Below are 57,671 nucleotides of genomic sequence, written 5' to 3' on the forward strand. Positions count from 1 at the left end.
ATACAGAGCGCAAAAACCTGGCTGCGGTAGGCCGTGGTCGGCCGAGAGGTGGGGAGCTGCATGGTTTCCATCTCAGCGCATGTTTTGATCAAACGTCAACGAAACGTAGTACAAACCACCCACGGCCGGCGAACCATACGCCTGTACCACGTAGCGGTTGGTCAGGTTGCTGGCTCCCACTTTCAGGGCGGTTTTCAGGGCCGGTAGCCGGTAGGTTACCTGGGCGTCGAGCAGGTGATACGCCTGAATCCGGCCCGGGCGCAGGTCGTTGAACGACCCCACCCAGTCGAACGAATCCTGCCAGTGCCAGGCTACGTTGAAACCGAGGTTTCTGCCCAGATTGCGGTTGCCCACCGTCACATTGGTTTTGTAACGGGGTGTGTTGAACGCCGGAATGTTGTTTGGATTGGCCCCTTTCAGATCGAAAGCCGACCAGGTGCCGTTTCCGCCGATGGTGTAGCCGCCCGGCACAAAATAGGTCAGTCCGAGCGTCGCGCCCTGCGCCGTTACCCGGTCGGAAGCGTTGGTGTAAAGCTGAAAAACCTGGTATTTGCTGTTCAGAATGTCCTGCGCGGCCGCGGGATTGATCTGCCCGTCGCTGCCCAGCACCGGACTGTCGGGCCGGATGACTACCTGGTTCAGGATGAAATTCTGGTATTCGCCGAAATAGTAGTTGGCATCGACGGCCACGCGGTTGTTCAGCAAGCCGCGGTAACCGACCTCAAAACTCTGCACTTTCTCGGGCCTGATGTAGGCAACGTTCGATTTTTGCAGCTTGTCTTTATTCGCCATGACTGCCTGCTGGGGCGTTTTACCCGTCTGCACATCGGCCAGGAACCCGTTGACGAACCCGCCGACCGTCGGTGAGTTGATCGAGTTTTCGTAGACGTTCATGCCCGCGCTGTTGGAGGGTGCCCCGCCCAGAATGGTGATCGGACCGACGTTGAGTTTGATAAACTGATCGCTTGGTGTCGGATTTCGGAAGCCCGTCTGAAACGATGCCCGGAAGCTGTGCGCCGGCGTGGGCGAGAAAACCGCCGACGCACGGGGCGTAAAATACCCCGCAAAATTCTGGTTTTTGTCGTACCGCCCCGACACCGTCAGTTTCAGCTTGTCGGCGAAAAGTCGCTGGCTGGCCTGTAAAAATGCGCCGTATTCGTAGTACAAAATCCGCCCGCCCCTGTCGTCGAACAACGTTCCGTTGGTAAACAGGCTGTACTGCCGAAAATTGCCCCCCGCCAGCAGTTCGGTTTTGGACAAACCGGCTTTTTCCAACGCGGACGAGAAATTGTATTGTGCATCGGTATGGTGCATTTTCGTCTGGCTCAGGATTCCGGCCCCGGCCAGCCCCTGAATGCCTTCCAGTCGGGTTTTCTCCCGTTCAAACTCCGGCGAACCGGGCAAATACCGTCCCTGATCGGCAAAACCGCGGGCGGCTGCGTGGTTGGAAGCCGTTACCCCCGGCGCCTTGCCCTGATAAGCCGTGGTGTAGCGCGTAAACCACATTTCGTCCGCCTGATTGGCCGGAACGACGTTGCCGTTCAGATCGCGCACCCACGTCCGGTTGATCTGCTGGCCCAGCGAACGGGTGTTGTAGGAGTCGTGGGAGTCTTCCTGATTGGTGTACCAGCGGACAAAAAAGTTGGCGCCCCGCAGTTCAACCCGGTGTTGAATCAGCGAAAAACCGTTGACCGAAAACCGGTTGCTGCCCGTGTAATTGGCGATGCCTTTGGCGCAATTGTACGAATAAATCGCTTCGAGGTTGGGGGTGATCCGGTAGTGCAGGGCGCCGTTCAGTTTCAGGCTGTAGACGTTGTAATCGGTCAGAGACCGTTCTTCGTAGCCGGTGCGGGCCACCTTGCCAATGCCGGTAATGGTTCGGTTTACCTCATCGCCATACACGTTCAACCCGTTGTAAGCCGGATTGCTGCGACCTTTCAGCTCGTTGGGCGTGGTGGCATCGACGTCGGTGTAATCCGTTGCAAACCAGTCCAGTCCGTGCAGGTACGACGCGTTTAGCTTGAAAGCCAGTTTGTTGTTAAACACTTTAGCGTACCGCAACGCATAATCGTGGTAGAGAGCCGCGCCGGTGTTGGGGTCGTTGAGGTGATTGACTCCGACTTTGGCCTGGGCGCTAAGGCCCTGGTACTGAAACGGATCCTTCGAATGCATCAGCAGCGCGCCGTTGAAAGCTGCCGGTCCGTACAGCGCCGAAGCCGCTCCCGGTACCAGTTCGACGCTTTCCACGTCCAGATCCGACAGACCAAACATGTTGCCGACCGAGAAGCCAAAACCGGCCGGTTGGTTGTCGATTCCGTCGATGAGCTGCAAAAACCGGCTGTTGCCCGTGCTGGCAAACCCGCGCGTATTGATTTGCTTGTAGGTCAGCCCGCTGGTGACCATATCGACGCCCTTGAGGTTGTTGATTCCTTCGTAAAACGTGGCGGATGGCGTTTCGCGAATGGCCCGGATGTCCATTTTTTCAATACTCACGGGGGCCTGCAGAATGTTTTCCTCCACCCGCGAAGCCGCCACCACTACGTCCTGTAACACCTGCGTGCTGGCTTTCAGGGAGACCGGAATGGGTTGATCGGCGCTGGCGACCGGAATTTGCTGTTTTTCATACCCCACCATCGAAACGACCAGTGTCCACGGCCCCCGGCGGTTGGTCAGAAGCGAGAATTGACCGGTTGCGTCCGTTACGGTACCGCTGAGTTGATCCCGGATGACAACACTGGCTCCGACCAGCGGGGTTCTGGTTTCGGCATCGGTCAGCGTGCCCGAAAGGCGCACCTGCTGGGCGTAAACGGCCCCGTTCACAAGAAAGAGCAGTAAGAATGTACAGAGATGGTAGAGTTGCTTGGATTGCATGTTGGGTGGTGCTTTGTAGATACGGTGCTTTTCTAACTTTCCTTTCAAGACGTGAGTGGCAGGGATAAAAACCAGGATACCCCTACGATTTTCGGGCGGACAGGGCGTACTTCTGTCAAAGACTGGCCGTCCAATTTTCAAAAAAACACTAGGTTGTTGGTGGTACCGGGAAGCCGTTTTCCGGGCGTCGATAGCCCTTGACGATGCGTTCGCCCAGCCGCTGGTAATACGCCGGATCAGTTGGCGTGACGGTAGCCATGCCGTCGACGTACTTGTTGTACAGACAGAACAGGGCCGTTATCAATACCGTATCGTGAATTTCCCGGTCGGTGGCGCCGGCCTGTTTGGCCCGTTCAACAGCTTCGGGCGTGACATCTTTTCCGCTGTTCTGCGCCCGGGCCGCAATCGCCAGCAGGGCTTTCATTTTCTCGCTCACCGGCGCAGCTTCGTAATCCTGCTTCACCAGCCACGCGGTTTCGTTTTCGCCCAGCAACAAGTCGGCGGCTTTGGTGTGGGCGGCCGTACAGAAGCGGGTCTGGTTGCGCGACGACACCAGCGCAGCAATCAGTTCGCGCTCGCCCGGCGTCAGGGTCGATTCCCCGCGCAGCAGAATCTGGGTTAATTCCCGAATCGGCCCGGCCGTATCCAGGCGGTATTCGAGCAGGCCCGTGATGCCCGGCAAATGGTCAGGAAGGGGTATGTGTGGCATAGTCGAAACTTCTAAAAATGGTTCAGGAATGTGGCCGGATGGTGGCTGGCCACGGTTTACAGTTTGATTCCAAGGGTCAGTACCCCCGTCCGGCCGTCGGACGGCCAGATGCCCGGCCCCGGATAGAAGGTCGGGCGTTTGGTGAAATAGGACTTGTCCAGCAGGTTATTCACGCTGCCTCGCAGGTTAAACCGGCGGCTCATGCGCCAGGTTGCGTTCAAATCCCAGATGCCGTAGGCCGGAACCGGACCTTTTGAGCCATTCGGCAGGGCGACCGCAGTATTCAGGGCGTCGGAGAAGGTTTTGCTGACGTAGCTGAACTGCGCGGTCAGGCTCAGTGTCCGGTAGCGGGCCGTCAACCCGTTGCGGCTGGTCCAGCGCGGAGCCGATTCCACCTGGTTGCCGTTGATGGTTTTGTTGTCCGTTCCGGTCGAGACGCGGGCGTTCGTATACCGGGCGTCCACGTAGGCCGTTGAGGTAAAACCGGTCAACAAAAACGCGTTCGTCTTCACAAACTGCGCTTCCACCAACGCTTCTACCCCTTTCGTTTTGCTGTCCCCGACGTTGGTACGAAACACGTAATTCTGTCCGTCCGGGTTGGTTAATACCAGACTTCCCAGCCGGTTGTGGTACGGCAGGTAAAAAGCACTGACGTTTACGTGAAGCCCCTGCCAATAGCCGTCCATGCCAATTTCGGCGTTGTATCCGGTTGCATCCTTCAGGTTTTTATCCACTTGTTCATAGACCGATGTCGGAATGATGTCCTTGAAAATCACCGGCCGATACGCCTGCGACCAGCCGCCGTAGAATTTCACTTCCGGACTCAGGCGGTACTGCGCGTTGATGCCAAGCAGCGCAAACCGGTGGTCGATGTTGTTGGGCAAATTCAGCGGATCGTAGTAGCTGATGGTTCCGCGCACCCGGGTCTGCCCGTTCTCCACCCGAACACCGGGCGAAACCGTCAGCTTCGGCGTCAGGTGAAACTGACTCTCGGCAAAGAAAGCGACGTTGTTGGTGTACATGTGCAAATCGCGGCCGAACGGTGCCACCAGCGACAGATCAAAGTCGGAACCGGTTGTTCCCCGCCCCAACTGCCGCCGGTTCAGGTCGTTGTTCATCACCTGAACGCCGACTACGCCCGTGGCCGTCACGCTTCCGATGGCGTACGTGTGCAGCACGCGCAGTTCAGAGGTATAACTGTTGAAACGGTCGATGTCGACCTGGCGGTTGCGGAGCTGCCCGGTTGCCCGAATCAGCGTATCCGGCACATTTGCCAGCGCATCAAACATCACACTGTTGCGCGCGCCCAGAACCGCCGATGCCAGTCCCATCAGGCGCGTCCGGTCGGTGATCTGCCAATCGAGCCGCAGCGACGGCACCCAGATGTCGGGATTGAAATAATTCCGGTTGCGGGTAGCCTGCCGCGGATTTTGAGCAAACATTTCTTCCGTGAGTGGTCCCGGAATCCGGTAAACATACTCCGACCGGCCCAGTTCGGCGCTCAGCCGCAACCGATTCGAAGCCTGGTACTGCAAGCTGACAAACTGCGCCTGCGAGTTCGACATCGCGTTCTGACGGTAACCGTCGGAGTGCCGCCGGTAGTAGTACCCGTAATACGTCAGCTTGCCAACCCGTCCGCCGATGGCGTTGTAGGTACTCCGTAAGCCGTAGGACCCCACCGAATTGACTGTTTCGAAGCCAAACCGACGGGTGGTATCCGCGGTTTTGGTGACGTAATTGAGCATTCCGCCGAACTGCGCACCGTATTGCAAAGAAGCCGTTCCGCGCACCAGCTCAACCCGTTCGATGCTTTCCATCGGGGCCGAATAGTGGCTGGCCGGGTAGCCATACATATCCGAATTGGTTAGGATTCCATTCTGGCGGATGTTGTATTCCCACGACCGGTGCGGGTCCAGGCCGCGCGTGGCCACGTTCATCTGGTTGCCGGTGCCGTCCATATCGTAGACAAACAGACCCGGCAGCCGGGCAAACACCTGCCGGGCGTTTTTCTCGGCGATGTTGGCGTCAATCTCCCCCAGCCGGACCACTTCACTCCGCTTACCGCCCAGCAGAAACGTGCCCTGCACGTCGGGCAACGACTGGATATACCCCTGGCGCACACCTGTCACGTTCACCTCCTCCAGCGTACGGCTGCGCAGGGTGTCGGCAGTCGGCTTCTGGGCTTTTGATTGAGCCAGCCCGGTAAGTGCTCCGGTCAGGATCAACGCACTACACGCCATTGCACTGTATTTGTATTTCGAATATGGCATAATTACCGATTTACAAAGCCGCGCCGTCGGCTTTCGCCCGGGCAATGGCATAGTTTCCTACTTTCTCACCCGCTTTCAGCCCTTCTTCGCAATCGAAACGGTAATGAATCAGGCCATAAATCCGCGATACGGATGCCTCCTCCGCCTGCTTCTGGAAAGTTGTCGCCTGATCCGGGAATAGGTGAGCCAGCACCGTTGCAGCTGCCCCCGAGAAGGTCGAGTGGCCGGACGTGTACGAGGGGAAGTTGGGCAAACCGACCGACGTTTTCACCCCGAACTGCTGCGGCCGTGGGTAGTAGTAGTAATATTTCGTATCCCAGCAAACGATGGCGGCATCCATTTCGGCCGTTCCCAGCAGGGCCAGCGTACGAGCCATCCGGACTTCGCTGTGCTTGGCTTCGTGGCTTACGTTGGCCGCCGTGCGGTGCCAGTGACCGGGCGGGGTGTAGCTTCCGGCTCCATCGGACCAGTAGTTGGCGATCCGGGCCTGCTCGCGGGTCTGGTTTTTCTGGATCTTTCTCAGCTCGTCTATATCTCTCTTAAACTCTTCGCTGTCCAGCGCCGGGGGCGGTACGGCCCGCAGCGCCACGACAGTGGCCTGATCGAAATTCCAGGGCAGAACGGCTCCGTAATTGGGCAGCATCGGCGGGCGGGCCGGCAATTCCTGGCTCACCCAGGCTTCCCGCAGGCCCCGTTCTCTGGCTTTTGTAATCATTCCGGCCGTCAGCGCTTGGTTGTTGGCCGCCGACATACCGTCGGTTTTGGCGCGCCCCATTACTTTGGCCGCAACGGCATTTCCGAGGGCCGCCCCAGCCGTCAGATCACTCTCTACATTCATCCCGGCCCACACGCGGCTATCCCGGTGCTGCTTCATTTTCGCTTCCAGAAATGGCACTTCACCCGGGAACATGGCCTTCAGAATGGTAAGCGAAGCGGCTGCTACCACGGCATCTTCAGAAGGGTAAGTCGGAATCTCCGAAACCGGTAAAGCGGCTTTGATCGTCGCGTCGGTTTTGGACGGTGCGGGCCGTTTAAACTGGTATTTGAAATTCCAGGCGGCTACCAGCGCGTCGTACTGGGCTACGCTCAGGTACGCCAGCGCCCGGGAGGCATAGGGCGGATTGGCAAACGGAAACTTCGGATCGGCCAGCGGATTCGCCGGGTCGGGCACCGGGTATTTACCTTCAGCGTTGTAAGCCGGGGGGATGTTGTAGCGGGCCGAGAGTTCGCGGGCAATCTCGTTCCAGCGGTACACGGCTCCGGCTCCCCAGTATTCCACCGCTTCGCGCTGTTCTTTGGTCAAACTGGCCGACTGTTGTTTCAGACTAGCCAGTTCGGCGATGTATTCCGGCGAAGAAACGGCTTTGGGTTCGGCCACCGCAATTTCGGAGGATGAAGAAAGCAGGTACGTTTTCCAGGTCCCGGCCTTTTCATCGGTTGAAATGGGGGTGTAACTATCCCGCTGGGGTTCATCGATCGTTTTATCACACGCGCCCAGCAGGGCCACCAGGCTCAGTCCCAGACCGATTTTTTTTATTTGTTTAATCGAGGTTTTCATCGTTTGATACTATTTCATAAATCCTTTGAGCGGCCCAGCTCGCTTCCGGCCCGCCCGGATTGTGTTTTACCAATTTTTACAACTTGAACAGATACAGCACGCCCACGGAATAGCTTGTGCTTTGGCCGACGTTCCGGCCGTCGGTCACGTAACCTACCCGGGCGTTAACCCCGATCTTGTTCGGCTGGAATTTGCCGTACCAACCCACCGTTGTTGCCTGCATGTTGTTGGTCGGGAACGGCATATCGTGCCGACGGATGTAGTCGCCGTGGGTGCAGGAGCTGCGTTCGGCCCAGAGTTCAGTCTGCCACTTTTTCCGCAAAATCCCCAGCCGGACTCCCATGTCGTAGGCATTCGGAACGCTGACCTGGTTGGTGTTGTACACGCGGTCGTCGGCCTGGTAGGCATCCCGGTCCACTTTGATGTTGCTGCGCCACATGTACGTACCGTGGGCGGTGGCGTACAGACCAGTTTCTGGATGTTTGTAGCTGGCAATCAGCCGCCCGGAAACCGTCCGGCACTGCAATCCGATCGACATTGGCAGAAAATCCGGCACGTAATTGCCGACGGGGAGCGATGCGCCCGCTACGGCGTGGAGCGAAAAGCCGTGCGTGTTCAGCACCCGGTATTTCAGCCAGCCGGAAAGGTCCTGAAATCCCTTCTGACCCAGCAGGTTGCCGGCGCTGGTTTCGGTCCAGACGTATGGCAGGCTCAGAATGACGTTCAGGCGGTTGGTGATCCCGATGGCGGGCATCACCATAACATTCTGGGTGGTATGCGTTCCAAGGTTGGAGTTGGAGCGTTTGAGCGAGTTTTCCCAGTACTCATTCCAGGTGCTTTTCCCGTACATGGTGGCCACACAAACGGCTCCTTTGCCCATGTAAATGGCATCGTGCGGCATTTGGGCAACCGCCTTGCCGGCCATGAGTAAGGCACTGATCAGTAAACAATTGGTAAATTTTTTCATTTTTCAAAAGTGAATTAATAGGTAGTTGTGGTGGATACGGCCGGAAAGGTTAGCAATGCGCTCTAAAACCAGCGGCTTAGCGAGATTGATACGGAATAATCGGCAAAGGCGGCATCGCCGTGGCGCAGTCCCTGCGGATCAAGTTTGTCGTAATAGCTTTTAATCCGGTTGCGGTAAAGGGCCACCGGCACGGTTACGGCTGCGGAAAACTTGCCTTTCATGTAGTTTAATCCGGGCTCTACCGAAACGATATAACCGGGCCGCCGGTAGCCGCTGCTGCCGCCAAAAACGTCCGACGACGGAATGCCCTCAACCCGACCTCCCAGCATCACGGCCAGCCCCGGAACAAACGGCAAAGCCTGGCTCAGGCCCAGCCGGGCGGCAAATTGGTCGGCCACCGAGAAGTAGCCGATGACGGGGTCAACCGTTGTGGCTTCGGGCGTCCGGAGCACCCGGTTGGTTTCGCGGGGGTTGAACAGGTAATAACCGCTGACGTAAGCCGCCAGGCCGCCCGTAATCTGCGCGTATCCCTGCCCTTCCACGCTGAAGCCGACCCCGCCGTCGCCCAATTGAATAGACTGGTCGACCGGTTTATTGATTACGTAATCGCGCTTCTCTTTGTCCAGCTTATGGAAGTCGCCGGTGACGCCCGGATTGCCGGTGGGCAGTTTCACCCCCAGGCCCAGCGCAAAATTTGCTTTGGGCATTTTCACCGGGTCAAGCAGCCAGTAATTTCCCGAAATCCGCAAATCGCCGATGCCCTGCGAATAGGTGTGAAAGCGCTTCTGTTCGGGATTGACCGAGACGGCATTGCCGTAGTGTTCGTAGAGCGAAGAACGGTCGTTATACTGAAGGGGCAGATTGACCGAAAACGATAACCGGGGAGTCGCCAGGTACGTAATGCCCAGGTCGAGCGCGTGCGCCAGGTTGATTACTTCGGTGTTTTGCTCCAGGCGTTCTTTCTGCTCAACATCGCCTTTAAAATGCCGGAACGACCGGAAATACCGGTACCCCGCGTTGATTTGCCAGTGGCCGGTCCGCTGTTTAAAAAAATCTGCCGACGAGACCGTACCCGGGGTTGCCGAGCTCATGTGCCGAACGGCGACACACCCCTGGGCCGAAGCCCGGCAATTCAAGAGGGACAGGCATAGGAATGCCCCTACAAAACCGTATAGTTTTTTCATGGAAGTCTAGAAATGTTGTCCTAAAAATGATCATAGGCCCAATGCCCGGTATGACGGGGATAGCCCTACCGGCAATTCGAGAAAATCGCTTATGAACAGGAATTGAATGAAAGTACCAAACCGGCACCACCGTCAGACGCGTGCGCTGATGGCGTGGCAAACCCGATTGGTGGCTGTTGCAGGCGAGAGAACGGAATACGGGCAACCAACCTAATGGCTTAGCGCCACCACAGGCCGTTTGCAGTTCTCGCGCAATTCATTCAGGACAAAACCTCAGGGGGCGGGGAAAAAACCGGCAGACTCCGGGTTGACAGACAGGAAATAAACGAAGGAATGCGCACGGCTTTCTCGGTCCAGTCGTAGAGAAAGAACCAGGTTCGGGCGCGGCTGATGGGAGAATATTCTTTCAGCAGTAATTTAAGCAGGTTGCTGGCTTTCTTGGCCGATTCGGACGTACCGGTCGCGAATTGCTCCTTGACAAACGAAAGCAGATCCCGCTGGAAAAACGATTTGGTTTGGTTGACGTAGCCGGTAATGTGCAGCGTATCGCCGGACACGTCCAGGTTGACGATTTCGTAGTAGCTCCCCCGGTATTTGAATCCTTCCTGCTTTTGTTGGGTCAGAATGGCTTCATTGGGGTGTTTTTGGAGGGGAATCTGAAACTCAACGATGTGGTCAACTGACGAATAAACGGTCAATCGTTCCGACAATTCGTGCTCCTCCTGCCACTGCACACTGAGCAGCACCAGTAGCTGCCCCATCATGTGATAGAGCAGGATGACGAACAAACTGAAGGAGACAAACCGTTTCACAAACCTTTTGTTTGGAAAATTTTATTCAAATATACAGTTTCCTTGGAAATTTTCTACTAAATGTAAAAATTTTGCGCTAACCAGCTAGGGAGTTGCCAACTGAACGGTTAGTGCAAACCGGGTTGGTGAAACGGTCGGTCCGCTGAATCCCCGACCTCCACCGTACATCCCGCGCCGACCGTACATGCCACCGCCGTACATCCCGCCCATGCCACTCATGCTTCCGGCATCAGAAGCCGTTTGTTTAGGTTTTTCCGGCACCCCGGTTTCAAAAGCAATCGCCAGCGGAGTATCCGACCCCGGTTTTCCGTCGATCAGGGCCAGCGGAATGGCCAGTTGATACACCAGCCGACCGGCTTTTTCTTCAATTTTCCCCGTGATGCCGGAGGGGTCGCCCGTGGCCGATACCAGCATTTCGTCTTCAGCTACCAGGTGGATCAGTTTCATTTCAATTTTCCGGCTGATCAACTGTTTCATCATCGTGCCGCGATCCGTGGGACCAGTCTGGGCGGCCATCGACAGGGGCTTTCCGGTAGCGGGGTCCATTTCTTCGGGCAACGGAAACTGAATCCCGCGCCGGGATTTTTTCTTGCTCTTCTGATCGAGCCAGATGGTGCTTCCAAACAACAGGGATTTAAACTGATCCGAGTCGTTGCTCAATTGAATGGTCAGAAACAGTTTGTCGGCGTTGTTGGTAGCCAGAGCGTGAATTTTGGCGTTTTCCAGATAAACTTCACCCGGCGAGTTGCTACCAACGGTCGGCTGGTCGGCAAAGGTTGTGGCCGTCGTCCAGGTGCTTTTGACCGGTACGTTTTTCTGACCGAAGGCCACGGTTACGGCCAACAAGAAAGTTATACTTAGTATGATGATCTGTTTCATGGTCATAATCTGCTTTCATTGACGTACTCCTCACAAACCGCCGGCACGATCTTTCCTGCTTACAGGCTCTGGGTTAAAATCCTTTGGGACCGTCCGTAGCGCTAAAACATCCGGTGTTCTCCGTGCGGCTCTTTCCCGATTCAGTTCTAATTACAAAGCTTATTATTTTATTGTCAGGATCAAATTGCATTGGCGATTGTTTCCGATCCGGCCCTATACCGCTACCGGCTCGTTAACGGGTTTCCTGCGCGACACAGCCCACAAACCGAGGAAGGTAAACACGCCATTGAGCACCAGGCGCTCAAAACCAAATTTATACCCGTCAAACCACTCCGCAGAGTGGTTGTTGACGAACAACGTCAGAAAAGGGGAAGCGAGACAGATCAGTGGTACCCAACCGTCGCGAACGGGGCGGTTGGTAAACAGCCCGAACGCATACAGACCCAGCAGTGGCCCGTAGGTATAACCCGCCAGATCGAAAACCGCCGTCACGACGTCCTGGCTGTTCAGCCGGTTGAAGATAATGATCACCACGAAAAACAGGATTGAAAACCCGATGTGAACCCAGTGCTTGATGCGGGCCCGCTCGGTTTCCGGCCGGTTTTCCACGTTCATAAAGTCGATGCAGAACGAAGTTGTCAATGCCGTCAGGGCAGAGTCGGAACTGGCGTAGGTGGCCGCCGTGATGCCCAGCAAGAACGTGATGCCGACTACCATCCCGAAGTGATTGAGCGCCAGCATCGGGTACAGATCATCGGTTTTGGCGGGCGTCGCAATGCCCTTGCTATTGGCGTAAATGTAGAGCAACGCCCCCAGCGACAAAAACAGAAAAACCACAATGGAGAACGTTACCGTAAACCAGAGCATGTTTTTCTGAGCTTCTCCGATGTTCTTGCAGGTCAGGTTTTTCTGCATCAGATCCTGATCCAGACCCGTCATCACAATGGCGATAAACACGCCGGAGATAAACTGTTTGAAGAAGTTTTTAGGGTCGTTGGCATCCCAGAAAAAGATTTGGGAGTAGTCGCTTTGGGAAATTGTGGAAACCATCTCGCCGAAGCCCAGCCCCAGCTCCCGCGAGATCAGTATGATTGTCAGCACGACGGCGGTGACCAGAAAAGTAGTCTGGAGCGTGTCGGTCACGATGATGGTTTTAACGCCCCCTTTGAAGGTGTACAGCCAGATCAGCAAAATCGTGATGGCAACCGATACTTCAAACGGGATGTCGAAACTGTTGAAAATGGCAATTTGCAGCACCCCGGCCGCAATGTAGAGCCGGATGGCCGAGCCCACCGTCCGGGCCAGCAGAAAAAAACCCGCTCCGGTTTTATACGACCAGAATCCAAACCGTTTTTCGAGGTAGCCGTAAATGGAAATCAGGTTCATCCGGTAGTAGAGCGGCATCAGAACCGTCGCAATGACGTAGTAGCCGACGATGTTGCCGAGTATCACCTGGAAATAAGAAAACGCCTTTGCGCCGACGGCGCCCGGCACCGAAATAAACGTCACCCCTGACAGGGAGGTACCGATCATCGCAAACGCTACCAAGTACCAGGGAGTCTGCCGGTTAGCCGTGAAAAATGTGTTTGTATCGGCCCCTCTGGCGGTGTACCACGACACCAGAATGAGCATGGCAAAGTAGGCGATTAATATGGTTAACGCGATGTTGGGATTCATACCGTCGGCGGCAACTTTTTAGGTAAACGATGGGTTATTATTCTGGCGGTTTATGTTATTCCACAGCTTTAAAAAAACGTGGTAAAAGCGGCCAAAATTTCGTAAATTTGCTAATCAAACAAGAAATTTCGTGTAATGCAACCGTTCGAAGAAAACGATGTCGAGGTATTGGAAGAAGTCATTGACACCGATCTGTTTAATCTGGTGGTTTTCAACGACGATGTAAATACCTTCGATCACGTCATTGATACGCTTATTGACGTGTGTGACCATACCCCCGAGCAGGCCGAACAATGCACGATCATTATCCACTATAAGGGAAAATGCCGGGTTAAAAACGGGTCCTGGGAAGAGCTTGTTCCCAAGCGCAACGAAATCTGCCGCCGTGGCATTTCCGCGGAAGTTTTGAAATAAAACCAACAAAATGATGAATTATGGCGGGACCGTCCGCGCGGTCAATGCGTCAGCTCATTCATAATTCATAACTCATCGTTATCTGAATGGAGTTTCCTTCCAAATTGATAGAAGACGCCGTTAACGAAGTATCCAAACTGCCGGGTATCGGTAAAAAAACCGCACTCCGGCTGGTGCTGCATTTGTTGAAGCGGGATGAAGAACAAACCCAGAGCCTGGCCGAATCGCTGGTGGCCATGCGGTCGAAGGTAAAACACTGCCGCAAGTGCCATAACCTGTCGGACAACGACCTGTGCAGCATCTGCGCCAGCCACAAACGCGACCGTTCGCTCATTTGTGTCGTCGAGGACACGCGTGACGTGCTCGCTATTGAGAATACGGCGCAATACAAAGGCATGTACCACGTGCTGGGCGGCATCATTTCGCCCGTGGAAGGCGTCGGCCCCAGCGACCTGCACATCGAGTCGCTGGTTGATCGGCTCCGCGATCCGGACGGGGATGCAATCAAGGAAGTTATTCTGGCCCTGAGCCCAACGATGGAGGGCGATACAACGGCTTTTTACCTTCAGAAAAAGCTTAAAACGTTTCCCGTTAAGATTTCGACCATCGCCCGGGGCGTCCCGATTGGCGGTGATCTCGAATACGCCGACGAGGTAACGCTGGGCCGGAGTATCCTCAGCCGGATTTCCTACGAGTAAACGAACCCAAACCCACCGATTGAACCTGCGCAGGGCGACCTGCACGGCCCAGTCGATGGGTTTTTATCTTTTATTGCTCACAAACACCTCCACTCGGTTGCGCACCGGTCTGACGGTTTTCAGGTACTCATAAATTGCCCCCAGATCCTGCTCCGACATTCCGGCGTACATCGACCACGGCATGACGGTATTATACCCATTGCGGACTTCCGGCGCGTTAAAGGTCGCCGGATCGAAGGTTTTGAAGCGACGGATAAAAGCCTCTTTCGTCCAGGCGCCAATGCCGGTTTCGACATCCGGTGTAATGTTGGCCGACCGCAGGGTGCCGCCCGCCATCGTGATTTCCGTTCCTCCGGCAAACGCAGCTTTTTTGACCAGCCCGCCCATCGCCCGTTTCGTGTGGCAATCGGCGCAGCCGGCCATCGTAACCAGATACCGGCCGTATTCAGCGCCGTTTTCCGCCTTCGGCACCGGCTGAAAACGGGCTTTGTGCGGCATCATCTTCATCGCCAGTTTCAGCGGTCCTGTTGGTTTGGATTCGGGAACAGCATTTTCCACCGGTTCGAGCGTGCGCAGGTATGCCAAAATCGCCAGGGCATCGTTCTCGTCCATCTTTCCGTAGTTCGCGTAGGGCATCAGCGGAAACAGCGATTTGCCGTTTCTGGAAACACCCGCTGTAATCGCCAGCAGCAGTTCGGTGTCGCTCCAGCTTTTGAGGGCAAACGGGGTGATGTTTTTGGCGTAATACGTACCGGGCAAACCGTAGTTTTTACCGAACTCCGCGCCCCCACCGCCGACCGTTCCGGCTATTACCGGTCCGGCCAGCCGGTTATAATCGCGTTTAGAATGGCAATCCATGCAGACGGCAACGTGATTGGCCAGGTAGCGGCCCCTTTCCAGGTGGGCCGTTGAAGTTGGAAGGGAAACCGTGCGAATTCGGCCCGTCGCGGGCGAATAAGCTTTCGGATGCACGCAGCAGCTAAAGGCCACCGAGAGGACTGCCATCAGCAGGAACGAAAAACGATTCATTTCAGGAGTTGTTTACTGTCGGGCAAAAATAGAGAACTCCGTTTGTTTGGCAGTCATCGAAATCCCCCTCTTGAGCGAACGGAAATTGGCATCGGCTCTAATTGTTACGAAAAAGTCGCTTTCTTTGCGCCTGACGAAAACATTGCCGTTTTCGGCGTGTTCTTCAACAAACCAAGTATCTCACCTCAAACCATTTGGATATGAATCGCAGTGAGTTCTTAAAGCTGGCTTTTGGCAGTGTCCTAACCCTGAAAGCGTTGCAATCATCCGCTTTCGGCGGACTAACCCAGGCTGAAGGCCCTTTTAAACTTCCCCCCTTGCCGTTTGACGCGGGTGCGCTCGAACCGCACATCGACAAGCAAACAATGGAAATTCACCACGGTAAGCACCACAAGGCCTACGTCGATAATCTGAACAAAGCCGTTGCCGGTACGGCCATGGCATCGCTGTCGATTGACGAACTGGTGAAGAAAATTGACAGTGGTACCCCGGCAGCCGTCCGCAACAACGGCGGTGGTCACTGGAATCATACCTTTTTCTGGAATATTCTGGGTGCCAGCGGTGGCAAACAGCCATCGGGCAACCTGTCGGACGCCATCAATAAAAAATTTGGTTCTTTCGACAAGTTCAAGGAAGAATTCGGCAAGGCGGCTGCGGGCCGGTTTGGCTCCGGCTGGGCGTGGCTGGTCGTCAACGGAAAAGATATCGAAATTACTTCTACTCCCAACCAGGACAACCCGCTGATGGCGCTGGCCGAGAAAAAAGGCACGCCAATTTTGGGTCTGGACGTGTGGGAGCATGCTTATTACCTGAAATACCAGAACCGTCGGCCCGACTACGTAACGGCCTTCTGGAACGTTGTTAACTGGAATAAGGTCAACGAGTTATACAATGCCGCCGTGAAAGCCTAATCAGGTTGGTATCGGGCTTTCAGGTTTACCGGTTTGGGGTTTCGCGGGGAAAGGGTCCTTGCGGTAAGCCTGACTACCGGTAAACCTGAAAGCCTTTTTTTTGTAAATTTGCGGTCAGTTACACGAACGACATCAACATCATGAGCGATATTTTATACGACCAGATTCCGTCGCTGGACCTGGCCGATTTTAAATCTGACGATCCGGACCGGAAAGCAAAGTTTGTCCAGGATCTGGGGGCCGCTTTCAACAACATCGGCTTTGTCGCCATCAAAAACCACGGTTTAACCGATGAGCTGACGACCAATTTATACGACTCGGTAAAGGCGTTTTTCTCGGCCGATACATCAACTAAACAGCAATACGAATTTCCCGAGCTCCACGGCCAGCGGGGCTACGTCGGCAAAAACAAGGAAACCGCCAAGGGCTTTAAAGTTGCCGATTTAAAGGAATTTTATCACATCGGCCAGCCAGACCCCATCAACGGAATGCCGGACAACGTCTTTCCCGACGAATTTCCGGATTTTAAAGAAAACACGCTGGCTACGTACCGCACGCTGGAACAGGCGGGTCGGATGCTCCTGCGGGCCATTGCGCTGTACCTGGAACTGCCCGAGGATTACTTTGAAGACAAGGTCGACCACGGCGACAGCATCCTGCGGGCAATTCACTACTTCCCGCTGGACCCCAATCTGGTGCCGGACGGTGCCGTTCGCGCAGCTGCCCACGGCGACATCAACCTGATAACGCTCCTGATGGGCGCCAGCGCCGAGGGGCTGGAAGTGCTGCGTCGCGACGGGCAGTGGATTGCCATCACGGCCCTGCCCGACCAGATTATTGTGAACGTCGGTGACATGCTCGACCGGCTGACCAACCACAAACTGAAATCGACGATTCACCGGGTGGTCAATCCGCCCCGCGAAAAAATGAACAGTCCCCGGTATTCAATTCCGTTCTTCATGCACCCCCGGGGCGATATGGACCTGACCTGCCTCGAAACCTGCATAACGACCGAGCACCCCAAGATTTACGAAGACATGACCGCCGGTGCGTTCCTGGACGAACGGCTGCGGGAACTTGGGCTGAAAAAGAATTAATCGTTGGCATCAATAATTCGATTAAACGGTTCTATCTTGTCGCATTGCGATCCGATGTTTGCAGTTTCCGCTCAACGTCATCGTAGTGCGACATTTTTACTTTAAGGATCAGGCAATCAGTTCGATAGATGGTGCCTGCAAAAAGAGCCCCTTTCACTCAACGATAAGAACCGCAAATTGCCCTTTGAGTTAACGGAATGGCCGTCGTTCTGTCAGGACCGGCCGTTTAGCAAACCGTTCACCAAGAAAATCCGTGTATGGCTTCTTACCTTTCTACCCTCTCCCCCCCCATCGCCCCGGTAAGGCGCATACGCTACTTTATTTTTCTGAAAGATGTTTTGATTCTGGCCTGCACCACGTTTGGCGGTCCGCAGGTTCACCTGGCCATGATGCTCGACCGGCTGGTTACCAAACGGCGCTACCTGACCGAAGAAGAACTGATGGAACTGAACGCGCTCTGTCAGATTTTGCCCGGTCCCACCTCTACGCAAACCATTACGGCGCTGGGCTTTAAAATTGGCGGCCCCAACCTGGCTTACCTGACGCTGCTGGTCTGGATGCTGCCGGGCGTTTTGCTCATGACCGCCGTTGCGATTGGAATGTATTACGTTCAGCAGCGCTCGATTTCGCTGGCTTTTACCCGTTTCATCCAGCCAATGGCCGTCGGCTTTCTGATTGTGGCCGGTTACCGTATTGCCCGAAAAGTAATTCATAACCAGATGGGCCTGGTTCTGGCCATTATATCCGCCTTAACGGCTTACGCTTTCCCGTCGCCCTACATTACGCCCGTCGTGATTGTGGCGGGGGGGCTGACCACGGCTTTTTCGTACGAGAAGCAGATCATGATGGAAAAGACGCCCATCCGGATTCAATGGGCCAACTTTTTTCTGTGGCTGGGGGTGCTGATCGGTGCGGCTATTCTGGGGGCGGTTACGCAGTCGCTGCCCATCCGGATTTTCGAGAACTTTTACCGCAACGGCAGTCTGGTGTTCGGGGGGGGGCAGGTGCTGACGCCCATGCTCTACAACGAGTTCGTCGAATTCAAACACTACCTCACCCGGCAGGAATTTCTGTCTGGTTTGGCCATTGTGCAGGCAACGCCCGGCCCCACGTTTTCGTTTGCTTCCTACATTGGTGCTTTGTCCCTCCGCAGCGACGGCTGGAGCGGCCAGTTACTCGGCGGTTTAATGGCCGCTGCGGGCATCTTTCTGCCCGGCACGTTTTTCATCTTCTTTGTTTACCGCTTCTGGAATCAATTGAAACGGTACCGCGCCGTGCGGGCGTCGCTGGAGGGCATCAACGCAACCAGCACCGGCCTGACCATTGCCGCGGCTTTTTCACTTTTCCAGCCCATGTCGGACCAATGGCCGTCGGTTCTGGTGGTGGTCGCGACTATTCTCCTCCTGGAATACTCCAAGATCCCGCCCTACATACTCATCATTTGCGGACTCTTCATGGGTTTTCTGCTCTAGAGCAAACAATGCCTTTCAACGGTCGGTTGCATCCGTAGCGCATTATCAACTCTACGTTTATGAAGCAACTGGATCAGTTTATTGAGTGGGTACAAGGCCGTGTCCCCGAAGAAGTCTCGCGTCAACAATTTTTACAGTGGGCCGGACGGGGCATTACCGCCGGGGTTGTTGGCAGTTTAGCCGCTGCCTGCCGCACCGGGCGATCACCGGGTGGTTCCCAATCGACGGTCTACACGTCATCCGATGGTACGCGCGTACCGTCCTCTCCCTGGCAAACCCCGCCCGCCAAAGTTCCCGGCAGCCCGGAGGAACCCATTCAACTGGAAGAATGGAAAGCCAAAACCGAGAAAGAAACCGACACACCGGCACCGTTACCCAACGATCAGCGCGTGGGATACGCCATTGTGGGTCTGGGTCATTTGTCGCTGGATGAACTTCTACCGGCGTTTGCTGAAAGCAAAAAATCAAAGGTGGTGGCGCTGGTCAGCGGAAGTTCGGAAAAAATGCGAAAAGTGGCGCAACAGTACGGGATTAAGCCAGAAAGTTGTTACAGCTACCAGGATTACGACAAGTTAAAGGATAATAAAGAAGTACAGGCCGTTTACATTGTTCTGCCCAACTCCATGCACGCGGAGTACACCATTCGGGGGGCGCAGGCCGGCAAACACATTCTTTGCGAAAAACCGATGGCCAATTCGGTGCAGGAATGCCAGGCCATGATCGATGCCTGCAAGAAAGCCGACCGGAAACTAATGGTGGCCTACCGGATTCAGTACGAACCAAACAACCGCATGATCCGGCAAATGGTGCAGGATCGGAAGTACGGTACGGTAAAATTTATCGAAGCCGTCAACAATCAGAACTCGGCTAACCCGCAGCACTGGCGGCACATCAAGGCGCTGGCGGGCGGTGGTGCGCTGCCCGACATTGGTCTGTACTGCCTGAACACGATCCGTTACCTGCTGGGAGAAGAACCCACTGAGGTATTTGGCTACCAGTACAGTACTCCCGGCGACCCGCGGTTCCGGGAGGTGGAAGAACTCATGTCGTGGCAGATGAAATTTCCGAGTGGCGTCTATGCCAACTGCGCCACCCACTACGGTGTTCACGAAGCCCGGCGGTACCGGGTTTACGGCGAGCGGGGCTGGATGGAGTTGTCCCCGGCTTTCCCGTACAAGGGCATCCAAATGCAGACCTCTTACGCCGAAGGTAAAATTGAGCATACCGAACAGCCCAAATTGACGGAGAAAAACCAGTTCGCCACCGAAATGGATCATTTCTCGGAATGTATCATGCAGAATAAACAACCGTTCACCCCCGGCGAAGAAGGCTTGCAGGATCAGCGAATTATGGAAGCCATTTACCAGTCGGCGCGGGAAGGCAAGCCGGTGAAACTGCCGGAAATCAAGACAAAAGATACCTTCCGGGGGCCCATGCCGAAGGAAGCTTGACGAAAAACCCTGATAGAGCCAGAAGCTATCAGGGTTTTTCTTATTGATACCCCCGCGCCTGCAACTGAAACAGTTCGGCATACCGTCCGTCCTTTTCCAGCAATTCGCTGTGGCTGCCGATTTCCAGTAATTGACCGCCTTCCAGCACCAGAATCCGGTCGGCCATGCGAACCGTTGAGAAACGGTGGGAAATGATAACGGCGGTTTTGCCTTCGGTTAGCCGGGCAAACCGCTGGAAAACCTCATACTCGGCGCGGGCATCCAGCGCTGCGGTCGGTTCGTCAAGAATCAGCACCTGCGCGTCGCGCATATAGGCCCGGCCCAGGGCCACTTTCTGCCACTCTCCGCCCGACAGTTCCACGCCTTTGCCGAAGCTACGACCCAGCTGCTGTTCGTACCCGCCCGGCAATTTGGCGATGACGGTATCGGCCAGACTCCGCTGGGCGGAAGTTTCGATGCGGGGCTGGTTGGTCCGCTCGTCGATGTCACCCACGGCGATGTTGACGCCCGCCGACATCTTGAAGCGAACGTAGTCCTGAAAAATAACGCTGACGTTCCGGCGCAGGTCGAGCAGATCATAGTCGCGCAGGTCCCGGCCATCGAGCAGAATCCGGCCTTCCACCGGATCGTAAAGCCGGGCCAGCAGTTTGACCAATGTGGTTTTTCCGGCACCGTTCTCGCCCACCAGCGCCAGTTTCTCTCCCGGTTTGAGAATAAAACTCAGGTTGCGCAACGCCCAGCGTTCGGAGTTGGTGTATTTGAAACCCACGTTTTCAAACACAAACCCCTGTTGAATTTCTTTGGGAAACGGCAGCGGTTGGGTGGTCGAGTGAATCAGCGGCTTAATTTCAAAGAAGTCAAACAAATCCTGCAAATAAACCGCTTCCTGGGTCAAACTACTGAATTGCAGCAGAATGCCTTCCATCGACGAACGCAGTTGCCGGAACGATCCCGCCAAAAAGGTCAGGTCACCGATGGAGATGGTCCCGTTTACCGCCCGCGCCACAATCCAGACGTAAGCACCGTAGTAACCGGCCGTACCAATCACCGTCAGGATGGTTCCCCAACCTGCCCGGCGAATGGCCAGTGCCCGGTTTTTCAGGTAGTATTCCCACGATAAACTGCGGAAGCGTTCGATCAGGAAGTTCGACAGGCCAAAAATCTTGACCTCTTTGGCGGTTTCGTCGCTGGCCCCCACAAACCGCAGGTAGTCGAGTTCGCGCCGTTCGGGAGTCCAGCTCCGCGACAGGGAGTAACTTTTCTGGTTGAAATAGTTGTCACCGACGAACGCCGGAATAACGGCCAGCAGCAGCAAAACCAACAACCACGGATTGTACACGGCCAGACCAGCCGCCAGAAAACCGATGGAGATCAGTTCCTGCACCTGCCCGAAAACACCCGACAGCAAAAATGACCGGCCCGTTGTCTGGCGCCGGGCGCGTTCGAGTTTGTCGTAAAACGTCGCGTCCTCAAATTGTTCCAGGTCCAGGGTGGCCGCGTGTTCCATGAGCCGAACGGACGTTTGGTTGGTTACCAAGTCGCCCAGCAGCCCGTCGATCAAACTGGTCAGTCGTCCGAGGGCCGTCGCCAAAACAGCCAGGGCAAATTCAGCCGCTACCAGCGTCCAGATCCAGGATGTATCCGCGTCGGTTTGGCCCGCCAACCGGATCACCTCGTCAATGATCAGCTTACCAATGTACAGCGTCAGAGCTGGTAAGGACGCCCGTACCAGCCGAACGGCAGCATTGCCTAAAAACAAAGAGGGAGATGCCTGCCAGATCATCCTGAAAAAACCGGGCAGGTTTCGGAGAGCCGCAAAACGGTCTTTCCACGAAAGTTCTGATTTTTCCTGCCCGTTGGTTATGCGACCGGGAAAGTCAGGTACTGGAGTTTTTGCCATACTTTACATACACATGCCGTGCAGTTTTGGTTCTGCCTCCGCCCCGTCGATCTTCCGGTAGTATTCTGAGGGTGATGCTGTTGAAGAAACAACGCGGGATGAAGCCTGATTTAAACTTTTGCATACGGTCGTGTTGAGATTGCGCGCCCACTCCCTCTAAAATCTAGTTGCTATTCAATTCAGAAAAAGACATCTTTGCCCGGTCATGCTTCGAGGATGAAGGCCGTCACCTTGGCACGATGGATTACCTGCCGCGGCCGATGAACCGGAGGGCCAGCAAGGTCATTGACCGCGGGATTGTGCAGAAACCTAAAGATATTTCCCTGGCGGAGCAACTACTGCGGGGCCCGGATGCAGATTGCCAAACGGCGTGTCTTCTTGACAGTTTTCCGCAGCTCGGTCAGTGGCCGGACCGCTCGTCGACTGATACCATAACCCCTACTCCTATTCACCCACCTGTTTATCAAAACATCCATCTTTCACTCTACTCCCAACCATGAACAAGAAGGGATTTGCGGCTTATTTCGAACACTTTTCAACCGCCGTTACCAAAGCCACCGGCAGCTCTACGGCTTTTTTGCTGGCCTTATTAACCATCCTTGTGTGGCTGGTCACCGGCCCGGTCTTTCACTATTCCGACACCTGGCAATTGATTATCAACACGGGTACTACGATTGTCACGTTTTTGATGGTTTTTCTGATTCAGAAATCCCAGAATAAAGATTCGATGGCTATTCAGCTCAAAATGAACGAGTTGATTGCGGCCCAGGACGGGGCTAGCAACCGGTTTCTGAACGTAGAAGATTTATCCGAAGAGGAACTTCGGACGTTACACCGCTACTTCACGGTATTGGTCGAGAAAGCGAAAAAGGATGTAAAAATTACCGCTTCACATTCGGTGGAAGAAGCCGAAGAACGCCATGAGGAAAAACTCGAAACCCAACAGAAAGGAAAGCCTCGCAAAAAATAAACAGGCAGACGCGCGGCTGCGTTTGTGAGCGGAATAAGCTAGCTTATTCCGGGAATTTCTCTAATTTGCATGAGCATCAACTAAAGCTTTGACCATGAAAAAATTAGTATTGGCGATTGTTTTCAGTCTGGCATTTTCGGTTACCTATGCCGACGAAACTACGGGTGTGAAGTTTTTTACGGGGAGCTGGAAAGAGGTGCTGGCAGAGGCTCAACGTCAGAACAAGCCAGTCTTCGTTGACATCTATACGACTTGGTGTGGTCCCTGCAAAAAGATGTCTAAAGAAGCGTTTCCGGATGCAAAAGTTGGTGATAAGTTCAACGCTCATTTTGTCAGCTACAAAATCGATGCGGAAAAAGGTGAAGGCATCGAGCTAGCCAGAAAATTCCGGGTTACGGCTTATCCTACCTCTCTTTTTGTCAGTACAAAAGGCGATTTGATCTACCGGGCCATTGGCTACGGTGGCATTGACGGGCTGCTGGCCGAAGCCGACAAGGCCATCGAAGCGGCTAAAGATCCCAAAACGCTTGCTGAATGGGAGAAGGAATTTGAAAGCGGCAAGCGGGATCCCGAATTTCTGACGACTTACTTGAAAAAGCGGACCCTCTTGGGTGTACCCAGTGGTATGGTGCTGGATGAATACCTGAAAACTGTTCCGGAATCCCAGTGGACCACGCCCGAAAACCTGGAATTGCTGGCGGGCTCCGTGTCGTCGGCGGATTCCAAATCATTTGATATTTTGCTCGAGCAAGCTCCCAAATTGAGCGGTTCGGCAACGGGGCAGAACGCCATCATGAATATGCAGCAGGCTCTCCAGAACTCCTTGACTGAAGTCATTGCCAAAAACGATGAGCAGGGTCTGGAAAAGCTTATTGCTAAAAACGAAAAACTGTCGGCCCTTTTCCGGCCGTTAACCCCGGAGATGAGCGAAGAAATGGCGCTGCAATTGCGAATGAATTTTTACCGGCAAACTAAAAATCCTGACAAGTACCGTCAACTGGCTGCTACTTACGCAGACACCAAACTGATGGTACAATCGCCGGAAGCCCTGCGCCAAAAAGACGAAGCCGGTTACAAACGTTTCGAAACGTCGCAAAGCTTCCTACCGGATTCGGTTAAAAAAGGAGAAGACTTTCAGAAAATGGCGGCTTACATGAAGAAAGCGGAATCTTCGCAGGTGGCCATGAAACTCAACAACATCGCCTGGTCTTATTACGAAACCCTCACCGACGCTAAGGCCCTCAACCAGGCGCTTGGCTGGTCGAAGCGATCGCTGGAACTGGATCCATCGCCTATGCACATGGACACGTACGCGCATTTGCTGTATAAGCTGGGGCGCAAGAAGGAAGCCATCAAAACACAGGAGGAAGCCATCGCCAAAGAGAAAACGCTGGGCAACGATCCCAAGCAGTATGAGGAAGCACTGGCAAAGATGAAGGTAAAACCGTAAAAGCGGCATCTACTAAAAACAAAAACCCCGCCTTTAAGCGGGGTTTTTGTTTACAAAATTCTGTAGTTCCGATATTCCCCCAGGCGCCAGCCGGTCAGGTTTTCGATCCACTTTAGGAACCGGTTTTTGGCCGACAATTTCTTTTGCCGAATATCGAAGTTAAACTGCCAGTCGATTCGATTGATGCGGGTTTGCATAACAGCCGGGTGCGTCTCTTCGAACAGAGCCAGCGAATCTACGTGGCTATAATCAAACATCTGCAATTCCTGACGCGTTCTGTCCATCTGTTGGTCGGTGTGCCAGTACCGGCCGAAATTGCTCAGTTTTTCCACTTGTTTGTCAGGCGGTTTCACCCAGCCGTAATGATACATCGTTGCCTCGATAAGTTTTACATTTAGCTTGCGGTTATCCCGCGTGCGAAAGCCCTGCGCATCGCGGTAGGAAACTACGTTGTCCGTATTACGCACAATGCGAATCTCCCGGCGGTACCACCGGCGCGAATCGCCTACGTACCGGTATGAACCGTAAAAGTGCAGATAGTGCAACAACAACCCTTCAACGGCCGAATCATCTTTGTAACGATGCATGGCCTCCTGAACGACAGGAAGGTATTGCTCGTGCAGCACTTCGTCGCCCTGGATATAAAACGCCCAATCCGAATCCGGGGCAACAGCGGCCAGCGCCTTGTCGGTTTCTACGGCCAGCACCCGACCACCCTGTCGCATTGTATCGTCCCAGACGGTTTCTATAATTCGAATCTTCCCGGAGGGAATTGAGCGTATTAAATCCAGGGTATTGTCTTCCGAACGGCCCACCGCAATCACAAACTCATCACAAAGAGGTAAAACGGACTGGATCGCTTCAACGATCGGGTAATCGTACTTAATGGCATTTCGGATAAAACTAAACCCGGAAACTTTCATAGCAAATCCGTTTGCGGTGTAATAGTAATAGGCATACAACGAGAGCTGAAGCAGCGTACGCCCCAACAGATAGCCAACGACTATCGATCGACCTACCTGTATTGAAATTTGACTGGACTTGGCGTGTACCGGAACACTAATTCGTGAATGCTCTTTTGCAAATAGAAGGGATTTTCGACCTGCTGGCTGTTGTAAGTATACCCAACCCGGACACTGCTCGATAATTCGTATTCCGCCAGAGCCACGAAGTAATTCATAGTATTGATCAGGGTACTGTTGTTGGCCCGGTACGATAGACCCAATCCTAATTTTTCTTCAATCCAGAATTTCGCATTCAGATCAATACCGAGCGGATAACCGGTCTGGTGGTTCAGCAGAATGGAAGGCAAAAAATCGATGCTTTCACCAGCGTCGATGCGGGTTCCCAGATTCACTAACAAAGGCCGTTGGTAGCGCTGGATCGGGATGCCCTGCAAGCCCGCCAACGTAATCGGGCGGCTAACCACTTCGGGCATCGAAACTCCGGCCCAAAACCGTTCGGCTTCGTAGTAGACGCCAAGCCCCATACTGGGCATGGCCCGGTTGATGCTTGAAACACTATTAGGGTCATAAATGGGAATGACGTTGATACCACCGGAGGCTCCGAACGACAGTTTAGCCATCGACGGCAAGGTAATGCGGTAGGACAAACTTCCGTAAACACCGGTGGCCGAATAAAATCCCATGCGGTCGTTTAGCGCCTGAAGACCGATGCCGACTTTCCCGCCAGCCACGGCGCCATCCGCTCCGAAACTCTGGGTGATGCCGATCCCCGGCCCCCGCAGGCTAAACCACTTCCGGCGAAAAATAGCCGTCATGGTCAGGTTTTCGCGGCTTCCCGTATAAGCCGGATTGATGGTTAACGGGTTAGACAAGTATTGCGCATAGAGCACTTCGCGCTGGGCCCACACGGTTTGGCTTCCGGCTACCAACAAGGTTGCAATGCAGGCGATCTTCCAGACAAGTTGTCGAATCATTCACAAGGAGAGTTGAGTCTACGAAGGTACAAAGAAAGCTCATTCAACCTGAAGTATCTTAATTTCTGTTCGGCGATTGCGCTGCTGTTCAGTCTCCGAACACTTAACGCCGTCTTTGCAATCATTCAGCAAAACGCTTTCGCCATAGCCAGTAGCTTTCGTTCGCTGGCCCGCAATACCATTTTTAGACAGGTAAGTAACGGCGGCCCGCGCCCGTTTTGTCGATAAAGCTTTGTTGTATTCTGCCGATCCCCGGCTGTCGGTATGCGAACGCATTTCGATGCGCATAGCCGGGTATTTTTTCATCAACGCAACCAGCCTATCCAGTTCCCGGCCCGCGTCCGGACGAATGGCCCACCGATCAAGGTCGTAATAAATGTTTTGAATTTCGATGATATCGCCTTTGCGAAACATGGTCAGATTGGTAGCCGAGTCGGCGCCGGATGAAATGCGGGCACCGGTCGTTCCCAGGCAATCTTTCAACGCTTCGATGGTGTATTCACAGCCAGGATCCACGGTAAATTCGTACCTTCCGTCCGGCCCCGTTACCATCTTCGAAACCGTGCTATCGCACAGATTCCGTAAAAGTACCTCCACGCTGTCAATAGGCAGACGACCCGTATGCGTCAAAATCCGTCCTCTTATTTTCGATTTAAGCGGTTGCCCCGAAAGCGCCGGAGCGGTGTGAAGTGGCATTTCCAGCCGGAGCGGTTGGTCGTCAGAGAGCCCCCGCGTTGAAAAACCGAGTCGGTTGGATAAGTATCCGGTCATCGATGCCGCCAGTCGAAAATCACTGTCCGGATCCAGGCAAACACGAACATTTCCCTCGCCATCGGTTTGGGTCTGGCGTTTTTCCCGCAGGCCATCCTGTTGGTCCACATTAAGTTGGGCATTGGCAAGCGGCTGTTTCGTTTGGCCGTCAAACACATGAACCGTTAGTTCCCGACACGCGTACAAAGGCCCTTCGCGCCGAAACCGATAAATATCGTCATCGCTTCCTCCGCGCAGGCGATTGCTGCTGAAGTACCCCATGATCCGGACCCCATCGGTTACAATACCAAAATCATCTTTCGACGAGTTAAGCGGTTCGCCAAGATTTTGTACCGATTTTACGGCGGTTCTGTCGGTCAACTGGGCGTAGAAAATATCCAGATCGCCCAAACCGGGGTGTCCATCCGAAGAGAAATACAAGTTTCCACGATCATCGACAAACGGAAATAGCTCATTCCCTTTTGTATTGATGTCTTTGCCCAGATTGACCGGCTCTGACCACGTACCGTCCGAAAACCGGGAAACGTACAAGTCAGTTCCGCCAAAACCGCCCGGTCGGTCGGAGGCAAAGAAAAGCAGGTTATCATCCGGGCTTAGGGCCGGGTGTCCGGTGGAATATTCATCGCTGTTAAAAGGCAGTTCCAGGACATTCTTCCAACTCCCTTTTTGTTCCTCAGCCACGTACAACTTCAGTTTATTGATACCGTCGGAGCTTTCACGGTACTTCCCGTCGTTGTAATTGTTTCGGGTAAAAAAGACCCTAGCGCCATCCTTCGTGAAAGCAACAGGCCCCTCGTGGTACTTGGTATTCAATGCCCGACTGAATTTCTGCGTACCGGCCGATGACCCCATTTCCGGTTCCGGCAGGTCATGGCCTGCATTGCCCGTCCAAAAGCCCAACGTCCGGGTATCGTTGGCCGTGGGGGCGGTGTAGTCATCCTCTCCCAGCATTCGCTGACGCCGGAATGGCTTTTTCTTCCGGCTGGCAGAGCCCCCCCCCAGACTAGCTACCGTTTCGCCCATTTCGGTGGACTCCGGCAGGTAATACAGGTCCAGAAAAGCCGAATTATCCCAATTAAAAACCCGTTTCAGTGCGTTACCGGGTCTTCTGTTGGTGACAAAAACTAAACCGTTTTTGTAATACATCGGACTGAATTCCGCCTGCGTTGTATTCGTTTCCAAAAACTCAATCCGGTAGCTGCCAGCATTGCGCGACAGAATGCTGACGTCGCTGTATAGCCTGGAAAATTGTTTCCCCCTTTGATCGTTCGTCTGGTGGGTGCTGTACAACTCATAAATTTCCTGCGACTCCCGGTATTTTCCGTTGCTAGCCAGCGCCTGCGCGTAATACAGGTAGCAAGGCAGATAGTCGGTTTTCGGTTCTTTGAGTTGCTCCAATAAGCTCCGGTAAACCCGTTCCGAATTTTGTGTATCCCGCACCTGTCGGTAACTATAGCCGAGTTTTGATAAGGTTGCCAGACGCTCTTCTTGTGACAATCTCGAGCGGTTAAGCGCCTGTTCATACAAGTCAATAGCATTGTTGTAAGCCAGTAGATCGAACTGTCGATCCGCCTGCTTCACCAACGATTGCGCCCGGGACGAACCGACGAAGCAACCGACCAAACAAAACAAAAGAAAAAAAACGCGCATAGTCCGAGCCAAAAAAAACAAGCCAGCGCTCCCGGTCGCACAACTTGCAAACCCGAACCGCCAGCCGCTTCATGAATCAGAAGTACCGGGGTGTCAGAATCTTGTTTTTGCCGAAACCTAGTTCGTACCGAAGCATGAATTCGTGCGAAGGCAGCCTAAATGTCTGCATTTTGTTCAGCATCTGATCGTAGGCATAACCCAGCCGCAACTGATCGGATAGCTGAACCTCAACAATTCCAACAATGGCATCCTGGTTGTAAACCTGCCCGTCATTCAGGGCGCTTTCGTAACTGTTGAACTGATTCCGGCGGTAAGACCCACCTACAGCGATGCGGTCGGCAATCCACAGATTCAAGTTTCCGTCAATACCAAGCGGAGCCCCTTCGACGTATTTCACCAGCGTTGACGGCTTTAACTTCAGGACCGGACTCAACCGGACAACAAAACCCGCCGTTGCGTAAGCATGACGGCGCTGGGTGGCCCGCTGTACCCCGGAATTGTAGTCGGTCAGTCGGTTCTTGATCAACTGAGGTACAGAGACGCCAAGGTACGACCGGTCGTTGCTCAGGTAAATGCCCGTTCCGAAATTCGGCAGAATTTTGGAGATGTTCTCCGAGAAGGCCGGATCGCCCCCCTGGTCGGTTTTTACCTTTGCCAGATCTGCCTGGAAACTGCTGGCCCCTGCCTGAATACCAAGCCCCAGGGTTGAGCGGCTCCCCACCCTAATCCGAAAAGCGTAGGAAGCATAGGCTCCCGTGGTGCTGTACTCGCCGATTCGGTCGTTGAATAATTGCAAACCCAGACCAATCCGCTCGCGGTTGAGGGGCATATCAACGGTAAAAGTGGTGGTTTGTGGTGAGCCTTCAATGCCCCCCCACTGGTTGCGGTACAAGGCCGTCATGCTCAACACGTCCCGGCTGCCGGCATAAGCCGGATTCATAGCCATCATATTGAACATGTACTGCGAAAACATATGGTCCTGCTGCGCCTGAACCTGGCTGCCACCAGCCATCCCGGCCAGAAAGAGCGCCCATTTTCTAACTATTCTGGTAAACCTGCGTATCATTGGTTTTAGCGATTAATCGTCATAAATCGGATAAACTTGCGGCCATCGCTCAACTCAACGATGTAGAAGTAAGTGCCCTCCGGCAATCCTTTCGAGTTAGAACCAACCCGCGCACCGGTGTTGGTCGTGCCATCCCAGTCGTTTTTATAGTCATGGTTGCGATAAACCGTATGGCCCCAGCGGTTGAACACCTCCAGAGAGACGGTAGCTCCACCAGTGTTGCGAATCACAAACCGGTCATTAATATTATCACCATTCGGAGAGAAGCCCTCCGGAATGATGATCTCGTCGCCTTTACCGTTTAAAGTGAGCGGGGTAGCCACGCTTTCATCGATTTCAGTCGGATTGCTATTTCCGTTCAGATCCGGCTCGAAGCCGTCGGTCGAAGTGTCGCGCAAGGTATCCGAACCGGTCACGGCCCAGGCGTAAGCGGTGTTGAGGTACGGCGTCGTGCGACCGTCGGTCATTATGATCAGCGGCAGCAACAGAGTGTCCGTTCGGCCAGCCGCCAGTTTGCTGCCCGGTATCAGCAGATTGCTATCAGCATCACCATCGTAGTTGGAATTAACTACCAACTGACTACCGCTTGACACGCTCGGTTTGTCGGGTAGTTTGTAACTGGCCCCGGTCATGCTGTTAAACACCTCCGTCAGTTTGTCGCTCACCTGTACATCCGTGAAATCCTTCGAGCCGTAATTTCTTACAATGATCTGGTAGATGACCTTGTAGCTACCATCGACCTGGCGTGCCGTATCTTTCACGGCCATCGCGACTCCGATATGCGAATCCACCGGAACACCCCTCAGCCTTACATCCGTCGGTATGCTGTTGTTGCGTGGATCCAGGTCATTATCCGGGTCTACATTAGAACCCTTCGTCGAGGTATCGCTTAACATGGTATTGCCGTCCAGCATCACGGCTTTTGCGAGGGCGGTGTTGTGGTAAACCTCCCGGGAACTATTGCGCACATCGACACGCACAGTCAGGTGGATGTTACGCGAGGTTCCTCTAGGCAACGTACTCAGCGAATCAATCAACAGGTTGGTTAATGTTCCCTGCCCGGTGTAGGTGGTATCCACCGTCAGACCGGCATCGGCCACGAGCTTCGGCTTACCTGGACCAATGAGTACGTCGTTACCGAAGGTTTCGGTCAGGTTATCAACCACCTGAACCTGCTTCAGATCCTGCGAGCCCATGTTAGCAACTTTTATGGTGTAGGTCACGTTGTAAACGCCCGCGCCAAGATCTTCCAGCTTGCTAACCGACTTAGCTACCCCCAGCAGCGATGGTGGAAGATCAAACCGAACGGCAGTTGGAACGTTGCCGAAAGGCGCAGGATTGAATCCGTTATTTGAGAGGTCCGTGACCAGGGTGTCAGCGTGTAACGCCGTACCTACTACCTGCGTATAAAACGGCCCAACAACGCTATTCGGTTTGATATTAACCGTCACCAGAACCGTATCTGAAGCTCCGACGGCCAGACTGCTGTTGGTGGCATCCAGCAGCGACGCCAGGCCACTGCCGTCAAAATTCGGATTCGGCGCCAAGGTGCTGCCCTCTCCCACTACTGGCAGGCTGACCACGCTGTAGGAGACGGGTTTCTCGAAGCCACCAATCAAACTGTCGGCCAGTTGAACCTGCGTCAGATCCGTGGTACCGTAGTTTCTGACCGTGACTTTATAGGTTACATTGTAGCTGCTATCAGCCTGTACATCTACATTCGTGACCGCCAGCGCAACCCCGATTTGTGAAGGTGGATGGGAGTCGAACCGGGCCGGTGTTGGCTCGCTGTTGTTTTTCGGATCACCGTCGTTATCGGGATCGGCTTTGCTGCCGTTCGTAGAAACGTCATTGATCGTATCACTGCTTACCTGAGCCAGCAGATAAGCCTGATTCAGGAAGGTTTTCGTGAGGCTGCCATCCGGATGAGTCCGAACATTTACCTTCAGCAGAATGTGCTGCGTAGCTCCCGCTTTTACCGTACTTTCCGTAGTCAGTAGCTGCGTACGGCCAACCCAACCCGAGTAATTAGCATTGAGCATCAAGGTGGATTCTTTGTCGAGCGCTACCGAAACGGATTCAATTACGTGGGGGTCGAACACCGACTGCACATCATCCGTTACCTGCACCTGGGTGGCGTCCTGATCGCTGTAGTTGGTTACGGCAATGTCGTACGTGAACTCAAATAAGGTTTCTTCCTTCTGTAGAACACCTTTCAGCGCCTTGGCCACCCCGACCGCAACCGGTTGCGTCACCGTGCTGTCTCCAATCGTAACGGTAGCTTTGTTATTTGCTAATTCCGGATCGACCTGATCGAGATACGTTATTTCAACCAGGTTAACGATGGGTCCCTGGGTTAGCACCCGGGCGGTGTAGTGGTATGAAACTTCATTGTATTCCGGAAGAACCGTTATCCAGGCACCCAAATGACCGTGGGCATCGACTACCAGATTTCCCGGCGACACCAACTCCAGACCCGGCGGGAGAATAATCCGGATGTCGCTGTGCGTAGCCGCGCATTTCCCGTTGTTTCCGAGTTTGACTTCGAAAGTAACAGTCTCACCCGGTCTGGCACTGGGCTTGTCCACCGTGTAGGTGACGTACAAATCCGTTCGGCATGTATCCGTGTTGCAGTCAAAAATGGCCACATCAATCATCGACGGCTCGCTGTAACAGCCGGAAGGGGTCCGTTCGAAGGCGTAAAAAATACCGCGTCCTACCGAATCGGGTCGCATCACGACCGGACTATCCGGTTTGCTGTCGATGTGGAATTCAAACCGTCCACCTGCCGTAACCGGGTTGCTTTCGATCAGTTTTGTCAAGTTCACCGTGTGTTCGGGGCAAACGTTACGGGCCATCATCGGAACAATCGGTGATTCGATTGGCTCCCCTACCTGTATGGTCACGGCTTCGGAAGCAACGGATGTACACCCGTTGTTGTCAACTAGCTGCACGGAATACGTGCCGCTGGTTTTAACCACAATACTTTGCGTGGTTGCCATGGTATTCCATAAGTAGCTGTAGCCGTCGGGTAAGGCCTGAAGCACGACAGAATCACCGTGGCACAGGACGGTATTGACCGAGCCTATGGTCGGCTGCACCTTCAGTCCTTCAATCGTTAATTTCATAACATCCTGAGCAGCCTGGCAGGGGCCGTTTCCGTCGGGATCGTTCGTGCTGAACGTCAACGTTACAGAACCAGCTTGTATATCTGCCAGCGACGGTTTGTAGGTCGCATTCAGCAGAGCCGCATTGTCGAACGTTCCCGTACCGCTGCTGGTCCAGATGGCGCTGGTGGCGGCTCCGCCGATAGTCCCATTCAATTTATATTCCTTGGCGGAGCAAATGGTGGCGTCCGGGCCCGCCGACGCCGTGGCCGGGTTAGTTGTGCAAAGCGCCACATCATTGCAGTTGAGGATGGTCACCAGAACCTGGCTGGGCAGGCTGTAACACGCCGTCGATGGTTTTTCCACCACGTAATATGTACCGGCCGGGACAGCATTGGGGTTGGCTACTTTCTGCGCCGGATCAAGGGTGCTACTGGTGTAAAATTCAAATACCCCGCCCGGAATCGACACGGAACCGCTAACAGCTTTGGTCAAATCCGCTGTAGTGAGCGGACAGGTATTGGTCACATTAGCAACCAGCGGTTTTCTCACTTTGGGCTGAACCGTCACGACAAGTTCATTGGATTTTCCGCTCTTGCACGCATTCGAGGTACAGCAAACCGCCGAATAAGTCGCCGATAAAGCGGGAGTTATGATGATTTGAGCTCCCACCTGATTGTTTGACCAGATTACGTTACCGTTTGGACAACCAGCGGCCATAAGTGTCACAGCTTCGCCAAAGCATACGGTCGTCGCGCTGGCGGTGATGGTCGGCGAAACGGGCGTTCCTACCTGAACCGTACTCAGCGGTGATCGCTCACTCACGCAATCGCCCAGTGAGCAGGTAGCCCAGTAATCGGTGGTAGCGGCTGGCTGAATGTCAATGCTGCTACCCGTCGCCCCGGTCGACCAGGTAACTGTTCCAACACAACCGATGGCGGTTAACCGCATTGCTTCACCCGGACAAAGCACTTTGTTGTCGGCGGCAATCGTCGGGGGATTAAGCGTTATCACCGACACGCTGGTGGGTGCCGACGCCAAGCTCACGCACGCATCGCTTATTTTACAGATGGCCGTATAGGGTCGGTTAGCGGTCATGTTTCCGATGGAAATATGACTTCCCGTTTCACCGTTTGACCAAACGATTGTTCCGTTGGCACAGCCCGTCGCCGTCAGCGTGGCCGAGCCGCCGTAACAGACTACGGTTGCCGAAGCCGTCACGGTGGGTGCTGGCACATCGCATTCGCCTTTGATTTTGACGATGACGGGCGTTGGGTCGCTCAGACAGCCGCTAATCTTGCAGTGAGCGTAGTAACTGGTGGTCGTCGTTGGATTCACATCGATGCTGCTACCCGTCGCCCCGGTCGACCAGATGATTTGGCCGCCCACACAACCCGAGGCCGAGAGTGTTACCGTCTCACCCGGTTCGATTTCCGGTTTTGAAGCCCAAACGACCGGCGAGGTCGGCGTATCAACCACTACGGTATAAGCTTCGGAAGGTGAACTGGTACAGAAACTGTTCTGGCAGACAACCGTGTAAGCCGTGGTTTGCGTTGGCGAAACCAGGATGCTTGTTGACGTGGCGCCGGTCGACCACAAGGGTGTTCCCGTACAACCGGTCACCGTCAGTTGTATTTCATCGCCCGGACAGATATGCCCATCGGTGCACTTGCACACCCGGATTACTGGCTTTGAAGGAGTATGTACCGTCACGGTCACTTTTGCGGGCGTACTGTTGCATTCCGCACTCATTTTACAGGCGGCATAATATTCTGTTGTCTGGGTCGGGTTTACCACCAGGCTATTGCCCGTTGCTCCCGTTGACCAGACTACGGTTCCTGCCCCGCAACCGCTGGCCGTCAGTGTAACGGGCTCACCAGCGCAGATTGCCGTTGTGGAAGCTGTTACGGTCGGCGTCGGCGCATTGCTGTTGGTAACATTAACTGTGATGGCATTGGAAGTGACGCTGGTGCAGCTGAACTCCCGGCATTGAGCTGTGTAGGTGGTAGTAGCCCCGGGTCTTACCGTGATGCTATTGCCCGTTGTATTATCCGACCAGATCACCTGTCCACCTGCGCAGCCTTCGGCAGTCAACGTCACGACCTCCCCGGCGCAAATCATGGTTTTGTCCGATTTAACGATCGGAGCGGCCGGATTGACAACCGTGACGGAAAGCGGCTGGGAGGGGCCACTGGTGCAGTTGCCCACTTTGCAGAACGCCCGATAAGTAGTGTTACCGCTCGGCGAAACTCTGATGCTGGAACCCGTCGCTCCAGTTGACCAGATGACAGTTCCTGTGCAACCCATTGCCGTTAACTGAACCGAACTGCCCAGACAGACGACATCAGCACTGATATCAACCATTGGTGGGTGCGGTACAACAACAGTAATGGTATGGCTATCCGATACCGGACTTACGCAGGAGCCTTGCTGGCAGAGAACGGTATAGGAAGTTGTCTGGCTTGGCGAAACCAGAATACTAGCTGTTGTTTCACCGGTGGACCATTTGGAAATACCGACGCAATTGGAGACTGTTAACATGGCGGTTTCACCCGGACAGACCGTATTACTATTGCTGCTGATGTGCGGGGTCGGTAGCGAACCAGGCCGAACCGTGATGGGGTTCGATGGAGCACTGATGCAGTTGTGTATGCGGCAGTTGGCGTAATAGGTAGTTGGCTCTCCGGGACTAACCGTAATGATGGAACCCGTCGCGCCTGTTGACCAGATCACCGTACCAGCACAACAGGTCGCCGTTAGGCTCACCGTTCCTCCCACGCAGATGGTTAAGGCATCCGCCGAAATCACGGGAGGTTGGGGATCCGACACTTTTATTGCAATCGGCTTCGAGGGCGCGCTGAGGCAACCGGGTAATTGGCATTGAGCCGTGTAAGTCGTGGAGACGCTCGGCGTGACTATAATAGTCTGCCCCGTTTGCCCTGTTGACCAGACCACGGTTCCCGTACAATTCGACGCGCTTAATTCTACGGCATCACCCGGGCAGACATCCGTCACGGTGCAACTAATGACGGGCGGCTCAGTTGTGCAGGTTGTGCAGCGAACGCCAGTTACGGTAGCGCTTGTTGATTCTTCACTCGTACAATTATTAATGGTTTGGCGCACGAAATACGCTTGAGTACCAACCTCGGTTGGTGTTACGCTTACCACGGCTCCAGTTGTTGCTGATAAGCCCGAACCCGTCCATTGGAAGCCAGCCCCCGCTTCGCCTGTGGCCGTCAAGGTCACTGTTTCACCCAAACAGGTTGTAACCGCAGGTGAAACGGAAATCGAAGGCCGTTCAGGTATCTCCGGAGCCGTTAGTGTTGCAGTAACAGGATTGCTGCTGCACGAACCGGTGGATACGGTTATGCTGTATGCTCCGGCAACCAGAGCGTTCAGTTCGATTGTTCCGTTGCCATTGGCATTGCGCGTTTGGGTAGTTACGGCCTGATTGTTCCGGCTGTAACTGATCCGGTAGCTTTCATTAGGCAAAAGGCTTCCCAAGGTTATACTACCCGTTTCACTATCCGCACAGGAGGTTGGATTAGCGGTAGCGATTACCGTCACGTTCGGCTGTGGATTAACTGTCACGGTGACCGTACGGCTAATCGAACAGTTAGCCAGGCCCCTGTCGGTGATGACGACGGTGAAGGTGCTGGTGGCCGTCAGGTTACTGGCTGTCACCTGGCTGCCACTGCTGGCGGACAAACCCACTCCGCTCCAGACGTAACTCAGACTGCCTGTAGCCCCCTGAGCACTGGCCGTCAGTACCGCACTGCCCCCCAGGCAAACCGCTGGTGAGTTGGTGGTGAGGCTACCCTCCAGCTTGCAGACCGCAGGCACTTGACACAACCCTACGGTTACAGCGGTTGTAGCTACCCCCGTGCAGCCGCTGCTGGTTGTAACTATGACCGTGTAACGACCCGTATTTGTAGCCGTCGCATTTGTAATAACTGGGTTTTGCTGATTATTGCTGAAACCATCCGGCCCCTCCCAGCTGTAGGAAGTGCCACCGGACGCATTTAACTGAATGGAAGCGCTACCGCCCGAACAAACGGTCTGCGAGGAGGCCTGAGCAATGGGTAACGGATGGATTGTCAAGGTGATAGGTGTTCGAGTGGCACTTTTACAACCGCTCACCACATCGACCGCTTCCACGTAATATGTGTAGGTGCCTGACGTTGTTTGGTTTGGCGTATAGCTTAATTGGTTATTGGCAACCGGCGTACCATCGGTAGATTCCGTATACCAAACAGCTTGCAGCCCCACTCCTACTGAAACGGATAATGTTGGTGTCGGTTGCCCTTGACATATTGTACCGTTGTTAATTACGATCGGAGCCGAAACAACGGGGCAGGGGCAGCTGCTGGGCGGGGCAATAGAAAGGGTGCTGCTACAGCCTGAGGCTGTTGTGGCGGTTAGCACTACACCGCTACCAATTGGAAGATCAGTAATGGTGTTGCCAACTACTGTACCTACACTGGCAGTTAAGGTCGCTTCAACCGGATTTATACCAACTGTAAGACTATAACTCTGTAAATCGGGCGCACAAGTGGGCCCGGCGGTCAACGTAATCACTGGCTGTGGATCAACTGTCACCGTACCAGTCCGTATGATCGAACAGTTAGCCAGGCCCCTGTCGGTGATGACGACGGTGAAGGTGCTGGTGGCCGTCAGGTTACTGGCCGTCACCTGGCTGCCACTGCTGGCGGACAAACCCACTCCGCTCCAGACGTAACTCAGACTGCGTGTAGCCCCCTGAGCACTGGCCGTCAGCACCGCACTGCCCCCGGCACACACGCTGGGCACCGACGAAACCACCTGGCCTGACAGGTGGCACACCGGCGGCTGCGAGCAGTCGCCCACCGTTACGACCGTGCTGGCCAGGGCCGTGCACCCGCTGGCGGTGCTTACTACCACCATGTAATGGCCACTGTTGGCACTCGTAGCCGGGGCAATGACCGGATTGGGCTGGGTGCTGCTGTAGCCGTTAGGCCCCCGCCATTGATAGCTTGTTCCCCCCGAAGCACTGAGCTCAAGCGAGCCTACGCCCCCCGCACAAAGCGTCTGCGAGGAGGCCTGCGCCACCGGGGCGGGGTTAACTGTCACCGTACCAGTCCGTATGATCGAACAGTTAGCCAGGCCCCTGTCGGTGATGACGACGGTGAAGGTGCTGGTGGCCGTCAGGTTACTGGCCGTCACCTGGCTGCCACTGCTGGCGGACAAACCCACTCCGCTCCAGACGTAACTCAGACTGCGTGTAGCCCCCTGAGCACTGGCCGTCAGCACCGCACTGCCCCCGGCACACACGCTGGGCACCGACGAAACCACCTGGCCTGACAGGTGGCACACCGGCGGCTGCGAGCAGTCGCCCACCGTTACGACCGTGCTGGCCAGGGCCGTGCACCCGCTGGCGGTGCTTACTACCACCATGTAATGGCCACTGTTGGCACTCGTAGCCGGGGCAATGACCGGATTGGGCTGGGTGCTGCTGTAGCCGTTAGGCCCCCGCCATTGATAGCTTGTTCCCCCCGAAGCACTGAGCTCAAGCGAGCCTACGCCCCCCGCACAAAGCGTCTGCGAGGAGGCCTGCGCCACCGGGGCGGGGTTAACTGTCACCGTACCAGTCCGTATGATCGAACAGTTAGCCAGGCCCCTGTCGGTGATGACGACGGTGAAGGTGCTGGTGGCCGTCAGGTTACTGGCTGTCACCTGGCTGCCACTGCTGGCGGACAAACCCACTCCGCTCCAGACGTAACTCAGACTGCCTATAGCCCCCTGAGCACTGGCCGTCAGCACCGCACTGCCCCCCAGGCAAACCGCTGGTGAGTTGGCGGTGAGGCTACCCTCCAGCTTACAGACCGCAGGCACTTGACACAACCCTACGGTTACAGCGGTTGTAGCTACCCCCGTGCAGCCGCTGCTGGTTGTAACTATGACCGTGTAACGACCCGTATTTGTAGCCGTCGCATTTGTAATAACTGGGTTTTGCTGATTATTGCTGAAACCATCCGGCCCCTCCCAGCGGTAGGAAGTGCCACCGGACGCATTTAACTGAATGGAAGCGCTACCGCCCGAACAAACGGTCTGCGAGGAGGCCTGAGCAATGGGGGCAGGACTGACCGTTACATCTACAGTGGCTGTACCTGTACAGTTAGGACCGGAAACCGTTAGCGTATAAGTTCCGCTTTGGGTTACCTGTGCATTGGTAATAACCGGATTTTGTACCGTCGAACTAAAATTATTCGGCCCCCGCCAGGTGTAACTGGTAAATCCGCTTGTTGCCGTCAGATTCACAGTTCCTCCCGTACAAACGCTGGGAGAAAGTACAGCGGCCATCAGATTACAGGAACAAGCCGTTACGGTGATCGGTGCTGTCACGGTCGTAGCGCTGCAACCATTTGAGCCGAATACCGTAAGTGTGTAGCTTCCAGCCTGGGTCGACTGTGCGTTGTTAATGGTTACCGTCTGCCCGGTTTGGTAAAACCCGTTGGGGCCGGTCCAGATATATTGATATGGTTGTGCCCCTCCACTCACTACAGCCGATAAAACAAAACTCCCGCCCACGCAAGCACTATTGCTGACGCTTGCAGCGATAACCGGTTTTGGCAAAACGGTCAGTGTGGTTACGGCGGTTCCTGAACAAATTGTAGTGCCGGTTACTACGACTGTATAACTGCCTGCATTGGCCGCCGTTGCATTCGGAATCGTAGGGTTCTGTAATGAACTCGTAAACCCGTTCGGACCGTACCATTGATAAGATGTCCCTCCGCTGGTGGCTGAAAGTCTGATGGTTTCTCCTTCACAAACCGGCGAAGTACAACCCGCAGTCGGTAATGTTCCAACGAGCGCCGTCGTACTGGCGATAGCGGTACAATTGTTGGCATCCGTTACTGTTACCGTATATACACCCGCATTGGCCGCCGTTGCGACCGGGATGGTCTGACTCTGACCGGTTCTGCTAAACCCGTTGGGCCCAGTCCATACGTACTGATAAGGTGCGCTTCCTCCCTGGGGAGTAGCATTTAAAACCAGTGGGCTGGCCTCACAGGTAGGGCTGGCAACGGCCGTCAGGTTTAGTTGGCACTCCGGTCCGGGTATCACTTCAATGGCACAACAGCCGCCCACCGGACAGCTTCCCAACGTGCCTGAAAAAGAATAGTTACCAGGCGATTTGATTACTAGGGTATTTCCCGTGGCAACGGCCTGATCAGGCGTAAACTGCGTAAGCCCGTTGCGGGTCCATTGGACGTTGGTAATTGGAATCGGGCTGGTAACGCTATACTCGTCCCCCGGGTACCAATAAAGCGGCACCGAAAAACAAGTTACCGCAAGATCATCCTCAGAGACATTCTGATTGTTCGGCACGGAGTTGGGATCCGTTCCCTGGCTGGCAATTACTTCGGCGGTGTTGAAGACGACGCCACGTTCGACTACTCTGGCCTTCAATTCCAGCACGGCAGAATCTCCGGAAGCAATTGAGCCGATTTGCCAATGACCCGTAGTCGGGGCAAATGCATTAGCTCCCCGCGGTATCGTATGAGAGCTGTATTGGGCTCCGGCGGACAAAGCATTTTTGACCACGACTCCCCCTGCGTTTCCATTGCCATCATTCCCCACCACTATGGTATAAGAAACTAGACTATTTAACGCAGGTCGTGCCTTGTCAATTTTGGTGTGTATGTAAAGATTGGGCTGTTGGGCAAAGGCCATTCCGACGCTGAATAAAATCAGAGCCATCGTATTGGCAATCCACCGGTTGATATTCAACGACAAATTAAATTGGTTGTACCAGCATATTATATGATGCAATAAATTGCAAATGTTACTCCGAGAAAAATAGGATAACGGCTTCCTGTTGAATAAAAGCAGGGTTAAGGATGAAGTCAAAGAAGGGCTGTCAACTTGGTCTGAGGGTAACGCCGACACCTGATGCTTCAGCCGTCTTGCCTGAAGATCATTCCAACGGTTAACACGACAATTCCGAATAAGCTGCCGAAGTATGTCTTTTCCCAGGGTAAATGTTTCTTTCATCTGACGATCAATTATTCTGTTTGAGACAGCCTCTTCCTGTAAACAGAGTTTACCAATCATTCAGACTTCCTATCGGCGCAACGGTCACCTTGACCCACCTGGATTTCTCTTGAAAATACGCTTTTCATACAGCGAGTGACTAACTCACACATTCTCAAGGGTATTAGATATCGATGCTACAAAAAAAAAGCCCCGCATTAACGGGGCTTTTTTACTGAGTTTTTCCAGGTTTAAAAATCGTAACCAAGTGTCAGATAAGCAACGGGTTTGCTAACCACGTCATTTTCAACGCCCCAAGCATAATCAAATTTCACGTAGTAGCCAAAGAGCATCGTTCGGGCACCAGCTCCGTAACCAAACAGGAACGGATTCTTGAAATTAGTAACGGTGGCCTGGAAGGGATCGCCCGCCCCGCCCACAATTTCCGTATTCAGGCTATTCTGCCGACTAAACGGCCCTTTTCCCGACCAAGCCGTACCAATATCGCTGAAGGCTACCAACTGGAAGTTGCGCAGGAAATTGGATGTGACCGGCCCCCGGTGCAAGTACCGGATGATTGGTAAGCGAAGTTCGGCGTTGCCCAGCAAGTGACTGGTTCCCGTCAACTTGCCCAACCGGAACCCCCGCAACGGTGCTGCCAAATCCAGGAAGAACACATCCCGGTTATCACGGTTGGGAGGCATCAAAAGCGGATTGTTCGGTCTGGTTTGGTCTCTGGTTCCTTCCGAAATGCCGATCCAGTTTTCCATCCCGCCCAGCGTACTTTTCTTCGGAGCGCGACCCGCCGAGTGGCTACCCGAAAACCGCAGGGCCAGAACAATATCACGGTGAATCTTCTGGTAGTGCCGCAGATCAAGCGTAATCCGATCAAAACTACCCGCTCCCCGACGAACACCGCCTTCAACCCGCTCCGTCAGACCGACGTAATTTTCGTACCGAATCTTGAAACGCGTTCCGTCGATCATGTTTGTGCCGCTAAGGGTCGTATTATCGAATACGTATTCTGCCCGAGCACCCGTGTAATCGGAGGAGCTACCACCCGGCTGCAAGAGATCCAGGTACCGGGTTACTACGTAAAACGGCGCAATGGTAAACCGGCTGTTGACCGAAATCGGATACGAAGCCGATAAGGTTACTTTGTTGAAACGATATTTCTGATACTGTCCCTGATCGGAAAAAATCGTCTTACGGTCGAAGCGGGCGCTATAATCAATCCGGTTCACCAGCTTGTGGTATTCAGCAAAGAGATCGCTGTTGCGCAGGTTGGTGGTGATAAACAAACCAGCCCGGATGATATGATTTTCCAGCAGATCATTCATCGTCAGCGACTGGAAATAACCAAACCCACGAATCGGGTCAATCCGCCAGTCGGAACTGGCATCACTGGCAACAAAAAGTCCCTGGTAGTTATAGGGTCCGCGAATGGTTACGTTTTCCCGGCGACGCGTACGCGGGATGGTCACGGAAGCGGTCGTGCTCTGGCTGCGTCGTTGCCGGTATTCAATTGATTTGGCAACATCACTGTCGAACTGGTAGTTGTCGGTATCGACTTCACCCGGTTCCAACTTCAGTTTGGATGCGGTCGCGATTGAGTCGGCGGTTTTATTAGCAGACGTGGCCGCATTGGTAACCGGGGCTGCCTGCTTGCTGGCGACCTCGGCTTTTGGCACTTCCAACACCGTCGCCCGGCGCGTCAGCGGCAACTGCTGACTCTGGCCCAGGTTGGTTCTGGCCCGAAACCCAATTACTTCGCTTCCGTTTTTCAACTGGCTGTACACGATGGCCCCCGAAGTCGGGTTAAGGTCGTACCGGCGGATGTTCTGACTTAGACCGGTTACATACGCTTTGGTTTTATTCTCCACATCCAGCCGGGCCAGGTTGCGCACCCCGCTGGCATCATCCAGAAAGTAAACCGTATTTTCAGAACCCGCCACCGGACGCATGGCCGTGCTCAGCGAATCGGTCAGGCGGGTCACCGCTTCGGTGCGGGGCGTTCCGTCGTGCAAAAACAGGCTAAGCTGATTGCGTATGGTTTTGTAGGTGCCTTTATCAACGCCCAGCGAGTCGATGTGCCGATTGGACGAAAAGACAATTTGCCGCGAACGACCCACAAATTGCGGATACAGATCATCGTACAAATCGTTGGTCAACTGCTGAACGGTACCCCGCCCCATGCTGAACAGATACAAATCGTTCTGGCCCCGGCGGTCGGCGCTGAACACCACGCTGGCCCCATCATCGGAAGCATCCATGTCAACGACCTGATTCACGCCCCGAACAACCATCCGCTGCTTGAGCTTCGGCTTCTGGTCCAGGTTACCGTATACATACAGGAACGTCTGGCCCCGTTCTTCGGTCAGCACCAATAAATTATCCCGCTGGAAAGTCACCAGCGGAGTCGCCATTTTTACGGGAGACTCCTCCTGTTTGTATCCCCCTTTCCGGATTACCTGCTTTTTCTGCGTCTGGGTATTAATTAGCGTCACTTCAAATTTACCCCGCCAGATCGTTGCATAGGCGTAATGGTTCTGATCCGGACTAAGCTTTAGGCTGGTGAGCTGCGACGGTTCTTTCAGGGTTGATACGGTCTGCTGAAAAGTGTCCTCCCCCGGTTTGTAGGCATCGACAATCGGTTTAGCCATCGACGCGTAATAGTCGCGCCATTCGCGCAGGAACCGTGAGTAGGGCACGCCCAGCGTGCTGGCAATGCTGCTCTGCTCGTTGCGGATGATCCGGGTCAGGTTCAGAATATTGGAAATGTTGTCTTTGCCATACCGTTCGGCAATGTAATTCCAGATGGAGTGGCCCACGTACCGGGCCTCGTCGCCTACCAGCGTAGACGGTTTACGAACGGGACGCGTCAGGGCCACGTCGCGCATGTAGTCGTCCAGCTCCACGCTCCAGCCTTCCGCGATGTACGAGGCAATACCGGGCATGTACCATTCGGGCAGCGACAGCAGCAGTGAGCTTTGCAGGGCGTCTTTCAGGCTACCACCGTACAGCATGTCATACACAAACAACATCGAAACTTCCCGAATCAATTGCTTGCGAAAACTAATCTGATCGCCCGTGAAAGCCAGTTCCAGCCGGGATTTGGAAAGGCTCAGTTCTTTGTAGTTGGTTCCGGAGGGCGCGCTCAGGCCGATGTTGCTCTGCGCTAACTCCTGGGGAGAATTATAAATAAAAACCTTAATGCGGTTGTAGGGCGTGTAGCCCAGAATTTCGGTGATCCGGTCGAAATCCGTTTCGGCGTACTGAGCCGTCAGGTTGGCAATCTGGTTTCCTTCCTGATAAAAGTAGATTTCAAAATTGGAAGTTTTGATTACTTTCCAATCGAACTTCCGGTACTGAATGCGATTACGTCCGAACTGCTCCAGCGAAGGGTAATTCTGCGCAACGGCTCCACTCGCCACCAGCAACAATCCGGCAATACACAGTATAAATTGCTTACTCATAATAACACTACATTAAGGATTGGTTCGGCCTGCCGCCGGGCTCCTTTTGTCAACTGGCAACGGGCCAGATTCGTCAACCGTTAGACAGGATTTTTTCCACTGTAATATAACGAAAAGGTACGCTCAATATTAACCTCCGGGTCTAATTCTTTGCGACCTTCCAGAAAGTCGGCAAATTGATCCGCCCAAAATGGAGCCAGGGATACCCCCTTGGTACCCAACCCGTTGAAAATTCCGATGGCCGGATGAGCCGGATGCAAACCCATCAAAGGCCGTCGGTCTTTGGTCGCCGGACGAATCCCGGCCCGCTGCCCGACAATCCGGTACGGAATCTTCAGCACCGCCTGTAATTTTTGTTCTAAAAACGCTTTTCCGTCCTCAGTTGTTTGCCAATCCAGATCGTGCCAGGTGTAGGTAGCTCCCACCCGGTAAAGATTTGATTCAACGGGCATTATAAAGATCCCCTGATTAACGATATTGGTGACCCGATAATTGTCCATCATCACATCCAAAACCTGCCCTTTCACGGGATTGTAGGGTAACCAGTTGAACAGAGGATTGTCTTTGGCGTGCGGCCCTTCGCAAAAAATCAGCTTGCCGTAGGTCTGCCCCCGCCATTCCACACCTTCAGCGTTGATTACCAATTCTCCATGATCGAAATCCGCTTCGATGTACTGGTCATGCTGCCGAAAAAAATCCTGAATAGCCTTCAGAAATACCGGCACATCAACCCACCCCGCCCGGGTTACTTCCAAACCACCATACGGATTCTGGATGAAAGGCCGGTAACTTTGATTATCAACCGGTTCGGCAATGTACTGAGCAATAGAAGGGTCGGCGGTTAGGGCCAGGTACGTATTTTGTTCTTCAATGGAGCGATACGGACGGTAGATAGTGGAGAAATGCAGAAAAGAAGCGTTGAGTTTTTTTTCGATATCACCGTAAAATTGTTTCAGAAAAGGAAACAGTTCGTCGGCTTTCCAGGTACGAACGAGCTTCCGGCCGGTCAGTGGATTGAAAATGCCAGCCGCCACCCGCGACGCCGAGGGCCGGTTTGGGGCATTGACCAGCACCACGTTTTTACCCCGCTCCTGCAGCGTCCAGGCCAACACCGAACCGGCAACCCCCTGTCCAACAATCAGGTAATCGGCACTCATGCATTCTGGGGTTTGAAATGCCCTTTGCGGTGGAGTCTAGCGATTTTCTCGTCAGCCAGTTGAATCACCCAGTCGGATTGCTCATCCAGGGTAATATACGAAGTATCAAGTTCAATGGCATCTTCAGCTTTGCGGAGCGGCCCTTCCGTGCGGTTGCTGTCGATGTAATCCCGTTTTTTGAGGTTTTCGAGAATTACATCCAGCCCCACCATTTCACCTTTCTGCAGTAATTCAATTTGCCGGCGCTGCGCCCGGATGACCGGATCGGCAGTCATGAAGATTTTCAGTTCGGCGTCCGGAAACACCTTGGTCCCGATGTCGCGCCCGTCCATCACCACGCCCCGTCTGCGGCCCATTTTCTGCTGCTGCGCCACCATGGCGTACCGGACGTCCGGAATTGCACTGACTTCGCTGACAATATCGGAAATGTACATTTTCCGAATTTCCTCTTCCACATTCAGACTATTGAGGCAGGTTTCGTTACGGCCCGCCTTGGGGTTGAAATTGAAGCTGATATGAATATGCTGAAGTGCTTCCTGAACGGCTTTCGGATTGGTCAGGGAAACGTGGTTCTGAATAAAAAACAAGCTAACGGCCCGGTACATAGCTCCGGTATCGATGTAGGCATATCCCAACCGGGCTGCCACCTGCTTGGCCGTCGTACTTTTCCCACAGCTTGAGTAGCCGTCGATGGCAATAACAATTTTTGGCATGGTGCAAAGAAACAACTTTCCGAAGTACCCTACTGCTTTCGGGCCAGAGAAATCTGTCCCTGGCGAGTCACAAACTCCTCCCGGAGCAGCGCAAAGATATGCTCATCGAGGTATTGGTTATTCTTGTAGGCTGCCTTTTTCAAAACCGCTTCGGCCCGAAAACCGGCCTGCTGAAGCACCCGCATCGATACGGTATTGCCTTCCAGCACACAGCCAAAAAGGCGGTTCACCTGAAAGTTTGAGAAGATGTAATTGACCATGGCCGGTAGCACTTCGGTCATGATACCCTGCCCCCAGTGGGCCTCCCCCAGCCAGTACCCGATTTCGGCATTGTGGCGGTAGATGTCCTCTTTAATAGTAAAACCAACGTTGCCCACGGCCCTTCCACCAATGTCGATGGCCAGGTTGACGGGTTGCTGGTACGACCGATTCATCCGAATCCAGGAGCTGGCATCCCGGACGGTATAAGGGTGCGGAAAAAAATCGCGAACCCGGTCCCAGATCTTCCGGTTGTTAGCCTGCTCGGACAGGGAAAATTCGTCGCCATCTCGCCAGGACCGCAGAGTGCAGGTATCTAAATAAATCGTTGTCACGTTGCTGCCCGTTTTCGGCCAATATACGTTTTTTACGTTATGGCCTCGTGTTTTTGTTAGGTATTTTGCAACAACACTACTGAAAGGCTCCGGGCACCGTGCGCGCCGATTACTAGCGACTGTTCAATATCCGCCGTCTTGGAGGGTCCGGCAATAAAAACCCCGAAGCCCGCTTCGCCCACCTTAAGCCGCTTGTAGGCGTCGTGCATGTTCGGCACCAGGTCGGACGCGTTCAGGATAAGCACCAGATGCTGGCAGATAAACGGCAGCACGCGATGTCCACCCCGCTCCTCCGGTACCCAGATGGCCGAGTTTTCGGCCACCCCGAATACGCCCTGAATGATAGCCAGATCAACGGTTTCGAGTTGGTGTGGGTCTTCTACGTCCCACTGTGTAGTTGCTAACGAATCTAAAACCGGAACTTTACTAACAATGTTTGGCAAATCGCTATACGTCTGTCGGATGTATTGTTCGGCTTCCTGGTAATCAGCCACCACCACCGGTGTTCCGCCGATAAACCGCAGGATTTCACAAAATTTTGCGACCAGGTCCGGAAAGTCTGACTGAAAAGTGGAGGTTTCGGGTAGGGGCTGGAGTTCGGGCTTGTTCTGACGTACGGCGGCCAGGATACGTTCGCGGCTGTTCATTGCTGGATGAATAACGAACCGCACGGACGACTGCCTGAGCGAGAAGCCGTCCGTGCGGTTCAGCACATTTCTATTGTTCTTTATTGGATCTCTTTACATACCATTCCCGGAAGCTTTCCTTGGGTGGCTCGGGCATCTCGCGTTGTTTGTACCAGGGGTTGAGCGGGTTCGACACGGCGAAGGGTGCCAGGCGCATTACGGTTCGGCCCGCCTTTGCGGAGAACCGGAACAGTTTCGGATTGGCAAACACGCTCGCCATCAGCTTCATTCCCTGCTTTTTGCTGCTGTCTACGTATCCTTCGGAGGCCAGCACCTGCCGCCATTTATAAAGCTGGTCGTGAATGTCGATCTTGACCGGGCACACATTCGAACAGGACCCGCAGAGCGTGGAGGCAAACGGCAAATCGGCATTCTTGCGCATATCCAGATTTGGAGCCAGAATGGAGCCAATCGGGCCGGCGACGGCATTGTGGTAACTGTGCCCCCCGCTCCGACGGTAGACCGGGCAGGTATTCATGCAGGCTCCGCAACGGATGCACTTGAGCGAATTCCGGAAATCCGGACGGCCCAACTGCGTGGTGCGGCCATTGTCGACAATGATGATGTGCATCGTTTGCCCCGCGCGCGGCCGGTGGAAGTGGCTCGAATACGTGGTTACGGGTTGGCCGGTGGCGCTGCGGGCTAAAAGTCGTAAAAACACCCCGAGGTGCTGGGCTTTGGGAATGATTTTTTCGATGCCCATGCTGGCGATGTGCACGTCGGCCAGGTGGGCGCCCATGTCGGCGTTCCCTTCGTTCGTGCAGACCACAAACCCGCCCGTTTCGGCCACGGCAAAGTTGACGCCCGTAAGCGCGGCCCGGCGCGTCAGGAATTTTTCGCGCAGGTGCTGGCGGGCGGCTTCCGCGAGGTACTTCGGATCGGAAGCGCCTTTTTCCGTTCCCAGGTGCTCGTGAAACAGTTCACCGATTTCTTCCTTCTTCTTGTGGATGCACGGCATCACGATGTGACTGGGCGGTTCGTGGGCGAGCTGCACCACGCGTTCCCCCAAGTCGGTATCCACCACGTCAACGCCCTGTTCAATCAGAAATTCGTTCAGGTGGCATTCCTCCGTCAGCATCGACTTGCTTTTGACCATCTGCGTAGCCTGGGTCTCCCGCAGAATCTTCAGCACAATCTCATTGTGCTCCCGGCCATCGGCTGCCCAGTGGACGATTACACCGTTCCTGATGGCGTTTTGCTCAAATTCAAGAAGGTACTCATCCAGATTGGACAAGGCATTGTGCTTGATCCGGGAAGCGGCTTCGCGCAATGCCTCCCACTCGGGAATCTGAAAAACGGCCTTGTCGCGTTTCTCACGCACAAACCACAACGTTTTATCGTGCCAGGTGGTCCGCTCCACGTCGTGGGTAAATTCTTCGGCGGCCTGAGAATGATTCATCATATTTTGGCGACTTGACAGCTATCAGGTGTTAATTCAGAACTCTCCTCTTTTATAAACGCATTCCATTCCCTATCAATTCCCTTACTTTTTGGTTCGTTCAATCCATTTCTTCCAATTGAAACAACTCCTCGACGGGTTTTTCAAATACCTGGGCCAGTTTCAGGGCCAGAATGGTAGAAGGAACGTAACGGCCCGTTTCAATGGAATTGATCGTCTGCCGGCTGACCCCAATCCGCTCAGCCAGATCCGCCTGCGACAAATCCCGCTCGGCCCGTCCTATCTTAATCCGGTTTTTCATAATGCCATCAACACGGTTCGTTCATTTCGGCGAATGGCCAGGCGGAACCGGATAATGAACATGAGCAAAACCGTAAACATATTGTAAATCATCACTTCCAGAAACAACCCGCCGTGAACCAAAACGATCAGCGCACCGAGCACGATGTAATTGACATAAACTGCCCACTGCAAAGATTCCAGCCGCAACCGGCTAATCATTTCATCTTCCACTTTCTCTTTCGAAAAAGCGACAAACAACAAACCAACGATAACGCCAAGAGCGGCCAATTCATCGGTAAAATTAATTGCATTATAACTGTTCGTCAGGAAATTGCCTCCACCGGCAAGTCCCCAGACAAATTTACTGACAAAGCCAGCATCCGGCGTTGGTGCTTTCCAGGAGAAGCCCAGCCATTCCGGACTGAACTCAGCGTAGCGGTTCACAACGCCTAAGATTGCCGACGGAACAAATAATAACCAGCCAATCAGCCGGTAACGATGCGGAAATAACCAATGTGTTTTCATAGAGATGTAGTGTTTAGTTGACCAAATGTAAAACAAGCTTTACAAAAAGTCAAACAAACTACACCAATATTTTATAACAACTAGTCCTGGTTCAGGATTTCGGCGATGTGCATAACTTTTACCGGTAACTTCTGCCGCCGGACGATGCCTTCCAGGTGCATCAGGCACGACATATCACCCCCCGTCAGCACCTCCGCCCCGTTCCGAACGTGATCTTCCACCCGGTCGACGCCCATCCGGGCCGAGACGGCTTCTTCAAAGACGCAGAACGTTCCGCCGAACCCGCAGCATTCGTCCTTCCGGTCCAGGTTAATCAGCTCCAGTTCATCGACCATGTGCAGCAGTTTTTCCGGTTTGGAAAACGGAGCCGCTACCAGTTCTGACATCTGCGAGAGGTGCAACCCGCGCTGTCCGTGGCAACTCTGGTGCAAACCGACCTTGTGCGGAAACCGCGCGGGCAGTTGCTCTACTTTCAGCACGTCCGTCAGAAACTCCGTCAATTCGTAAACATGGTTTCGAATCTGGGTGGCATCGGCTTCGCGTTTGTCCGAATGCAGGTGGTGCTTGATGTGCAACGTACAGCTCCCTGACGGACAGACGATTGCATCGTAATTGTTTCCAAAATTTTCGACAAACAGTTCGTTGCAGTCGTGGGCCATGCTTTCAAATCCCGAATTGGCCATCGGCTGTCCGCAACACGTCTGGTTGAGCGGATACGTAACCGTACATCCCAGTTTTTCCAACAATTGCAGTGTCGCAATCCCAACTTTCGGGTAAAACTGGTCTACGTAGCACGGCAAAAAAAGCGCAACTTTCATGGGTAGTGAGTCTTTACAGGGACCTTTCGGGCAGCCGTAACGGTTTCTACCCGATCACAACCAACCTCAACGCCCTTCATTTTTTAGGGTTTCGGAAACGATATGTTGCCAACACCGGCAAATGATCCGAATATTTCGGCACATTCAGCACCCGGTATCGAATCAGTTGCAATTCGCTTTGCTTCAGGCTCAGAATATAATCAATCCGCGCCCCGGTACCGACCAGCGTGGGCGTCTGCGAGTCCTTCCCCGCATCGATCCAGCGGTCCATCAGCTTTTCCATCTCCGGATCATCCGGGTCGGTATTGAAATCACCGCACCAAATTACTGGTTGGATGCTGTTTTCCAGCGACTTATCAACGGCGGCCAACTGCACATCCCGGTTCAGGGGCGATTTGTCGTCGAGCTGTGAATTGCAAAACCGGATTGTCTTCTCGTTTGGCAATTCCACATACGCGCACAACAACGCCCGGGGCTCAGTTTTGTCCGGATTGGGCAACATTGCTTTCTGACTGGCAATGATAGGATACTTTGATAATATAGCTATCCCGTACTTACCTCCTTGAAAATCGATGGTTTTCCCATAAAGTGGGTACATGGACGTCAGCCGGGACAACTGGTTGAGGTGGTCGAATCTGCGGCTGCGGGTAGTGGTGCTGTCAACTTCCTGCAAAGCGACCAGATCCGGGCTATACTCCCGGATTAACCGCCCGATCTGTACAATGGTATTTTGCTCCCTTTCGTTGGCACCGTGGTGGATGTTGTACGTTAAAACCGTAATCGTCGATTGAGCAATTGCTTCCCGAAAAAAGACACAAAAAACCGCAACGAGCAATAGACAAATTCGCATGGATTGGTCAGGTTGGTTCCCGCCAAAAATACGCACAAATCCTGTTTCCGGCAGCCGTTGGTGCCCGGCAGGTTATTAAAGCCGGAAAATGTTATCCAAAAGGAGCCATTTTTCGCCCGGTTTGGCCATCGGCAGTGCCTGCTGATAGGTCCACATGAGGTTCTCCCACTCCTGCACGTTGGGGTTGCTGGCGTCCATTTCAGCCTTCCGTTCGAAGGAAAAGGTTTCGTTGGTTTCCATGATCATGAACAGCCGGTTGCCGATGCGGTAAATTTCCATTTCCGTGATGCCCGCCGACCGGATGCTTTCCTCAATTTCGGGCCGGAGCTTCTCGTGGTACTTCTCGTATTCGGCAATCTTCACCGGATCATCCACGAGATCAAGAGCAAAACAGTAACGCATGAGGAGTGATGAGTTTAGAATGTAGAATTAAGAGTTAAAAAGTAGAAAAGACGAGTTCATTAACGCTAACTCTTCACTAGTAACTCATCACTTTCCACTTTATAGCCTTTCCAGCCGTAGTAAGCGACAACCAGAAAACAGAGCAGCGGGATAATGTAGGCAATTTTGATGTTGCTCTGGTCGGAGATGTACCCCATCAGAACCGGAAACAACGCGCCCCCGGCGATGGCCATCACCAGCAACGACGAACCGAGTTCGGTATCTTCTTCCAGCCGGGTGATCCCCAGCGAGAAGATGGTGGCAAACATAATCGACTCGAAAAACGGCACGGCAAAAATGGCCCAGACCGCAACCTGCGACTGCATAGTCATGGCAACCGCCAGCAACCCGGCACTGATCAGCGAATAGATCGTCAGCAAGCGGTTGGCGGCAATAAATCGCGACAGATACGTGCCGATAAATCGGCCAATGAGGAAGCCCAGCATGGCCCAGCCCAGCCACTCGGCGGCCGTTTTTTCGGGCACATCGCTGGAAAATTTGGCAAACCGGATAAAGAAGCTGGTGACGCAGACCTGGGCACCCACGTAGAAAAACTGCGCGATGACCCCCCAGCGCAGATGACGGTGCCGCCACACCGAACCGAGGGTTGAGGGCGCTTTTTTCTCGCTTTCGCTGATGTCCGGCAGTTTGGTAAACATAAACAGGGCCGCCACCGCTACCACGACGACCCCAATGATGATATACGGCAATTTGACCTGATCGGCTTCGTATTGCAGGTAGCTATTTAGTTGCTCCGGCGACATGGCAGCCAGTTCGGCGTCGGAGTGTTCGATCCCACTCAGGATGACGCGTCCGCCCACTACCGGGGCCAGAAACGCGCCCAGCCCGTTGAACGACTGGCTGAAGTTCAACCGGGTTGTTGCCGTGGCCGGATCGCCCAGAATGGTTACGTACGGATTGGCGGCTGTTTCCAGAAACGCACAACCCGACGCGATGATGAACAACGCCCCCAGGAAAAACCCGTACATCCGGGTGTCGGCAGCCGGTACAAACAGGAACGCGCCCGCTGCGTACATGACCAGACCGGCAATGATTCCCCGCTGGTACCCGTACTTTTTCATGACATAACCCGCCGGAAGCGCCATCAGAAAATACCCCAGATAAACCGCCGAGTCGATCAGTGCCGACTGCAAATCCGTCAGCTGGCAGGCTTTTTTGAGGTGCGGAATCAGAATAGGCTCCAGGTTATGAACAAAGGCCCACAGAAAGAACAGGCTCGTCACCAGCGCAAACGCCATGGTGTAATTACGCGTCGAACCGGTGGTCTTGGCCGGGGCAGAGGAAGGTACGGTTGCCATGAGGGGTTAGGTAGTTAAGAATAAATTTATTCGCCCAATTGCGGTTGGCTACGTCAGAGCCCGGTCCAGGTGCACGTAACCGCCATCGACGTAAATCAGTTGACCGGTGGTGTGACTCGATTTATCGGAGAGTAGAAAAACCACCATGTTGGCAATTTCCTCGGGCGTAGTCATCCGTTTCTCCAGCGGTATTTTAGAGACGATGCTGTCCAGCTTGGCCTTCGGATCTTCGAAGGTGTTGATCCAGTTTTCGTACAAAGGCGTCCACGACTCGGAAACCACCACCGCATTGACCCGGATGCTGTACGGCAGCAATTCCACGGCCCATTCGCGCGTGAGGGCATTCCGGCCGCCGTTGGCTGCGGCATAGGCGGAGGTGTTCCCCTGCCCGGTTTCGGCGGTTTTGGATGTAATGTTCACAATGGCGCCCTTGGATTGTTTGAGAGCGGGCAGGGCGTGGTGCGCCATCAGGTAATAATGAACCATATTTTTGTGCAGCGACTGCATAAACCGCTCATAATCGCCTTTTTCCAGCCCAACCCCGTCGTTAACGCCCGCGTTGTTGACCAAACCGTCGATCCGGCCGAAGCGGGCCAGCGTTTGCTCTACGGCTTTTTTGCATTCGTCGGGCTGGGTCAGCTCGGCCACAATCTGAAAGGCCTGCGCCCCGATCGCCGTGAGCGCTTCAATGGCCCGCTGGTTATCGGCTTCGTTGCGCCCCACAATCACCGGAATGGCTCCCTCGGCGGCCAGCACGGTCGAAATTCCCTCGCCAATGCCTTTGGCTCCGCCGGTTACGATAATGACTTTTTCGGTCAGGTTCAGGTTCATAAATGTATTGTTGGGCGATCAGCCCGTAAACTATAAGTTGTAAAATTTGACGGCATTGTCGCCAAACACCTTCTGCCGCGCGGTTTCGCCCCACGGCTTTACGTATTCTTCCACAATGCTCTTCATGGCATCGTATTCCGCAGCCACCAGGCACACTGGCCAGTCGGAGCCAAAAACCAGCCGGTCGGGGCCGAAATGTTCGAACACCACATCCAGATAGGGCCGGAAATCGTCCGGTTGCCAGCGTTGCCAGTCGGCTTCCGTGACCATGCCCGACACCTTGCAGTACACGTTCGGACTTTTGGCAATTTCGCCCATGTAATTCGACCACGTGTTTACCTTCTGATCCTTGATATGCGGTTTGGCAATGTGATCAACGATAAACTTCACTTCCGGAACCGTGCGCACCAGATGCAGGGCGGCTTTCAACTGGTTGGGATAGATCAGGATATCGTACGTAAAATCAAAAGCCGCCAGTTGCCGCACCCCGCGGATAAATTCCGGCTGCATCATGAAGTCTTCCGGCTCGGCCTGCACCACGTGCCGGAACCCTTTCAACTCCTCGTACTGCGAGAAATATTCCAGCCGGTCGTAGAGCTTGTCGGAGCGCAGATCGACCCAGCCGACCACGCCCTTGATAAAACCGTACGCTTCGGCCAGTTGCAGCAAAAACGTCGTTTCAGCTTCCGACTGATCGGCCTGCACGGCCACACAGCCGTCGATGCCGTTCTGCTGCAAAACCGGTTCCAGATCGGCGGGCAGAAAGTCCCGCCGAATCCGTTGCATATCTTCCGTAATCCAGCTATCCCGTTCCGGGTCGTAAAACCAGAAATGCTGGTGGGCGTCGATGGTCATATTGGGAATTAAAAGTTAAAAATTAAAAGTCAAAACCGGACCGCTCGTGTGGTTAAAAGTGGCATTCAAATAGATGGTTTTTGAGCGCTAATTTGAATGGCGGCTAAGATGCGAAACAGTTCTTCACAATCGTTCAACATCGAAGTTGCCATTTGTTCGGTCAGGTAGTTGGTAGCCTGCAATAAGCGAAGCCATTAACGGGTTTCACGGGCCTCTTTGTAAGAAATCACTACTTTAGCCGCAAACTCTTTCCGTGAGTAACCGCCAGTTGCTTCTTCCAGATTAGCACCAATCGAAGTACCGCTTTTCAACAGTTGCTCCGCCATCTTAACCGGAACCTTATTCTCAACCAACCCTTTATACAGATTTACAGTACGAACCGCAAAAGCGAACGCCTTTTTCTGAACAACGCTCTCTTTCGAGTTTGCCATACTGTCAACAGCACTACTTTTAATTTTTAACTGTTCATTTTTAACTGTACGAAACGGCGGTTTGCTTTTGCGTGCCGAGGCCCTCGATACCGAGTTCCACAACGTCGCCGGGTTGGAGGAACCGCTGCGGTTTGAGGCCCATGCCCACCCCAGAGGGCGTACCGGTAGAGATCACGTCGCCGGGAAGCAGCGTCATGAACTGGCTGATGTAACTCACCAGCGTCGGCACGTCGAAAATCATGTCGTCGGTGTTGGAATCCTGCAAGCTTTCGCCATTCAGACGTAGCCAGAGGCCCAGTTTGTTCGGGTTCGGCACCTCGTCTTTGGTGACCATAAACGGCCCGAGCGGTGCGAAGGTGTCGGCGCTTTTGCCTTTCACCCATTGCCCCCCGCGTTCCAGCTGGAAAGCCCGTTCGCTGTAGTCGTTGTGAACGGCATACCCCGCGATGTAGTCGAAAGCTTCTTCCTTGGAAACGTACGTAGCTTTTTTACCGATGATAATCGCCAGTTCAACTTCCCAGTCCGTTTTTTCCGACTTTTTCGGAATCACGACGTTATCATCGGGACCGACCAAAGCCGTGGTTGATTTGAAAAACAGAATCGGCTCGGTGGGAACGGCCGCGTTGGTTTCGGCGGCATGTTTGGCGTAGTTCAGGCCCACGCAGACAATCTTGGAAGGCCGTTTGATGCATGACGCCCGGCGGACATTACCCGCGACGCTGGGGCAACTCGACTCGTTGGTTTTCAACCACTCAGCCAGTTTTTCCAGGCCGTTGTTGGTAAAGAAATCTTCATCGTAATCCTGCCCGAAAGCCGATACATCCAGACTGGCGCCCGAAGGCAGCATAACACCGGGGCGCTCATTGTCCGGTGAGCCAAAGCGAAATAGTTTCATTGCGGAGGGTCTACTTTTTTTAGCGTAAAGAGAAAAATAGGCGGTATATAACCTTGGCGGCAAAAATAAAGTGTCGGCGGCAGATCGCAACAGCCGCCGACCATCTTAATTCTTAACTTACTGCCCAACGGCCTCCTGGTTTTCCAGTTTCCAGTCATTGTTAAAGAAACCGGCTTTCCGCACACCCTTGATCCCGTCTTTTACCATGTCCAGCCCAAAAATCATGTAATCCGGGAAACCGCTTCCGCCCGCAAAATACTGGTTGGCATCGGCGGCTTTCATACCCGCCAGGCCCGTTCCGGTTACAACCGCTACCGAAGCGGTTTCGCTGTCCGAACGCGGCCACGCGAAATAGGCACTCACGTCCTCGCCCGCATACCGCTCGGTTCCAACCGTCAGTTGCCCCCGGCTTACCTGGATGGGGCAGTTGGCCAGCAAACCGTTCCAGGCCCGGTTGGTGGTGGCGTTGCCGTAAATGACCACGCCCCGGTCGGCGTACTGCGCCGGACTGAACGCTTTGTCGGGAACAATATCAACCGCGCCGTTGCCCCGGTAATACCAGGTTTCGGCGTCGTAGCGGGCTTTGTTGTAGGCCCATTCGTTTTCCGCTGGCGTACCCGCCGTTCCGTACACAAAGACCATCCGGTGTTTGAATGGCTCTTTGAACGTGCCGTTGCGGTGCGCTCCTTTCTGCGTCAGCGCGGGTTTGGTGGCGATTTCCCAGTGCCCATTTTTCGCCAAATACAGCCGTTCGTCCGCACTTTTGACGGCATAACTCACGGTGTTCAGGCTATCCAGCGTGATCTTGACGGTTTCGCCCGGAGCAAAGTCGGCCAGATTCAGCGACAGCAACTGGATGTTCTCGGTTGTTCCCGTAATCGTTTTCGCCTTCTTATCCCGCTTCAACTGAACGCGGCTGTATTCCAGCGGGTGCTGCTGCTGCTCGACAGACACCCAGCGCATGGTAGACGAAATACCGGGGTTGGCCGTGGTGAAGTCGATGGCGTTAACAGCACTGTCGGCGGCAATTTTATGCCATTTGAAGTAATCAAAAATCGGGTCCCAGTCGACACTTTCGTTGCCGTACCAGTGCGAGCCGCCCGGGTATTCGTAGTGCGTAAAATCAGGATGAAACGTGCCCAGCAGCTTCCGCATCTGGCGGGCATATTCGACCGAAACCGTGCGGTCGGCGTCGCCGTGCAGGATGTACACGCCCAGCGGTTTGTAGTTGGAAGCCAGTCTGATCACGTTGCTGGGGTTGCTGGAACGCAGCAGCATTTTCTCCAACGCCGTTCCGCCCTCTTCCGGAATTTTACCGTCGTGCGAACCGTAGCCCGCCAGGGTCGGGTAGCCGGCACAGGGAGCAATGGCGGCCCAATTGCCGGGGAAGGTCGCGCCCAAATACCAGGTTCCGTGTCCACCCATCGAGTGGCCGGTCAGGTAGATGCGCTGCGAATCGGGGTTAAACTGCTTTTTCCCCAGGCCGAACACCTCCAGCGCATCCAGCCGGCCCCAATCTTCCCAGTTGAAACCCC

The 57,671-nt window shown here is 54.1% G+C and carries 42 protein-coding genes (2 of these 42 only partly in view); 8 read left to right on the plus strand and 34 right to left on the minus strand.

Features of this window, described 5'->3' with window-relative positions; all coding sequences use genetic code 11:
- The 10 genes from OQ371_RS00835 to OQ371_RS00880 form a co-directional block, all read right to left on the minus strand.
- Nucleotides 1-71 carry the 5' end (the start) of an MFS transporter gene (locus OQ371_RS00835; protein ID WP_265991721.1) on the minus strand. The gene continues 1,156 nt to the left of window position 1, outside the view, so the window shows 71 of its 1,227 coding nt (coding positions 1-71); it begins with the start codon at nt 69-71; its stop codon lies off the left edge, out of view.
- Nucleotide 72: 1 nt separating this feature from the next.
- Entirely contained in the window at nt 73-2,871 is a 2,799-nt protein-coding gene (locus tag OQ371_RS00840; protein WP_265991723.1) for a TonB-dependent receptor, read from the minus strand.
- Nucleotides 2,872-3,019: 148 nt separating this feature from the next.
- Nucleotides 3,020-3,580: a carboxymuconolactone decarboxylase family protein gene (locus OQ371_RS00845; protein WP_265991725.1), complete on the minus strand. Its 561-nt coding sequence runs from the start codon at nt 3,578-3,580 to the stop codon at nt 3,020-3,022.
- A 56-nt stretch (nt 3,581-3,636) separates the two neighbouring features.
- Nucleotides 3,637-5,850, minus strand: a complete 2,214-nt coding sequence (locus tag OQ371_RS00850) for a TonB-dependent receptor family protein (RefSeq protein WP_265991726.1) — start codon at nt 5,848-5,850, stop codon at nt 3,637-3,639.
- Between the two features lie 10 nt (nt 5,851-5,860).
- A complete protein-coding gene (locus OQ371_RS00855; RefSeq protein ID WP_265991728.1) occupies nt 5,861-7,408 on the minus strand; it encodes a vanadium-dependent haloperoxidase in 1,548 nt (515 codons plus the stop codon).
- A gap of 76 nt (nt 7,409-7,484) precedes the next feature.
- Nucleotides 7,485-8,375 carry a hypothetical protein gene (locus OQ371_RS00860; protein ID WP_265991730.1) on the minus strand — a complete coding sequence of 297 codons (891 nt, stop codon included), beginning with the start codon at nt 8,373-8,375 and terminating at the stop codon, nt 7,485-7,487.
- Nucleotides 8,376-8,437: 62 nt separating this feature from the next.
- Nucleotides 8,438-9,559, minus strand: coding sequence for a hypothetical protein (locus OQ371_RS00865; protein ID WP_265991731.1), 1,122 nt, complete (start codon nt 9,557-9,559; stop codon nt 8,438-8,440).
- A 260-nt stretch (nt 9,560-9,819) separates the two neighbouring features.
- Nucleotides 9,820-10,371, minus strand: a complete 552-nt coding sequence (locus OQ371_RS00870) for a hypothetical protein (RefSeq protein WP_265991733.1) — start codon at nt 10,369-10,371, stop codon at nt 9,820-9,822.
- 84 nt (nt 10,372-10,455) lie between these two features.
- Nucleotides 10,456-11,250 carry a hypothetical protein gene (locus OQ371_RS00875; protein ID WP_265991734.1) on the minus strand — a complete coding sequence of 265 codons (795 nt, stop codon included), beginning with the start codon at nt 11,248-11,250 and terminating at the stop codon, nt 10,456-10,458.
- 213 nt (nt 11,251-11,463) lie between these two features.
- Entirely contained in the window at nt 11,464-12,927 is a 1,464-nt protein-coding gene (locus OQ371_RS00880) for a sodium:solute symporter (RefSeq protein WP_265991735.1), read from the minus strand.
- 135 nt (nt 12,928-13,062) lie between these two features.
- Here OQ371_RS00880 and OQ371_RS00885 point away from each other — a divergent pair, with 135 nt between their 5' ends.
- Together OQ371_RS00885 and recR are read left to right on the plus strand one after the other, a co-directional pair.
- Complete coding sequence (locus OQ371_RS00885; protein ID WP_111629701.1) at nt 13,063-13,341, plus strand: ATP-dependent Clp protease adaptor ClpS; 279 nt, start codon at nt 13,063-13,065, stop codon at nt 13,339-13,341.
- Between the two features lie 86 nt (nt 13,342-13,427).
- Nucleotides 13,428-14,039: a recombination mediator RecR gene (recR, locus tag OQ371_RS00890; RefSeq protein ID WP_265991738.1), complete on the plus strand. Its 612-nt coding sequence runs from the start codon at nt 13,428-13,430 to the stop codon at nt 14,037-14,039.
- A gap of 63 nt (nt 14,040-14,102) precedes the next feature.
- On the opposite strand, the gene OQ371_RS00895 is transcribed toward recR, so the two are convergent.
- The gene (locus OQ371_RS00895; protein WP_265991740.1) at nt 14,103-15,068 is read right to left on the minus strand and encodes a c-type cytochrome; all 966 of its coding nucleotides are present in this window, start codon (nt 15,066-15,068) and stop codon (nt 14,103-14,105) included.
- Between the two features lie 200 nt (nt 15,069-15,268).
- Here OQ371_RS00895 and OQ371_RS00900 point away from each other — a divergent pair, with 200 nt between their 5' ends.
- From OQ371_RS00900 to OQ371_RS00915, 4 genes are all read left to right on the plus strand, one after another.
- A complete protein-coding gene (locus OQ371_RS00900; protein WP_265991741.1) occupies nt 15,269-15,979 on the plus strand; it encodes a superoxide dismutase in 711 nt (236 codons plus the stop codon).
- 140 nt (nt 15,980-16,119) lie between these two features.
- Complete coding sequence (locus OQ371_RS00905; RefSeq protein ID WP_265991742.1) at nt 16,120-17,076, plus strand: isopenicillin N synthase family dioxygenase; 957 nt, start codon at nt 16,120-16,122, stop codon at nt 17,074-17,076.
- 257 nt (nt 17,077-17,333) lie between these two features.
- Complete coding sequence (gene chrA / locus OQ371_RS00910) at nt 17,334-18,548, plus strand: chromate efflux transporter (RefSeq protein WP_265991743.1); 1,215 nt, start codon at nt 17,334-17,336, stop codon at nt 18,546-18,548.
- Nucleotides 18,549-18,607: 59 nt separating this feature from the next.
- Complete coding sequence (locus OQ371_RS00915) at nt 18,608-19,999, plus strand: Gfo/Idh/MocA family protein (protein ID WP_265991745.1); 1,392 nt, start codon at nt 18,608-18,610, stop codon at nt 19,997-19,999.
- Nucleotides 20,000-20,039: 40 nt separating this feature from the next.
- On the opposite strand, the gene OQ371_RS00920 is transcribed toward OQ371_RS00915, so the two are convergent.
- On the minus strand, nt 20,040-21,899 hold the full coding sequence (locus tag OQ371_RS00920) for an ABC transporter ATP-binding protein (protein WP_265991746.1): 1,860 nt from the start codon (nt 21,897-21,899) through the stop codon (nt 20,040-20,042).
- A gap of 496 nt (nt 21,900-22,395) precedes the next feature.
- On the opposite strand from OQ371_RS00920, the gene OQ371_RS00925 reads away from it, so the two are divergent.
- Nucleotides 22,396-22,869, plus strand: coding sequence for a low affinity iron permease family protein (locus tag OQ371_RS00925; RefSeq protein ID WP_265991748.1), 474 nt, complete (start codon nt 22,396-22,398; stop codon nt 22,867-22,869).
- Between the two features lie 94 nt (nt 22,870-22,963).
- Complete coding sequence (locus tag OQ371_RS00930) at nt 22,964-24,319, plus strand: thioredoxin fold domain-containing protein (RefSeq protein ID WP_265991750.1); 1,356 nt, start codon at nt 22,964-22,966, stop codon at nt 24,317-24,319.
- Nucleotides 24,320-24,369: 50 nt separating this feature from the next.
- Here OQ371_RS00930 and OQ371_RS00935 read toward each other — a convergent pair whose 3' ends face one another.
- The 22 genes from OQ371_RS00935 to OQ371_RS01040 form a co-directional block, all read right to left on the minus strand.
- Nucleotides 24,370-25,242 (minus strand): glycosyltransferase family protein, encoded by an 873-nt coding sequence (locus OQ371_RS00935; RefSeq protein WP_265991751.1) that lies wholly within the window; start codon nt 25,240-25,242, stop codon nt 24,370-24,372.
- Nucleotides 25,243-25,334: 92 nt separating this feature from the next.
- Nucleotides 25,335-26,258 carry a PorP/SprF family type IX secretion system membrane protein gene (locus OQ371_RS00940; protein ID WP_265991753.1) on the minus strand — a complete coding sequence of 308 codons (924 nt, stop codon included), beginning with the start codon at nt 26,256-26,258 and terminating at the stop codon, nt 25,335-25,337.
- Between the two features lie 39 nt (nt 26,259-26,297).
- Nucleotides 26,298-28,679, minus strand: coding sequence for an OmpA family protein (locus OQ371_RS00945; protein ID WP_265991755.1), 2,382 nt, complete (start codon nt 28,677-28,679; stop codon nt 26,298-26,300).
- Between the two features lie 76 nt (nt 28,680-28,755).
- Nucleotides 28,756-29,745: a PorP/SprF family type IX secretion system membrane protein gene (locus OQ371_RS00950; protein WP_265991757.1), complete on the minus strand. Its 990-nt coding sequence runs from the start codon at nt 29,743-29,745 to the stop codon at nt 28,756-28,758.
- 5 nt (nt 29,746-29,750) lie between these two features.
- On the minus strand, nt 29,751-40,946 hold the full coding sequence (locus OQ371_RS00955; RefSeq protein ID WP_310586605.1) for an Ig-like domain-containing protein: 11,196 nt from the start codon (nt 40,944-40,946) through the stop codon (nt 29,751-29,753).
- A gap of 170 nt (nt 40,947-41,116) precedes the next feature.
- On the minus strand, nt 41,117-44,341 hold the full coding sequence (locus OQ371_RS00960; RefSeq protein WP_265991759.1) for a hypothetical protein: 3,225 nt from the start codon (nt 44,339-44,341) through the stop codon (nt 41,117-41,119).
- A gap of 80 nt (nt 44,342-44,421) precedes the next feature.
- Complete coding sequence (locus OQ371_RS00965) at nt 44,422-45,498, minus strand: NAD(P)/FAD-dependent oxidoreductase (RefSeq protein ID WP_265991761.1); 1,077 nt, start codon at nt 45,496-45,498, stop codon at nt 44,422-44,424.
- Nucleotides 45,495-46,211 carry a (d)CMP kinase gene (cmk, locus tag OQ371_RS00970; RefSeq protein WP_265991762.1) on the minus strand — a complete coding sequence of 239 codons (717 nt, stop codon included), beginning with the start codon at nt 46,209-46,211 and terminating at the stop codon, nt 45,495-45,497. Before cmk ends, OQ371_RS00965 begins: the two co-directional genes overlap by 4 nt.
- A gap of 29 nt (nt 46,212-46,240) precedes the next feature.
- Nucleotides 46,241-46,804, minus strand: a complete 564-nt coding sequence (locus OQ371_RS00975) for a GNAT family N-acetyltransferase (RefSeq protein WP_265991763.1) — start codon at nt 46,802-46,804, stop codon at nt 46,241-46,243.
- A gap of 56 nt (nt 46,805-46,860) precedes the next feature.
- On the minus strand, nt 46,861-47,517 hold the full coding sequence (locus OQ371_RS00980; RefSeq protein WP_310586606.1) for a LutC/YkgG family protein: 657 nt from the start codon (nt 47,515-47,517) through the stop codon (nt 46,861-46,863).
- Nucleotides 47,518-47,521: 4 nt separating this feature from the next.
- The gene (locus tag OQ371_RS00985) at nt 47,522-48,889 is read right to left on the minus strand and encodes a lactate utilization protein B (RefSeq protein WP_265994366.1); all 1,368 of its coding nucleotides are present in this window, start codon (nt 48,887-48,889) and stop codon (nt 47,522-47,524) included.
- 100 nt (nt 48,890-48,989) lie between these two features.
- Nucleotides 48,990-49,190: a helix-turn-helix transcriptional regulator gene (locus OQ371_RS00990; RefSeq protein WP_265991764.1), complete on the minus strand. Its 201-nt coding sequence runs from the start codon at nt 49,188-49,190 to the stop codon at nt 48,990-48,992.
- Nucleotides 49,187-49,696: a hypothetical protein gene (locus tag OQ371_RS00995; RefSeq protein WP_265991765.1), complete on the minus strand. Its 510-nt coding sequence runs from the start codon at nt 49,694-49,696 to the stop codon at nt 49,187-49,189. The genes OQ371_RS00990 and OQ371_RS00995 overlap by 4 nt, the downstream gene beginning before the upstream one ends.
- Nucleotides 49,697-49,776: 80 nt before the next feature.
- Nucleotides 49,777-50,514: a (Fe-S)-binding protein gene (locus OQ371_RS01000; RefSeq protein WP_265991766.1), complete on the minus strand. Its 738-nt coding sequence runs from the start codon at nt 50,512-50,514 to the stop codon at nt 49,777-49,779.
- Nucleotides 50,515-50,590: 76 nt separating this feature from the next.
- Nucleotides 50,591-51,364 (minus strand): endonuclease/exonuclease/phosphatase family protein, encoded by a 774-nt coding sequence (locus tag OQ371_RS01005; RefSeq protein ID WP_265991768.1) that lies wholly within the window; start codon nt 51,362-51,364, stop codon nt 50,591-50,593.
- 75 nt (nt 51,365-51,439) lie between these two features.
- The gene (locus OQ371_RS01010; protein ID WP_265991770.1) at nt 51,440-51,766 is read right to left on the minus strand and encodes an L-rhamnose mutarotase; all 327 of its coding nucleotides are present in this window, start codon (nt 51,764-51,766) and stop codon (nt 51,440-51,442) included.
- A 65-nt stretch (nt 51,767-51,831) separates the two neighbouring features.
- Complete coding sequence (gene fucP, locus OQ371_RS01015) at nt 51,832-53,124, minus strand: L-fucose:H+ symporter permease (protein ID WP_265991772.1); 1,293 nt, start codon at nt 53,122-53,124, stop codon at nt 51,832-51,834.
- A gap of 48 nt (nt 53,125-53,172) precedes the next feature.
- Complete coding sequence (locus OQ371_RS01020; protein ID WP_265991773.1) at nt 53,173-53,955, minus strand: L-fucose dehydrogenase; 783 nt, start codon at nt 53,953-53,955, stop codon at nt 53,173-53,175.
- A gap of 30 nt (nt 53,956-53,985) precedes the next feature.
- Nucleotides 53,986-54,810 carry an amidohydrolase family protein gene (locus OQ371_RS01025; RefSeq protein ID WP_265991774.1) on the minus strand — a complete coding sequence of 275 codons (825 nt, stop codon included), beginning with the start codon at nt 54,808-54,810 and terminating at the stop codon, nt 53,986-53,988.
- 194 nt (nt 54,811-55,004) lie between these two features.
- Entirely contained in the window at nt 55,005-55,241 is a 237-nt protein-coding gene (locus tag OQ371_RS01030) for a four helix bundle protein (RefSeq protein WP_265991775.1), read from the minus strand.
- 40 nt (nt 55,242-55,281) lie between these two features.
- On the minus strand, nt 55,282-56,136 hold the full coding sequence (locus tag OQ371_RS01035) for a fumarylacetoacetate hydrolase family protein (protein ID WP_265991776.1): 855 nt from the start codon (nt 56,134-56,136) through the stop codon (nt 55,282-55,284).
- A 117-nt stretch (nt 56,137-56,253) separates the two neighbouring features.
- Nucleotides 56,254-57,671 carry the 3' portion of an alpha/beta hydrolase family protein gene (locus OQ371_RS01040; protein WP_265991777.1) on the minus strand. It continues 1,036 nt past the right edge of the window, so only the last 1,418 of its 2,454 coding nucleotides appear in the window; the start codon falls outside the window, past its right edge — the gene reads right to left on this strand; its stop codon occupies nt 56,254-56,256.

Source organism: Larkinella insperata, from assembly GCF_026248825.1.
GTDB classification, from domain to species: domain Bacteria; phylum Bacteroidota; class Bacteroidia; order Cytophagales; family Spirosomataceae; genus Larkinella; species Larkinella insperata.

Excerpts from the sequence above, each read along its gene's own strand:
- OQ371_RS01035 (WP_265991776.1), bottom strand. The coding sequence starts at position 56,136 with ATGAAACTATTTCGCTTTGGCTCACCGGACAATGAGCGCCCCGGTGTT.
- OQ371_RS00960 (WP_265991759.1), bottom strand. The coding sequence starts at position 44,341 with ATGAGTAAGCAATTTATACTGTGTATTGCCGGATTGTTGCTGGTGGCG.
- OQ371_RS00875 (WP_265991734.1), bottom strand. The coding sequence starts at position 11,250 with ATGAAACAGATCATCATACTAAGTATAACTTTCTTGTTGGCCGTAACC.
- OQ371_RS00985 (WP_265994366.1), bottom strand. The coding sequence starts at position 48,889 with ATGAATCATTCTCAGGCCGCCGAAGAATTTACCCACGACGTGGAGCGG.
- OQ371_RS00965 (WP_265991761.1), bottom strand. The coding sequence starts at position 45,498 with ATGAGTGCCGATTACCTGATTGTTGGACAGGGGGTTGCCGGTTCGGTG.
- OQ371_RS01030 (WP_265991775.1), bottom strand. The coding sequence starts at position 55,241 with ATGGCAAACTCGAAAGAGAGCGTTGTTCAGAAAAAGGCGTTCGCTTTT.
- OQ371_RS00895 (WP_265991740.1), bottom strand. The coding sequence starts at position 15,068 with ATGAATCGTTTTTCGTTCCTGCTGATGGCAGTCCTCTCGGTGGCCTTT.
- OQ371_RS01005 (WP_265991768.1), bottom strand. The coding sequence starts at position 51,364 with ATGCGAATTTGTCTATTGCTCGTTGCGGTTTTTTGTGTCTTTTTTCGG.
- OQ371_RS00925 (WP_265991748.1), top strand. The coding sequence starts at position 22,396 with ATGAACAAGAAGGGATTTGCGGCTTATTTCGAACACTTTTCAACCGCC.
- OQ371_RS00950 (WP_265991757.1), bottom strand. The coding sequence starts at position 29,745 with ATGATACGCAGGTTTACCAGAATAGTTAGAAAATGGGCGCTCTTTCTG.
- OQ371_RS00915 (WP_265991745.1), top strand. The coding sequence starts at position 18,608 with ATGAAGCAACTGGATCAGTTTATTGAGTGGGTACAAGGCCGTGTCCCC.
- OQ371_RS00900 (WP_265991741.1), top strand. The coding sequence starts at position 15,269 with ATGAATCGCAGTGAGTTCTTAAAGCTGGCTTTTGGCAGTGTCCTAACC.
- OQ371_RS00860 (WP_265991730.1), bottom strand. The coding sequence starts at position 8,375 with ATGAAAAAATTTACCAATTGTTTACTGATCAGTGCCTTACTCATGGCC.
- OQ371_RS00885 (WP_111629701.1), top strand. The coding sequence starts at position 13,063 with ATGCAACCGTTCGAAGAAAACGATGTCGAGGTATTGGAAGAAGTCATT.
- OQ371_RS00840 (WP_265991723.1), bottom strand. The coding sequence starts at position 2,871 with ATGCAATCCAAGCAACTCTACCATCTCTGTACATTCTTACTGCTCTTT.
- OQ371_RS00990 (WP_265991764.1), bottom strand. The coding sequence starts at position 49,190 with ATGAAAAACCGGATTAAGATAGGACGGGCCGAGCGGGATTTGTCGCAG.
- OQ371_RS00995 (WP_265991765.1), bottom strand. The coding sequence starts at position 49,696 with ATGAAAACACATTGGTTATTTCCGCATCGTTACCGGCTGATTGGCTGG.
- OQ371_RS00865 (WP_265991731.1), bottom strand. The coding sequence starts at position 9,559 with ATGAAAAAACTATACGGTTTTGTAGGGGCATTCCTATGCCTGTCCCTC.
- cmk (WP_265991762.1), bottom strand. The coding sequence starts at position 46,211 with ATGCCAAAAATTGTTATTGCCATCGACGGCTACTCAAGCTGTGGGAAA.
- OQ371_RS00920 (WP_265991746.1), bottom strand. The coding sequence starts at position 21,899 with ATGGCAAAAACTCCAGTACCTGACTTTCCCGGTCGCATAACCAACGGG.
- OQ371_RS00905 (WP_265991742.1), top strand. The coding sequence starts at position 16,120 with ATGAGCGATATTTTATACGACCAGATTCCGTCGCTGGACCTGGCCGAT.
- OQ371_RS00940 (WP_265991753.1), bottom strand. The coding sequence starts at position 26,258 with ATGATTCGACAACTTGTCTGGAAGATCGCCTGCATTGCAACCTTGTTG.
- OQ371_RS01000 (WP_265991766.1), bottom strand. The coding sequence starts at position 50,514 with ATGAAAGTTGCGCTTTTTTTGCCGTGCTACGTAGACCAGTTTTACCCG.
- OQ371_RS00850 (WP_265991726.1), bottom strand. The coding sequence starts at position 5,850 with ATGCCATATTCGAAATACAAATACAGTGCAATGGCGTGTAGTGCGTTG.
- OQ371_RS01010 (WP_265991770.1), bottom strand. The coding sequence starts at position 51,766 with ATGCGTTACTGTTTTGCTCTTGATCTCGTGGATGATCCGGTGAAGATT.
- recR (WP_265991738.1), top strand. The coding sequence starts at position 13,428 with ATGGAGTTTCCTTCCAAATTGATAGAAGACGCCGTTAACGAAGTATCC.
- OQ371_RS00930 (WP_265991750.1), top strand. The coding sequence starts at position 22,964 with ATGAAAAAATTAGTATTGGCGATTGTTTTCAGTCTGGCATTTTCGGTT.
- OQ371_RS00955 (WP_310586605.1), bottom strand. The coding sequence starts at position 40,946 with ATGATTGGTAAACTCTGTTTACAGGAAGAGGCTGTCTCAAACAGAATA.
- OQ371_RS00855 (WP_265991728.1), bottom strand. The coding sequence starts at position 7,408 with ATGAAAACCTCGATTAAACAAATAAAAAAAATCGGTCTGGGACTGAGC.
- OQ371_RS00945 (WP_265991755.1), bottom strand. The coding sequence starts at position 28,679 with ATGCGCGTTTTTTTTCTTTTGTTTTGTTTGGTCGGTTGCTTCGTCGGT.
- OQ371_RS00880 (WP_265991735.1), bottom strand. The coding sequence starts at position 12,927 with ATGAATCCCAACATCGCGTTAACCATATTAATCGCCTACTTTGCCATG.
- OQ371_RS01025 (WP_265991774.1), bottom strand. The coding sequence starts at position 54,810 with ATGACCATCGACGCCCACCAGCATTTCTGGTTTTACGACCCGGAACGG.
- fucP (WP_265991772.1), bottom strand. The coding sequence starts at position 53,124 with ATGGCAACCGTACCTTCCTCTGCCCCGGCCAAGACCACCGGTTCGACG.
- OQ371_RS00845 (WP_265991725.1), bottom strand. The coding sequence starts at position 3,580 with ATGCCACACATACCCCTTCCTGACCATTTGCCGGGCATCACGGGCCTG.
- chrA (WP_265991743.1), top strand. The coding sequence starts at position 17,334 with ATGGCTTCTTACCTTTCTACCCTCTCCCCCCCCATCGCCCCGGTAAGG.
- OQ371_RS00935 (WP_265991751.1), bottom strand. The coding sequence starts at position 25,242 with ATGAAAGTTTCCGGGTTTAGTTTTATCCGAAATGCCATTAAGTACGAT.
- OQ371_RS01020 (WP_265991773.1), bottom strand. The coding sequence starts at position 53,955 with ATGAACCTGAACCTGACCGAAAAAGTCATTATCGTAACCGGCGGAGCC.